The organism is Acinetobacter sp. ANC_7553 (assembly GCF_056779895.1).
Genome location: NZ_JBWYIV010000014.1, coordinates 57,672 through 106,563, shown reverse-complemented (window position 1 = coordinate 106,563; position 48,892 = coordinate 57,672). Strand labels below are relative to the sequence as shown.

Genomic DNA, 48,892 nt, shown 5'->3' with positions numbered 1-48,892 from the left:
GAGTGAATGTTCGTCTTGTTTTCATTGAGCACCTCTTTGGTGAATACATTATCACCTAATTTAGTGTCCAACTTTATTAAACCACTACAGATCAAGCTTACACATTGACTGAAAAAAATAAGACTAATAAAAATTATCACCTTAAAAATGAAGAATGTAATTTTTCATTATCTGAATTAGAAAGGTTTGGGTTTTTATATGTAGTTGCGACTTATGGATTAGGTAATCACTATGGAAGATCAAAAGACCTAGTTTTTTTCTACGAAAATATTTATCAAAACAAATATGGGAAAAATTAAACCCATAAAAAAACCACCCTTTCGGGTGGTTTTTCAATCTCGAACCGTCTCTTATTGAGCGCGGTTTTTGATTTTGCGGATGGTTTCCAACTGTGCAGCTGTTTCTGCAAGCGCAGCCAAAGCGGCAGCAGCGTCCAAATCGCTCTTTTGATTTGCTAACAAAGTTTCAGCATTTTTACGTGCTTCAACGATTGCAGCTTCATCTAAGTTTTCTGCACGGACTGCAGTATCTGCAAGAACCGTAACAACATGCGGTTGAACTTCAAGAACACCACCAGATACATAGATTAATTCTTCTGTACCATTCTCCAACTGAACGCGAATCGCGCCCGGTTGAAGTAAAGTTACTAGTGGAGCATGGCCAGGCATAATACCTAACTCACCACCAGCACCTTTAGCAATTAGCATAGTTACAGTGCCTGAGTACAAAGACTCTTTAACACTTACAACGTCACATTGCATAGTCGCCATGAGAACCTCCTAAATTAGGTAGCTAATTAAAGTTTCTCGGCTTTAGCAATAACTTCGTCAATACCACCAACCATATAGAACGCTTGTTCTGGGATGTGATCGTATTCACCAGCTAGAAGACCTTTAAAGCCACGAATAGTTTCTTTAAGCGGTACAAGTTTACCAGGAGCACCAGTAAACACTTCTGCTACGTGGAACGGTTGAGAGAAGAAACGTTGAATCTTACGTGCACGGTATACAGTAAGTTTGTCTTCTTCTGACAATTCGTCCATACCAAGAATTGCGATAATGTCTTTCAATTCTTTATAACGTTGAAGAACGTTTTGAACTGAACGAGCGATTTCGTAATGCTCAGTACCAACAACTAATGGATCTAATTGACGTGAAGTAGAGTCAAGTGGATCGATCGCAGGGTAAATACCTTGTGAAGCGATGTCACGGCTCAATACAACTGTCGCATCCAAGTGAGCGAACGTAGTCGCTGGAGATGGATCCGTTAAGTCATCGGCAGGTACGTATACAGCTTGGATAGATGTAATCGAACCAGACTTAGTAGAAGTAATACGTTCTTGAAGAACACCCATCTCTTCTGCAAGTGTCGGTTGGTAACCTACTGCAGATGGCATACGACCTAGAAGTGCTGATACTTCAGTACCTGCTAGTGTATAACGGTAGATGTTGTCTACGAACAATAATACGTCACGGCCTTTACCGTTTTCGTCTTTTTGATCACGGAAATACTCAGCCATAGTAAGACCAGTTAACGCTACGCGTAAACGGTTACCTGGTGGCTCGTTCATCTGACCGTAAACCATCGCTACTTTGTCAAGAACGTTAGAGTCTTTCATCTCGTGATAGAAGTCGTTACCTTCACGAGTACGCTCACCAACACCAGCGAATACAGATAAACCTGAGTGCGCTTTAGCGATGTTGTTGATCAACTCCATCATGTTTACAGTTTTACCAACACCGGCACCACCGAACAGACCAACTTTACCACCTTTCGCGAACGGGCAAAGTAAGTCAATGACTTTAATACCAGTTTCTAAAAGGTCAGTAGAAGCAGCTTGCTCTGCATAAGAAGGCGCTTGACGGTGAATCGGTAAACGCTCTTCAGTTGCAACAGGACCAGCTTCATCGATCGGGCGACCAAGAACGTCCATGATACGACCAAGCGTCGCTGGACCAACTGGTACAGAGATCGGAGCGTTAGTGTTAGTTACGTTCAAACCACGCTTAAGACCTTCTGTAGATCCCATAGCAATTGTACGTACAACGCCGTCACCAAGTTGTTGCTGAACTTCTAATGTAGTTTCAGTGCCATCAACCTGAAGAGCGTCATAGATCTTAGGAACACTGTTGCGTTCAAACTCGACGTCGATAACCGCGCCGATGATCTGAATGATACGACCGCTACTCATTGCTGTCTCCTCAATTCAAAATAATGTTAAACGGCAGCGGCACCACCAACGATCTCAGAAATTTCCTGAGTAATCGCGGCTTGACGCAGCTTGTTATAAATAAGTTGTAGGTTCTTGATCAATTCACCCGCGTTATCCGTTGCAGCTTTCATTGCAACCATACGAGCAGATTGCTCACACGCGATGTTTTCGATCACACCTTGGTATACCACAGACTCGATATAACGAACCAATAAACCATTTAAAAGCTCTTCAGCTTCTGGTTCATAGATATAATCCCAACCGTATTGGCGGTTAAGAGTCTTGTCATCTTCAGCAGCTGCTAAAGGAACAAGTTGTTCGATTTTTTGATTTTGAGTCATGGCATTCACAAAGCCGTTAGACACCAAATAAATGCGATCTAATTCGCCTTTATCGTATGCATCCAACATGACTTGTACAGAACCAGACAACTGTTCAAGACTTGGAGTGTCACCCACTTGAGTGGTTGCACCAAGTACTTTACCGCCGTAGTTTTTAAAAAACGAAACCGCTTTTTGACCAATCAAAGCAAATTGAACTTCAATTGACTGCTCTTGTTGCTGTTGAACGTGTTTTACCACTTTCTTGAACAAGTTAATGTTCAAACCACCAGCAAGACCGCGATCTGATGACACGATGATATAGCCAACGCGCTTAACTGGGCGTTCAACCATATAACGATGTTTATATTCAGGGTTCGCTTGTACTAAATGAGCAATTACACGGTGCATATTTTCGGCATACGGACGGCCCTGAGCCATGCGCTCTTGCGCACGACGCATCTTAGAAGCTGCTACCATCTGCATCGCGCGAGTAATTTTCTGCGTGCTTTTGATACTAGCTACTTTGGCGCGAATTTCTTTTAAATTTGCCATACGCTTAACCTAGTATTCGAAGGCCCTTTCGAGCCCTCGAAGGTTGATTCCGTGAACCAAACCGACACTAAATTTCAACAGTTTGAAAATTAGTAAGTTTGAGTCGCTTTAAAGCTTTCAATACCAGCTTTGAATGCTGCTTCGATGTCTTTGTTCCAATCACCAGTTTCATCGATCTGTTGCATTAACGCAGCATGTTCAGAACGGAAGTAAGAAATTAATGCAGCATCAAAGTCTACAATTTTCTTCACTTCTACGTCAGCCATGTAGCCTTCGTTAGATGCATATACAGACACAGCTTGGTCAGCAATTGAATATGGAGCATATTGTTTTTGCTTCATTAATTCAGTTACACGTTGACCATGCTCAAGTTGCTTACGAGTTGCTTCATCAAGGTCAGAAGCGAACTGAGCAAACGCAGCCAATTCACGATATTGTGCTAAAGCAGTACGGATACCACCAGACAATTTTTTGATGATCTTAGTTTGAGCAGAACCACCAACACGAGATACAGAGATACCCGCGTTCACAGCAGGACGAATACCTGCGTTGAATAATGATGTTTCTAAGAAGATCTGACCATCAGTAATCGAAATTACGTTCGTTGGTACGAATGCAGATACGTCACCCGCTTGAGTTTCAATAATCGGTAATGCAGTTAATGAACCAGTTTGGCCTTTAACTTCACCGTTAGTGAATTTCTCAACATAGTCAGCAGATACACGAGAAGCACGTTCAAGTAGACGACTATGAAGATAGAATACGTCACCTGGGTAAGCTTCACGACCTGGTGGACGGCGTAAAAGCAATGAAATTTGACGATACGCAACTGCTTGTTTAGATAAGTCATCATAAATGATTAACGCATCTTCACCGCGGTCACGGAAGTATTCGCCCATTGTACAGCCAGAGTACGGAGCAAGGAAAAGCATTGCTGCTGGATCCGCTGCCGCTGCTGCTACAACAGTCGTATACGCCATAGCGCCAGTTTCTTCTAACTTACGTACAACGTTTGCGATAGTTGATTGTTTTTGACCAACTGCAACGTAGATACATTTAATGCCAGAATTCTTCTGTGCGATGATCGCATCGATCGCCATTGCTGTTTTACCAGTTTGACGGTCACCGATGATTAATTCACGTTGGCCACGACCAACTGGAATCATTGTATCAACTGATTTATAACCAGTTTGTACAGGCTCATCTACCGATTGACGCCAAATTACGCCTGGTGCAACTTTTTCAACTGCATCAGATAATTTTGCATCAATTGGGCCTTTACCATCAATTGGGTTACCCAAAGCATCTACTACACGGCCTAAAAGTTCTGGACCAACCGGAACTTCTAATACACGACCTGTACAACGAGCTTTTTGACCTTCTTGAAGGCTTAAGTAGTTACCTAAAACAACGACGCCCACTGAATCCTGTTCTAGGTTCAGTGCCATACCGTATAAGCCGCCGTCGAATTCGATCATTTCACCGTACATTGCATCAGCAAGGCCGTGAATACGCACAATACCGTCGGAAACCATAACAATGGTTCCTTCGTTCTTAGCGGTCGCGCTGGTGTCCAGATCGCCGATACGCTGTTTAATGAGCGCACTGATCTCGGATGGATTCAGTTGTTGCATTGCGCTATACCTCAATCTTTATTAAGTTCAGTCTTCTTTTTACGCAATTATGCAAGAAGACGAGTCCGCATTTTTTCAAGCTTATTAAGCGCAGAATCATCTATCACTTGGTCGCCTGCACGAATAACAACACCCGCGATTAACGCTGGGTTAACTTCTACTGAAACATTTACAGCTGCGTTGAAACGTTTCTCTAACGCAGATGCAAGTAATTGCTCTTGTTCAGCAGAAAGTGGTAATGCAGATTCAATCACGACATCTACCACATTGTTATTTTGTGATTTAAGAAGTTCGTACTCTGCTTCAATCTCAGGTAACAAAGTTAAACGATCATTTTCAGCCAAAAGTGTCAAAAAGTTAGACACTTCAGCAGTTTGATCTGCACCTAAAACCTTAGCAAATAAACTTACTTGCTCCACAGGAGTAAGCTCAGGGCGACTCAAGTAAGCGGAAAATGCTTCATCTTGCACCGCAGCACTAAGCACTTGTAACACATTTGACCAATTGTCAGTTGCACCTTGCTCAGAAGCGAAAGCAAATGCTGCTTTAGCGTACGGGCGTGCTAACGTCAAGAGTTCAGCCATAATCGCCTCGCTTAAAGTTTAGCAGCCAGCTGAGTAAGCATGGCATTGTGAGCTGCTTCATCAACTTGTTGGTTCAGAATTTTCTCTGCACCAGCAACAGCAAGAGCTGCAACTTGTTGACGTAATTCTTCACGAGCAGCATTGATCTCTGTGTCAACAGCTTCTTTCGCTTGTTGACGAATACGCTCACCTTCAGCAGATGCTTGAGTACGAGCTTCTTCAACCAATTGAGCCGCACGACGGTTCGCTTGTTCGATCAACTGAGCCGCTTGTGCTTTCGCTGCATCTAATTCAGCTTTAACTTGAGCTTGCGCATCTGCAAGATCAGCTTTCGCCTTTTCAGCTGCATTTAAGCCATCAGCAATTTTACGCTGACGCTCACTAATCGCATTGATTAGTGGAGGCCAAACGAATTTCATACAGAATGCGACAAAGATCGCAAACGCAATCGCTTGACCAAACAGAGTATAGTTAATATTCATTGCTATTCCTCAAATAGTTGATTTCGGAATTTAGCTAATTAACCTACTAGGCCGATGAACGGATTTGCAAAGATAATGAACAAACCAATACCAACACCGATCATAGGCACAGCATCAAGAAGACCCGCGATTAAGAACATACGAGTTTGAAGTTGTGGAGCCAATTCTGGTTGACGAGCAACAGCTTCAAGGAAGCGACCACCTAAAAGACCAAAACCGATCGCAGTACCTAAAGCACCGAACGCGATTAAAAGAGCAGCTGCAACAGCAGATAAGCCAACTACTAAATCCATGAAAAAATCCTCAGAGGTTGAGTTTAAATCAAACAAAAAAACTTTAGCCCAACTACATAGTGTAGTCGAGCAAATATTAATTAATGCTTCTCGCTAGCCATACTCATATACACGATCGTTAACATCATGAAGATGAATGCTTGTAACGTGATAACAAGAATATGGAAGATTGCCCAAGGCACAGACAACGCCCATTGAATCCAGAACGGTAATAATGCGATCAAAATGAAGATCAATTCACCCGCATACATGTTACCGAACAAACGGAGAGCCAATGAAATTGGACGCGCGATAAAAGTTACTAATTCAAGAAGAATATTTACTGGAATTAATAATGCTTTTAAAAATGGGTTACTTGGATTGAATGGGTTAAGCGCAAATTCTGCACCGAAACCGACAAGACCTTTTTCACGGATACTATAGAAAATAGTTAACGCAAATACTGATAACGCCATACCAAGGGTTACGTTAGGGTCAGTAGATGGAACGATCTTGAAGTAAACATGATGCGGGTCGATACCGAATAGCCCACCAATTATGTGTTGAGCTGTATAAGGAATCCAGTCAACAGGGATAAGGTCCATCAAGTTCATGAGGAAAATCCACACGAAGATGGTAAGAGCTAGAGGCGCGATTAAACGTGATTTACCATGAAAGGTATCACGAACACTTGAGTCAACAAACTCAACGATCATTTCAATTGCAGCCTGGAACTTGGTCGGAACACCAGAGTTTGCAGCTTTCGCTACTAACCAGAACAACAAACAGAAAATGACGCCAAGGCCGATTGACCAACCCATAGAATCCAAGTGAATAGCAGTGAACCCCATCTCTTTCGCTTCTTCAGCAGTCTCAGCTAACTTCCACGTACCATCTGGTGCTTTACCATAGGTCATGTTCGTTAAGTGATGCTGAATATACTCAGACGAGGTAAGGGTATGTTCTTCAGCAGCCATAAATCACACCTGGTTAATGTCAAATACAAATTAGAGTTAACGAATATCGCGTGCTGCTTGATATCTCGTTAAACATCTAAAAAACTTTTCAATTTTTCGTTGCAATTCAACTCATTTTGATAGACGCGACGCCCAAAAAGGTGCGACCCACGACATGGTCTGAACGAGTATGAAACCACAAAACAATGCGACCGCTGACAACGGTTTCACATTGATTAAAATCAAAATGAAGCCAACAATCACAATTCCAAACTTACCGAGCAACCCCCGATACATATTCGATAGAACCTGTTTCGAAGCTCTTGCACCTGCAGCTCTGAACGACTGCCATGAAAAATAACAACTGGCTAGCCAACATACGAATGCACCTAATGCTGCACTCAAAGCCGCAGTCGAGTCTTTCAAGACCCACGCTATCAAGGCTGAAACAGGTATCATACATGCTTGCAAGATGACTAAAGCTTTCGCTAATCGTCGGTCAATCAAGCGACTAGTTCGGCTCATTTATTATCCACTCACAGCAATAATGCTTGACAAGTTTAGCTGATGATTATTTTTAATCGCAGGCATTATAGAGTTACACCCCTGAACATGCAATCTTTTCCCGACCTAAGTCTGGTATTTTTAGATCGTTTATTGCTGAGCACTTATACAATTATCGGCTGTTTTTACATCACTTTTGTGCTTTTTCTACACATGCACGTACTTGTATCGCTAGAGTCTGCCATGCTGTTATAAAATTCTGGTGTTTAGCAAAACTCTCATCAACTGCGAGAAAATTCACATGACCTAGAGACTTATATTGATTCTTATTAGCTACAGTTTCAGCCAAAAGACACATCTTTTGCTGTGGGCGACTGTCTTTTAAATATTTGATTTGAGCAATTGTAGGTGCCATATGTGGGTCTTCTGTCATCGCACCAGCGAATTTTAGCAACAGCGCACGCTCCAAGTATTGGTATGCATCATGTAATGACCAATACGGCTGAACACCATGATTGAGTTTTACACTTTGTGAGGTTTTCAGCATCTCATGTGCAAAAAGTTTAGCATTACTCCAATACTTGTCTTTAAACTCAGGTTGTTGTTGTGAGCGTAATGCCGCTATAAAAAAGCCAATACGAACTGCATTATTTGGTTCTAACCATACATGAGTATCGACAGTTCCTTTTACTACGTCCCCTCGACTATTTCTAAGCGGCAATGTTTGCAATATTCCTGTATTCAATAAGGCAACTGCTTTAGAGTTTTTCGCCAAAATACTCTCTAATGGCGCTTCATGCGCTTTACCAAGCCAAATAACCAATCCAGCATCCTGAATTAATTTACGGTGCGCAGGGGTCAGATGAACATCATGCCCTGTTTGATTTTCTAGCAACAATTTTGGTTCTTCAATTCCTTGAGTGATTTCTTTTGCAATCAAATACACTGGGTGTGTCGAAACCACCAAGGGTGCTTGTGCCCAAGCCAAGGTTGTGAATAATGCTGTAAAGCATAGTGCTAGCAGACGCAACATGAAATTAATTACCACTCGAATTTTGACGTTATAATATAACAAACAGTTAAAAATGCCTATGCTGTTCGTAAGTTGCAAGGTCTCATGATACTATTTATGAGATATCCCCTTCCCTTTTCGAAGTCTTGAGGTCAGTCCATGAGCGCATGTTCACACGAACATCATGATACTTTACACGGTGTGCATGATCACCCGAATGTTGAAGCTCGTTTATTAGAAGCTGAAGCAAGCTGCGCTGCTTCAGGCGCTAAATTGACTCCGCTTCGCAAAGAAGTTTTAGAGTTAATTTTAACGGCCTCAGGGCCCATGGGCGCTTATGACTTGTTGGCGAAATTAAAAGGTAATGCTGAACGTCCAGCAGCACCTCCAACTGTTTACCGCACCCTCGATTTTTTGCTCGAAAAAGGTTTTATTCATCGTTTAACTTCAATTAATGCCTATATTCCATGTTGCCATCCTCGTGCTGGACATCAAGCCGCTTTTCTCATTTGCTCTAAATGCAATACAGTGAAAGAGGCTTCAGCTCTTGGTTTGATTCAACAACTTGATCAATTGGCTTCCTCTGATCATTTTCAGGCTCAACATAGCATTATTGAGATTTCAGGATTATGTCAGCAGTGCTCTCAGTAAGTTCTGCATTGCCATTAATTGAATTGCAGCAAATTAATGTGCGAATTGATGAAAGAGACATTTTAAAGAATGTTGACTTTCAGATTCATGACAAAGAAATTATTACCCTCATTGGTCCCAATGGGGCGGGTAAATCTACGCTTATCAAAGTGATTCTCGGAATTGTGAAGGCCAATTCTGGTCAAATTAAACATCATAAAGCCTTAAAGCTTGCTTACGTCCCTCAAAAGTTCAATCCATCCCACAGCTTGCCACTTCGAGTGAAAGATTTACTCGATTTAGAAAAGTGTGATCTTGCGATTAAACAAGAAATTATTCGAGATACTGGGATCATAAAATTACAAGATTCGAAAGTCCAACAGCTGTCTGGTGGGGAACGCCAGCGTGTACTTTTAGCACGCGCTCTACTGCGCCAACCCAACTTATTGGTACTCGATGAACCGATGCAAGGCTTAGATATTCAATCTGAAGCTGAACTTTATGATTATGTTCGAAGTCTACCTGAGCGCTACGGCTGCTCGATCTTAATCGTCTCTCATGATTTGCAGTGGGTGATGCAAGGTACACAGCGTGTGGTATGCCTCAATAAACATATATGTTGTAGCGGTTTGCCTGAAAATATTCAACAAGACCCTGAGTATCAGGCTATTTTCGGCACTAATCGGGTGTTCTACCAACATCATCACGATCATTGTGCACATGGTGATACAGCAACGCCATGTCAACATGATCCTCGTCCTCATATTCATCCAGAACCGGAAGCTTAGATCATGATGGAATGGTTACAACTTCTATTACCTGCATGGATTATGGGAACATTGTTAGTGTTTCTAACTGCACCGCTTGGTTGTCTTATGTTATGGCGTCGTATGTCATTCTTTGCAGACACAATGGCGCATGGAACTCTCTTGGGTGTGGCGATTGCTGGCTTACTCACCCTCCCCTTATGGATGGGGGTTACGTTTACCGCGTTACTCTTGGTCGCAGTCCTTTGGGTATTGCATGATCCTCGCCTGCCCAACGATGCATTACTTGCGTTATGTTCAGCAACGCTGCTTTGCTCAGGACTATTGGTCATCCAACACCTCCCTGCGCTAAGACCAGAGTTGCTCAGTTATTTATTTGGCGATCTTTTAACAATATCTTGGTCCGACTTACCGACATTTGCAATGGTGATTGTCATTGCACTCACTGTACTCTATAAAAGTTGGCAATCTCAAATTCAAATAGCGATTGATCCTGATATTGCGGTAAGCGAAGGTGTGAATGCGAAATGGCATCGCCTTATTTTTATGCTGCTTCTTGCCTTATTTACAGTACTTGCGTTACGTGCAGTAGGTTCATTACTCATGGGTGCTTTATTGGTTATACCTGCATTAACTGCAAGACTTTTAGCACACTCACCTAAACACATGGTGCTATGGTCTTTTCTTGTGGCTCAAATTGGTGTGACTGTGGGTTTATGGTCGAGTGCAGGTTTAAATATTGCGACAGGTTTAAGCATTGTATTAACCATGGCAATCGTATTTGCTGTGATTTTTATCATTCAAAAATTTAAAAAGATAGCCTGAATTATTTAGGCTATTCATTAATCTTGCTGCTTTGTAAAATATTTATGAAGACAGAGAAAGATATAACAAGAGAATATAAAAACCACCATAACCAATAAATTAATGAGGCCTTTTATCCATAACACATGCCAAAAGCCAAAAAAGGTCTCGGGCATAAACCAAGATTCAACAATATAGAAAGGTAACCATTCGAATAGTAAACCGATTGCAGCCGTCATAAATAAGACCACATTGATCCACATCAAATAAACCATTTGTTTGAAAAAGATCTTATATCGCGAAGTATCATCCACAATCATTTTTTTTATAAGGGTGGTGACCAAAATTAAAATCACTGTAAGTCCAAATGTGGCGCATATGCCAACACCCGCGCCCCACATCACAAACTTGATCCATTCCCACACACTTTCAGGCTGTAAATAAAAATACGCCCAGATATAGGGAGTTGAGATTAAGCCAAGCCCTAACAGAATAGTCAAAATTAATATTATAATTTTCAATAAAATAACCCTCAATCGTTATTTTATTGTGTCTTATTGATGCACTAAACTCAATAAAAAAGCCGCACCTGCAAATAAACCTGCAAAGGTACGATTCATCACTTTTTGTTGACGAGGTGATTTAAGTAAACGCAATACCTTCGCTGCAAGACCTGTATATCCAGCCATAACGATAAGATCGATAGCAATCATTGTACAAGCCATGATGAGGTATTGTGGCCATTGAGGCTTTGAAAGATCCAGAAACTGTGGCAATACTGCCAATAAGAATACAATTGCTTTTGGATTACTCATATTGACAAAGAAACCGCTGATTACTAGCTTCATCGCTGACTTTTGCTTTAAATCAGTCTGAATTTCGATGGACTGCACTGGGGCTTTCCACTGTAAATATGCCAAATATAATAAATACCCAACCCCAAACCATTTGACGATCAAAAATGCCAAAGGTGTCGTAGCAAATAGTACACCTGCTCCCGCAGCGACAACTCCAATTTGAACCAAAAGTGCAAGCTGCAGACCAATTGCATTCCAATAACCTCGTTTGAATCCATAATTCAAACCACTAGACATAGATGCAATAGCACCTGCACCAGGCGAAATACTAATAACCCAACATGCAAGCATGTAGGCAAACCACATTTGATAAGACATAACAATTTGGGAGATTTATTTTGATGAGATTATATGACAATTCGACTTTTTTAAGATTTAAAATTTGAATGTTTTTTTAAACGCCTGTCTGTTCAGCACTATGATGATCAGGCACAATGTGATCAGCAAAATTAGGATATTATAATTTCAGGAGCCATGAATGACTTCCCAATCCGTAATCTTACCATTACCCTCAGATCATGCTCGCTTTATCACTTTGCGTTTAAAAGACTTATCAATAGATCAACTAAAAGAAAAACTTGAAGATCTCTTTACGACTCGTGATCGCTTAATTACTCAACATCCTCATGCTCAAATTAAAACGGCGGTGGCTTTTGGACCAGAACTTTGGTCACAACTCTACCCTCACCAACCAAAAGGTTTTAAACAGCTTGAACCAATTCAAGGCTCTTTCACCATGCCTGTGGTCCCTGCTGATGTTTTAATCCATATCGCAGCACAGCGTACTGATATTTGTTTTGCCTTAAGCCAAGCTTTTTTTGAAGGCATTCAGGATTTGGTTGAGGTTTTAGATGAGCGCGTGTGCTTCCGAAATTTTGATGGTCGAGATTTAACTGGTTTTATTGATGGCACCGAAAATCCTCAATTTCCAGATGATCGTGCTGAAACAGCTTTATTAGGTGAAGATGCAGGAATTTTCACTGATAGCTCATTCATTTTTGCTCAACGTTATCGTCATGATTTAGATAAATGGAAAAAACTTAAAGTTGATGCACAAGAGCAAGTGATTGGGCGCACCAAACTCGAAAGCATTGAGCTTGATGACGATGTTAAACCTGACAATGCACATGTGGCTCGCACCGTTGTTGAAGATGATGAAGGTGAGGAGCTTGAAATTCTTCGCCACTCTTTGCCATATGGGGATGGACGTGGTGATCAAGGTTTGTATTTTATCGCTTATACGAAAGATTTAACCCGTATTGATCGCATGCTGACACGTATGTTTGGAACTAGTGGCGATGGTATTCATGATCGTTTATTGCACTTTGTTGCGCCTTTAGATGGAGCTTATTATTTCGCCCCAAGTGAAGAGTTGCTAGAAAAGGTATTGGAAGGTTAAACAGTAGAAAGCCGACGAGAGTCGGCTTTCTTTTAAATAAATAGTATAATCACTTTTAACATTTACTTTTTTAAAACTTTAAAACCCAAACTACCACAACCAACAGAGGCTGAAACACACTTTAGATTCGAGTTCAAAACAACATCAAAATCTGCAATTTTATCGTTTTTATTCTTAATATTTGCTCTATAAATATATTTCTTTGTATTATTGTCAAATATAAACTCATCACCTGCTAAAATTTTTTCAAAATTTGAATTTAAATTATCTGATGGAGAATTAACCACAGGAACTTCCATCACACTATTAACACTTTTATTGAATATAAAAAAATTAGTCGAAAAATTTTTATATGGTCTTTTAACATAATCTATTGTGCTAAATTCTCTTATTCTCCATGCTACAAGATTTTTATCATTGTATAATATTTTTAAATCAACATTGGATTTCTCAGGAATAGTACTTTGGTAAACATCAAATACTCTATTACCAGCTTGTACTTCAACACCATATTTTTTTAAAATATAACTACCTCCAGAGTAACTTTTACTTTTATTTCCATAGTCAACTAATGTAATTTTCATCGTATTACTTATTTTTGAATATTTACCATATTGATCAATATATAAAACTGGCTCCTGAATTTGAGTTGCATCTTGTTTAAAATTTTGTGAATTTAAAGTCTTAGACTCACAGGACAGAGCCACGAATCCCAACATTACTACTGATAACTTTGAAATTTTCATCATATTGAAAATCCTATAATAATTTAGTTAAAAAAAATGGGATAGGATCAAATCTACCTGTCAAGCCTCTACCCAATATTGCTGAACTTCTAGCTTCAAAATGTAAATGCTCGTTTATTGCGCTTTGTTGAACCACTGAATGGAACATATTACTTTGCTCTAAGTGAAGAGTTATAAGAAAAAATATTGGAAGATTAAGCAGTAGAAAGCCGACGTAAGTCGGCTTTCTTTAATTTTATTTAAAGTTATAAGTTTTTTTTCCTAATCCTTCAGAATATTCAACTTTGAAATCGCTGTCGATTAAAACCTTTTTATTTGCGTAGATATATTTTTCTTCTACCATTTGATTATTGTTAACCTTCATGATTCTTAAGTTTGGACCACTCTCATCCTCAAATGGTGAAATAATAATCTTAAAATTATCTTTCTCCAATATTGCACTTGGTCCATCATTAATATTTATAAAGTCATACTTCTTGAATAAAATACTCGTTGAAAATAGATTTAAATTCTCACATTCTTTAACTTTAATATCATTAATACATTTAAAATGTAAATCTGAATTGTAAATTATTGATGTTTTATAACTTTTTTTATTTTCATTTTTTTCTACTTCCATCTTTTTAAAATTATTTTTTTCAAATATATAACAGTCATTTTCAACATTAATATTATTGTCGCTTTTTGCAAATGTCGTTCCCGAAAGACAAATTTTATTATCATTTTTTGAAAACCTAATTTGGGGTTTTTCATCAAAAATTACTTGTAATCTTTCATCAACGAAGTTCCCTAAACTCTGTGGCAACGGTATAACTTTATTAGTTTTCGGATCAAGAAGAATAATATTTTTTATGTGCCTTCTCTCTCCTTTACCTATATCTCTTTTTCCATCATCCACTAAAATAATTTTATTATGAAAAAAATTAGGTTGATCTTTAATATGTATATTATATTTTCTGAGTTTGTCTTCACTACAAAAATCTACATTTATCTCCTCAATAAAACAATTAGAAACATTGTTTTTTGTTAAAACTGTTGCTGTAGAGTAGGAATCTTCACTCTGCTCTTTTGAATAAGTACAACTCGTAATTAAAAATCCAGATATTAATGTTATTAAATATTTAAACATATTCATTTTTCAACCTATTTGGCAGAGTGGTATTGTTTAATTTCTTCAAATATCATTTTAACCTTAGCAGTTGAATGACTATTTGCTCTGTTAGTATTTGATTCGTGATAACCTATTGTACCGTCAGAAACCACATTAGATTTATTTTTGTGACCTTTAGGCAATGCAATTGAAGCCCACTCTTTAGAGGCATCAATCATGGCCATTTCAACTGTGGAGCTTCCATTTGAAATTAGATTGTAAATTGCAGATCTTCCTCTCAATAAATGCTCTTTAAATACTCTTTCTTGCATATCTGCATCGTAAAGTTCATCACCAGTAAGATTCATTCTCGATTTTGCTGCAGATAATGTTGAAGGTATTGTTTGATATTTCCCAGTTGCAAACCGGCGTCGTTCATCTTGCCAAGTATATTTGGTTGAAGCATCCAATAGCTGATTAATTGTTTTTCCTGTTATTGTCCCAGGCAAATCATTCATTTTTCCAAACTTTACTCTTTTATTTTCAGGTGCACCCGCATTCCATGCTTCATAACTCCCCTCACCACTTGCTATAGCATCGCCCAATTCAATCACTAATTGATCAATAGTTTTGTCTGTAATTTTAGAGAGTTGTGTAGAAGTTGCAGTAAAACCTGCACAACTTAATAATGAGTTCAAGTTTAGCGATTTTGCTATATCAACTATTGAACCACCATTCAATTCAGTTACCGTTTTTTTAAAAAACTCATCTTCAAAATATATGTTTGATAACCTAGTAATATCAAAATGTACCCATGTTTGTGCTCCTGAAGAACCATCATTAAATACTTTAGGTTCTAAGTAAATTTTATTGCTAGCTCTCCGTTCAGTGGCATCCATTTTTACCGCCATAATATTCTTACGTATAAATTCCATATCCGCCAAATCACGGGTTCGAACTCCGTTTTTATTGATATGCAAATCTAGTGCTAAACCCATATGATTAACACTAGTCCTGCTTTTTTTCTTATTATTTTCAATGCACCTATATCCAGATTCAATATAAGCAATTTCTAAGTTTTTAGTTTTAAATTCATTTTTTAAATAGAAATTCAAAGCTTTCACAATCCAGATAAGTGATCTATGTAACCCAGGATATTCGTTAGCAATATTACTTCCAGATTTAATACCTCTTCTATTATTACCATAACCCGAACAACTACCACATGGGCATGAAGCTTTGTTCATAAAACTACTTACTGGATATTCATAGTAAAACTTATCAAGTGCCGCTAAAACACTTCCACAAATTTTGCCCGTTTCAGGAACGCCCATATAATCTTTTTGGAATTGTCTAATACATTTGGCAGTTAACTCAGTGAATTCATCGCTTGGTAAAGCCCCGCCAAAACCAGCTAAACGAATATTGATTTCTTGTATTAATTCACTCTTTCCACTTGAAATACATTGAGGATCAGTTTTACACATATTGGGGGCTGATGTTTTTGGGGTCCCACTTTCTTGACTTCTATCCTCTACCGTCAAAATTTTGACAGCTGAATCTACCGTTTCAGTAATAGCCTTCTTTCCATCTTCGTAAACTTTGTTCAGCCACTCTTTTGCCTCATTCGTTAAGCCACTAAAGCCGTCGTTTCTTTCGGTAGTCGATGTGCTTGTTTGTTGCTTTTTTGGAGAAGGTTTAGATTGCGTTATGGGTTTGGGTTTATCTTGAATACTCCTATCACCTGTAGCTGGTATATTAACAGGCAGCTTTAAAATTTGCCCAATATTTAGTCTATCTGGATTCTTTAACTGATTTAATCTTTCCAATGCTCTAACAGTAGTTCCATTTGCTTTAGCAATTGCAGTTAGCGTCTCACCTTTTCGTACTACATGAGTTTTTCTTCTATATACACCAGCAGCACCTTGATTATTGAGTGTTTTCAAATCCAATAGCACTTTGGGACTTGCGATAGTGACCAGCATACGATCTTTTGACATCACAAAACTTTTAACATTCAGCATCATTCCATTAAACATACTTTTGATATATACATCTAAGCTAGTGCCTTTATCTCTACTAATCTCAACAATACAACCAGCCGAATTTGTTGCTCCCGCAGCTATTAGTTGACCTGTTTTTGTATTTTTAACCTGATATTGAACTTTAGAAATAGGATTCCCAAATATATCTACTAGTTTAATAGTTACTAATGATTTCCTAGAGTTTGTCATAACTTAGACCGTATATTATTTATTATTATCTTTAAAATTTAGGGTTGCTCTATTTGAACTACCTAAAAAATCTTCTTCATCAAAGCCATCTATTGTTATTCCCCATTCTTCATCAGGGCCAATAAGAACTTGTATTTTTGAGGGATCTGCTGTGTTTATCTTGCCAGTTCGACCGTGCTCATCAATTTGACCTGAAACAAAAGAATTGGTGTCTGGTATAAATGCTTTATAACTCAGTTTACTAAAATCACTTTCCCAAAATAAATCATAAATGTCTAACTTATTGCTGAATAAAGGTGTATTTGGTAATTGCGGAAACTCATAAGAAATATTGGCTCCACCCGTAAACAAATGTTGCCCTGCCTTACTCTCAAATTTTCCACCCGTCGTGCTAAATACTCCACTAGCATTAATCTTGAGTTGCGAGCCACCTGCGGTCAGTACAATTTCTTTAGGGCTGGTAATTTCAATTTTATCTTCGGTTGAAATAAGCTTAATTACCTTACGTGCAATAGCTTCAATCGCATCATCTTGCGCTTGTAATTCAACTTTACCTTTAGCTGCGAACGCTCGAAATCCTTTCTGTGCAGCAAACAAACTGATCTTGTCTTGAGCATGCCCTACAATATTTTTTTGCGCACTTAAATTAATTGAACCCTGTGCACTCTCCGCAATATCTTGTGATGCTTGAAGAATAATGTCCTCAGGCGTTGTTAATGCAATCCCATTGGGTGAAGCCAAAAGCATGAGTGCCTGTCTAAATAAACGTCCTTGCTCTTGTTTTTTTTGATCAGAACTATTTTCTAATCCTTGAGTATATCCCTCCATAAAACCTGTCAGTGTGCTTAAGGCTTTTACTGGATTAATATCATCTTTTTTGTTTGCACCACCAAAACCAGTGCATAACACCAGTTGATCTTCCATATTCAAGTCAACGCTCGAAATTGCTTTACTCACATCTTGAAGTGCTTGAAATGGGTTATCTTTAATCCCATTTTTAATACTTTCAAATTTCCTCTTTATCGCTTCAGAACCATATTCTTGTACGTTATCAATAAATTCCTTGAGATTATCAACCGCTTCTTGAGCATGCTCAAAGTAACTATTAAACTCATCCACAATTCCAGCAGTATTACCACCTAAAGTACCAATATCCTTAATAAAACCACCACAATCTTTCAGTGCATTTAATGGATCCTTCGCTATTCCCTCTTTGAATAAATTCACTGTAGACTGCAAAGCTTGAGCACTACTTTTGATTTCTAATGATTGAATAAATTTAGGTAATCTACTAATTACATTTAATGCATCCGATTGTTGTTTTACTGCAATTTCACTGAGCATTTTCATACTCTGCTCACTCTGACTCAACAGAGATTGAGCCTGTGTAGCTTCAAGATGATCAGCAATTGCTTTTTCTTGTGCATAAGTCGTAATGAGCATTCCTTTCCCTGCACGAACAGCACCAAAAGCATCAGTTCTCAGCTCAAATCCTTCTCCACGTCCATCACTTTTTTCCTTATCCCTAGGATGACTCAAATTACCCAGATTCAATTGAGTTGCCGCATGACTACTTTGCAACTGAGTACTAATTTGTCCTGTCGTATCATCAAATCGGAGTTGGTTAAATCCAGAACCACCAACTTCTGCCGTGCGAATCCCACTGAGTTTTTTGGTGTCCGGTAACTGTCCCTTAACATCAAACATGGTTTGATGACGTTCTGCTTCATGTAAACGCCCAACAACGAAAGGTCGATCAACATTTCCATCAAAGAAGTCAATGACAACAATTTCACCTATACGTGGATGAAATCTTGATCCATAACCCTCCCCAGCCCAAGAAGTTAAAACATCAACCCACGCAGAGTCTGTATCATTATCATTCGACCCTGCACCACCATCATGTTGATGGTCATCATTACGTGTAAATACGAAGCGAACCTTAATACGCCCCCATTGATCCACATAGATCGTTTCACCTTCAGGACCAACCACTTTTGCCCGTTGAGGATAAGCAACTGGACGATGTTTCAATGGATCATATTCTGGAACAATAGGTATAGCTCGGCGCACTAAACTCAGTTCTGTAGATAAACGCTCATCTGTTTTTGTCTTTTTCCAACGACTTAAATCAATTAATGTTTCAATTTGATTACTTAAATCTTTAGGTAAATTATTTTGATTAAAAAAATGTTTTCCTAAAATAATAAATTGGCGATCTGCCCCTTGATGTTGATCTATTTCTGGATGACCCATAAATTCAAACCAATACCCAACATTGGCATCTCGAACGCTACTCACCGCAGTAAAGTATTTAGCCTGCAAATCTTGGTATTGATTGAGTTGTGTATTCAGTTTTTGTAGTTGTGAATTGTTTGATAGAGTGGCTTGATCTTCACCTTTTAAATCAGCAATCCAAGCAGGACTCACAGTCCATGCTTGTTCTAGACTTAACGTTTCATTATCCAACTGGTCACTATGTTGATGAGCACTGAGTTGATAATCATCTTGATCTTGCGCAAGTATATCGCCCTGCCAACGTTGCACCTGAATTGCTGTAGATTGTATTGAGCGTTGAGCAATAAAACTGGTAATCGTATCAAAACGTTCTGTTGCATGACTGCGATGGAATCTGAGCGTGCGTCGATCTAAAGGCTCATACTGGCTATTTTCATCTATTAGCCTTAATTTTTGTGATTGAATTTCTTTCGCTGAAAATGGCACAGTTTGATCTGTCTCATCAATCAACCAATTAATGCCTTCACTCCGCCATAAGCGTGTTAGAAAATCATAGTCTGATTCGTTGGCTTGCATCACAAATGGACGTATATCATATGATGCTTTTAAACCCGCCGTTGACAGACTCAAAGCGGCACTAAATAACACGCTTTTCGTCTGCCACTCTTTAAAAATAATCTCAGTGATATCAACCACGGATTTGTTCATAAATACGCGACTGTTACGGCGTTTGTGCCAAAGTGAAGTTGCATCTTCAACAGTCAACTTATATAAGGTCAACGCTCCATCACTTTGACCTTGGCTCACCCCTGTCACGATCCCAGTAGTCCGAGCTAATTTTCCAAGATCCGTAACTTGATCGACAGCCACTAAACAACCAATGAATTGCTTAAGTTGTAAATGCGCATTCGTCGATAAGCATAATACTTCAGCTTTTAAGCCTTGATTAATAAAGTGTTGACCCTGAATTCGTTGAATGAAAACTTGGCTATCTAATATAGGATTAGAAAATTTAATATGTAACGCGCGCTTTTGCGGGCTCAGACCCAAGCCTTCTATAATTGAATTGATATTATTGAGCATAGAATGATTAAAGCTATTATTATGATTTTTGAAAATTGTAGCGTATTCCGCTCAATCTTGCTTTTAAATATTGTAATTATTCTAAACAAAAAATAGGAACCAACATATTGATTCCTATTTATTTCCAATGAATTTATATTGAAAATTCAAGTTTTTTAAAATGGAATTCGCTTATAACGGCGATATTCCGGTTTCCAGAAATTATCTTCAATACTTTTTTCGATCAGCTCATCACTCAATGGCAAGGCAACACCATCCTCAATCGCCGCTTTTGCAACCTTGAACGCGATGATTCGGGAGACTTTCTGCAAATCATTGAGATCAGGAAGTAAGTCGTCGTCAGGGTGTTGCAATTTTGGAGAGCAATCTGCCAACGCCATACTTGATGCCATCAGCATATTGTCTGTAACACGCGTTGCCTGCACAGCAATCACCCCTAAGCCAATCCCTGGGAAAATATAAGAGTTATTACACTGAGAAATATTGTGTAGCTTATCTTGATAATTAACTGGCATAAATGGACTACCAGTTGCAATCAAAGCGCGACCGTCCGTCCACTGAATAATATCTGCTGGTACAGCTTCTACACGCGACGTTGGATTCGACAATGGCAATACAATAGGATGCTCGCAGTTGGATGCCATAGTTCGAATAATTTCTTCAGTGAATAAACCCGGTTGTCCAGAGACACCAATTAACACAGTCGGGTGTGCATTTTTTACAACATCTAGCAATGAAATGATGCCTTCCGCATCAGCCCACGCGGATACATTTTCTGAACTTTGAACCAGTTTACGCTGAAAATCTAAAAGATTTGGTTGATTATCGGTCAATAATCCAAAACGATCGACCATATAAATTCGTGATCTTGCCTCAGCATCACTCAAACCTTCAGCCACCATTTGCGCAATGATTTGCTCAGCGATACCACAGCCCGCTGAACCAGCACCCAAGAATGCCACTTTCTGGTCACGTAATTGTTTTCCTGCAGCTCGACTTGCTGCGATTAAGCTGCCGACCGCAACAGCAGCAGTACCTTGAATATCATCATTAAAACAACAATATTGATCACGATATTTTTCCAACAATGGCATTGCATTTTTTTGAGCAAAATCTTCAAATTGAATTAAAGCTTTTGGCCAACGACGTTTAATCGCACGAAGTACGTCATCCACAAAGTCATAGTATTCATCGCCACTAATACGAGGCTGATTCCAACCTAAATAAATTGGATCATTTAGCAACTGTGCATTATTGGTACCTACATCCAATGTAATGGGTAGTGTATACGCTGGGCTAATACCACCACATGCGGTATAGAGAGATAATTTTCCGATTGGGATTCCCATCCCACCAATCCCTTGGTCACCTAACCCAAGAATGCGTTCACCATCTGTGATTACAATGACTTTGACGTTGTTCTTATTCACATTTTGTAAAATATCGTCAATGTTGGCACGATCAGGATATGAAATAAATACACCACGATGACGGCGGTAAATATCAGAAAATCGTTGACAAGCCTCACCTACCGTTGGGGTATAAATAATCGGCATCATTTCTGATAAATGATTTTCTATGAGGTGATAAAACAAAGTCTCATTGGTGTCTTGTATATTTCTCAGATAAATATGCTTATTAATGTCGTCATGAAATGACGTAAATTGTTGATATGAACGTTGGTGTTGCTCTTCAATCGTTTCAATCACATGAGGTAGTAAACCATTGAGATTAAAACTTGCTCGCTCCTCCTCAGTGAACGCAGAGCCTTTATTAAGGAGAGGTAGTTCAAGCAAAGTAAAGCCAGCATAAGGGGTATAAAGAGGGTGTTTCACTTCAGTGTGTTCAGTTGTCATCTCTAATCTCATGGATCAGGCCTAAATTCAGACCCTTTTCATTTCATTTTTACCATTTATTTAAGAAATAGCTTAAGCCGAAATGAAGACAAATGTATATTTATAAAATTGATAATAATATTGGCAGTATTTTTAAATTTTATAACTTCAATCCATCATTCTATTGATAGAGAAATAGATAAAACTATCACATTTCAAATGTATTATTCATGCTTATTAACTTTTTTTTGCAAACTAATCTGAACGATTCAGCTAATATCGGATTCAATCGTATTTTACTTCATTATTAGATCCACATGAAAATTACAGCTAAAATTGCCATTTTGCCATTGACTATTATTTCATTGCTAAATGTGACGGGTTGTCAAACCATCACTGACACGACCTCAAAGGTCGGTGATAAAGCACTTTCAATGGTGGGCTTAGCCCGCGCTGATAAAACCCCTGAAATTGATAAAAAAGGCATTGTTGATATTAGTAAAACCACCCTCGAGCAAATTGAGAAACTTAAACAAAATATGCCGATTGGTCAGTGGGTATATATCGAAAATGACCTTCAAGGAATTTATGACTTACAAAACAAAGCAGTTGATGGTCACATGCTGTTCCTGCGTTTAAATTGTAAGAATAGTGTCCAAAAACCAAGTCTCAGCATACAAAATGTGGAAGGTTCGGAAATTTTAAATAGTCTTCAGCCTGAAGTTGGAACGATCCAAGTACTACTCGACAATAAGAATTACGGAAATCCTTTTAGTTTGGCGAATCAAAAAAATTTAGCGACATTTCAAACTGCTGCTCAAAAGGCCAAAACCATTAAAATCTTCCATGCATCTAAGTTATACACTTTCCCAAATGGTAAAGCAGAATTACTAAATAAGCCTGTCACGTGTATGGCTTAATTTCGAGTCATAAAATTGCCTGATTTCTATTTAAATTCACATTAAATGAGATAAAGACAATCAGGCTCAATTCAATCATCGATATGCATTAGATGTAAAAGATTAATTTCATCATCGTTAATTCTGCAAATAGCGCATAGTGATTAAAAAAACTGATTTTATTATTTTTTATGTCGGATAAGTTTTATTCAACGCAAATCTGCTTCGCTAATGAGCGCTAAATTTGCTATATTTGTCGTTTTTCTGCGACATTAATTTTTCGATAAATTATGAATACGGCAATACAAGCAGCTCTCGATCATGCAGTGCAATCTCTTCAAGCTGAAGGGGTCCTCCCATCTGACTTTAACAACAGCGGAAACTTAACGCGAACCAAAGACCGAAGCCATGGTGACTTCGCTTCGAATATCGCAATGATCGCGTCTAAAGCTGCAGGTATGAAGCCTCGTGAATTAGCAGAAAAAATTCTTGCTGCACTCCCAGAAGTTGCAGATATCAGTAAAGCGGAAATCGCTGGTCCTGGTTTTATCAACTTTTTCTTGAATGCAGACCAACGTTTTGCTGTTCTTGATGCTATTCAGGCACAAGCTAATGATTTTGGTCGTACGCAAGTTAATGCTACGAAAAAAATCCAAGTTGAGTTTGTCTCTGCGAACCCGACATCAAGCTTACATGTGGGTCACGGTCGTGGCGCAGCATATGGCATGACGGTTGCGAATTTACTTGAAGCAACTGGTGCTACAGTGGATCGTGAATACTATGTGAATGACGCTGGTCGTCAAATGGACATTTTAGCGACGTCTACTTATCTACGTTACCTTGAGTTAACTGGTCAAACATTAGTATTCCCTAAAAATGCTTACCAAGGCGATTACGTTAAAGAAATTGCACAAAGCATTATTGATCAAGACGACGATGCATATGTTCGCCCTGTAGCTGATGTTTTTAAAGATGTGCCAGAAGATGTGCAGTATGCTGAAGAACTTGATGCCGAAGGCAACAAGGTTGTAATTTCTGGCGATAAAGAAAAACACATTGATGGTCTAATTTTTAACTCGCAGACGTTAATAGGTGAAGGTTATCGCGTTTTTCATCAAGCTGCGTTAAAAGCAATTCTTGATGATATTAAAGATGATCTTGGTGAATTTGGTGTGACTTTCAACCAATGGTTCAGTGAAGCATCATTGACTGAAAAAATTGAAGAAGCATTACAAACACTTGATCAACGCGGCTTCCTCTATGAGAAAGATGGCAACATTTGGTTCAAATCAACAGAATTTGGTGATGAAAAAGACCGTGTTGTAAAACGTCGTAATGGCCAAACCACTTACTTCGCTTCTGACATTGCTTACCATCTGAATAAACTTCAGCGTGGTTATACTGACATTATTGATATTTGGGGTTCAGACCACCACGGTTATATCGCACGTGTAAAAGCGGCGATTGATGCGATGGGATATGACTCAAAAAAACTGACTGTGTTATTAGTACAATTCGTCAGCCTATGGCGTGGTGGTGAGATGGTTCAAATGTCATCTCGTTCAGGTCAATTTGTCACATTGCGTGATCTACGTAAAGAAGTCGGCAACGACGCTGCTCGCTTCTACTATGTCATGCGTAAGTCTGAACAGCACATCGACTTTGATCTGGATCTCGCGGTTTCTCAAAGTAAAGACAATGCGGTGTATTACATTCAATATGCTCATGCACGTATTTGTCGTATGCTAGAAAAAGCAAGCAGCTTGAACATCAACTTCGATGTGACCACTGCGCGTGGTTTTGCCGCAAAGCTTGAATTAGAAGCTGAAACTGAAATCTTAGCAAAACTTGCAGCCTACCCTGAAATTATTGCACGTGCTGCAAACAGCCATGAACCGCATCAAGTAGGTAACTACTTAAAAGAACTTGCAGCATTGTTCCATGGTTGGTACAACGAAAATAAAGTACTCGGTGATGATGCTGATCTGACCCAAGCACGTTTGTTGTTATCGGTAAATGTTCGTCAAGTCTTGAAAAATGGTTTAGAGCTTTTAGGCGTTTCTGCACCTGAAAGTATGTAAGTCATCGAAGGTGAATCTTTTTAAAAGATTCACCTCTTTAGACTTTTATTATTGAAAAAAATGAGATAAAAATTCCATGTGATGGTAATCCAATTTTCCATTGCATGATCTTAAAATAAGAGAGGTTTCCAAGTGTTTGGAAAAACGCAGCGTGGTGTATCAGAAAGACCTAACAAACCTAAACAACCATTAATACCAAAATGGTTAGGTATGCTTGTTCTGATTTTAATTGTACTGAGTTTTGCCGTAGCCTTAATGCTATGGAAACCGTGGGCGCCAGTCCAACCAAAAAGCAATGATATTCAATCTGAACATTATCAAGAAGATACGAATAAAGATTATCGCTTCTACGATTTATTGCCTCAACAACAAGTGACTCCAATCCCCGATCAAGCTGTACCTGAAAATCAGCAAGTGAACACCGCACCTGTCATCGTGGAAGCACCTGTGGTTACTGATGCTACAACAACCGAGGGTGAACTGATTGAAAATGCAGAACCTCAACCCGTGGCGAGTAGCTACCTTTTACAAGTCAGAAGTTATCCAGATCCAGACAGTGCTGATGCACGTCGTGCTGAAATTATTCTCAACGGCTTATCTGCAGATGTCATTAAAACCACGGAAGGCGGACAAACTTGGTATCGTGTTGTCTCTGGACCTTATGACTCTCAAGAAGCTGCTGTCATCGCTCAGCAAACCCTACAACACAGCGGTATTGATTCAATCGTTGTAAAACGATAATCAAAAAAAAGGATGCGATTAGCATCCTTTTTTAGTCTAAAGCAAACCTAAAATTTTGCTAAGTAGCGCTGAATAAAAGAAATACACTCTGGCGCATAAACTTTAGCTAAGTCATGTTGTCCGTTCGGGATCACATTCAGCTCTGAATACTTAAAAGCGTGATTTAAATACTCACCTACTGCGACAGGACTAATGTCATCATCTCCGCCCCAGATTAATAGTACAGGACATTCAATTTCAGCAAGCCGTTCATCTAATTTGGTTTCATCATCAATAAACCAGTGCGGCACTTCATATTCATTTTGATATTCTGCACGCCAATCTTTAACATGAAATGGTGTTAAATCAACGCCACCTGACGTAGCGACCAACACCAAACCTTGAATCAATTTTGGATACCTCAACGCCGCTTGAACAGCAATGACCCCACCCATAGATTGAGCGATCAGAATACTTGGGCGCTGAAGATGATCAAATACATAATCTTGTAAATCTGACATTGAATTTACATGTGGATGATCAGGATATTCACCAAAACTGGGATAAGCAATGATGTGCGTATCGTACTCAGATTCAAAATGTGATTGAACAGGTTTCCAAAATGCAGTACTGCCAGATGCTCCGGGCAGGAAGATTAATTTCACTGCCTGATCTGCCATCTTAATCACCACCCTTGATGACCGCTCGCTGATAAGCAGGTCTTTGTTTTATGCGTTTTACATACGCATGAATGTTCGGATATTTTCCATTTAAGCGCTCATCCATCGCGATCAAGGGAAAACTCATTTGTATATCTGCAAATGAAAACTGAGATGTAAAAAATTCATGTTGCGCCAAATGCTGTTCTAAAAATTGAATATGTTCAGCGAGACGCGGTTGTATAAATCCATCAGTCACCCCATCAATAATTTTATTGGCAATTGGTCGAATCACAAAAGGTACTTTAGGAGGTACAAACGAGAGAACTAAGGTCATCACTAAAAGTGGCATTAATGAGCCTTCAGCGTAATGCATCCAATACTGATATTGTGTTAAGTCAGGCTGTGACTGGGGTTTAAATTGATGCTGGTTATCATAGCGATCTGCCAGATAATCTAAAATCACCGCAGATTCTGCGATTACTAAATTATCATCAGTAATCACTGGTGATTTCCCCAAAGGATGAACCTTCTTCAATTCTGGTGGAGCGGCGTAAGTCGGCAATCTTTTATAATGTTGAATTTTGTATTCAGCACCTAACTCTTCTAGCGCCCAAATAATTCTTGAAGAACGTGATTTTTCTAAATGATGTAATGTCAGCATAAGACCACCTAATTTTATTTCTCTCTATATAGCCATTTTGAATAAAAAAAAGACATCCTGCTTTACACAAAATGTCTTCTTTTTAGCTGTAAATTACAAAAATACAGAATGTTGATGCCTATTAAGTTGTCTATATTTAAACCATTGTTGTTTTAATTTCGACACTTCTGAGCAATGTTTTAGTGACGGGTGTTTTTTGGCACACATTTAAAACTTTTTCTTGTAGCGCTTCATCTAAGATAGTTTTGAAACTTAAACGACGCTCAATCCATTCCTGCCCTTCTTTATTGGCTTTAAAATCTGCCTCGACAGTAAATTCGCCTAAATCCAGTCCTTTATGCTCAGCATACATCCTTAATGTGATCATTGTACAGGAAATTAATCCTGAACAAATAAAATCATACGGTGCAGGCCCACGATCTAAACCTTGGAATGATTCAGGTTTATCGGTAAGAAATGTGTGCTGACCAGATTGAATTTCACCGCCCCATTTTTCAGGTAGTGTGGTGACCTTTGCACTTGCGATCGTTGCCATTTTATTTTCCTTCTTTGTCTTATTATTTAGATGGGCGCATGCTATCAGGCAATGTTGGAGCTTTCAAACGCTCGCCTTGGTATGATGGAATTGACCCAAAACGTGGATCTTCTGCTATCCATTGATCACGTGCAATTTTGATTTCTTCTTGCGTACGTCCAACGAAATTCCACCATAATAAAATTGGTGATTCAAATGGCTCACCGCCCAAAAGCAGTACACGACTATTGTCATGGATTTCTACTTCCACATGTTCTAGCCCTGGCTCTAAAATCACCATATTGTCTTCATCTAAATGATGACCATTAATAGTTGCTGTACCTTCAAGCGCCATGAATCCATATTCAAACTTTGGATTTAAAGGTAAACGTGCCTTTGTGGCTGCTTTCGCAAATAAATCAACACCTAAAAGCTCAGTATGTACTTTGACTGGTGATACTGTATTTAGATACTCACCGACCAATACCGTAAATTCGATACCTGACTGATTAAGCACGGGTAATTCAGGATAGTGATTAAAAGCTGGATCGATGGTAATTTTATCATCAGGCAATGCAATCCAAAGTTGGGCAGCATGCATTTTTGTTTCATTCGCTGGCGCGACTTCAGTATGTGAAATACCTCGACCTGCTGTCATGAGGTTGACTTGCTTGGGCTGAATCAGCTGATCTGTTGTCCCTAAGCTGTCGCTATGCAACATGGTCCCTTCAATCATCCAAGTAAAGGTTTGAAGACCAATATGTGGATGTGGACCAACATCTAAACCTTGTCCAGCTTCAAATGTCACAGGACCTGCATGATCTAAGAAGCACCATGCGCCAATCATACGCTTATGGCGACTTGGTAAAGCGCGTTTGATCACTGTTCCTTGACCGATTTCTGCACGGCGCAGTGGAAATTCCTGAATAAATTGGTTGGCGTGCTTTTCACAGTCTTCTGAATGAGACAATTCGGTATAAGTATTATTGGTCATGTTGTTATCCTAAAAGTTTGGCAAATGGCTATCTTTGTTATAGATATTAACAAGGTCATGCAAATTGAACCACCTTAGACTTAATACGCTGAATACTATGAGTAGGACAATTGGAGTTTTGTAGAAATCAAAATTATTAATTATTAATTTTGCCTTTAACTATTATAGAAAATACTTTATAAAATAAATACTTATAATTTTTAAAATGCTTTTTGGGGTACTCTTATGAAAATTAAAAAAATTTCAGAAATTAGAAACTTTTCCATTTTTAAAGATTTCAATTGGGATGAAAATTTAAGTCTTGAAAATGGTCACACTTATGACTTTAAAGATATCAATATCTTTTATGGACGCAACTATTCAGGAAAAACAAGTCTTTCAAAGATAATTAGAAGTCTTGAGAAAAAGAAACTTCCTCATAAATACGATAATCCTAACTTTAAAATTAAGCTTTTTGATGATACTGAGATCACTCAAAGTACTTTGCAAAATTTTCAATATCCTATTCATGTTTATAATTCTGATTTCGTAAAAGAAAATTTAAAATTTATACATAACGAAGATGAAAACATTGAGTCTTTTTCAGTTACTTTGGGCGGTGATAACCAACAAATTTTCGCCCGCATTCAAACACTAAAAAATGAGTTAGGATCAAATGAAGAAAATGCAGAAACTGGCTTGTCACTTAAGATCAAAAATAAAAAAGACGAGTTAGATAAAGCTAGCGAAAAACACCAAAATGCCAAAGAAGTACTTGAAACCCACTTAAGATCTAAAGCTTCAGGAAATCCTGAATCTATTCGCTCTCAACCAAATCTATTTGGCGATCAAGATTATAATATTCGTAAACTAAAAGAGAGAGATATTCCTTTAGTTTTGGAATCAGGGTATCAGACTTTAGATTCTGATAAAGAACTAGAATACCGTAATATCTTAAATCAACGTGAACTAGCTAATCCCTCTATTCTTGCTACTTACAATTTAAATTTTCAATCTATCATTACTTCAACAAATGACATACTGAGATCAGTTGTTGGTAGCTCAGATAAAATTGATGAATTAAAAAATAATCCCTCTCTAAATTCATGGGTACAAACAGGACATCCACTACATAATGATCGTACAACTTGCGCTTTCTGTAATAATGAAATTAGTATTGAAAGACGCAAAGAGTTAGCCAATCATTTTGATGAAGAAACAGATAAGCTCCGTAATAGAATTGCTGACGAAATAAAATCTCTCAATAATTTATTAAGTGATCGTCAATTAAATATCAGTTTTGATATAACGACCTATTACAGACAATACTATCCTGAACTCTCTCAACTTCAAACGAATCTGCAAAATACTTTTGCCAAACAAAAAGCATCTATCGAGCTACTCAAAAAAGCATTAGAGGATAAAGATAAAAAACTATTTTCAGAGTTTTTAATTGAACTTCCTGAAGACTACTCTACAGAAATCACCACTATCCTCGAAAGAGTTTCTCAGATTAGAACAGAATGCATACAGAAAAATGATCAACTTTCTTCTTTACAAATTGAAGCTAAAAATGCATTACGTTTAAATCATATTTATCATTTCTTACAACTTATTAACTATACTCAATTAACCTCAAATATAGAGCTTGCATTGCAAGCTATAGCGCCTTTAGAAACTGAACTAACAACATTAAGAACTCGAAAAGATAAAATTCTCTCAGAAATTGAAACTGAAGAAGCTAAATTAAAGTCCGAGGGAGAAGCTTGTAGACGTATTAATGAAATTTTACAGCATGATTTTGGTCATCAACATTTAAGTCTTGAGCCTATAGAAACGACTATCACAAATGGTCAATCCATAAAATTTGAAATACAGCGACTTAAAAAAGGAATTAAAACTAAAGCTCACAATTTGAGTGAAGGTGAATGTAGCTTAATTTCTTTTTGTTATTTCTTAGCAAAAGTCCAAGAGTCTTTAAACAGTGGTGAACAACCAATTATTTGGATAGATGACCCAATTTGTAGCTTAGATAGTAATCATATTTTCTTTATCTTTTCTCTTATTGAAGAAAAAATCTGTAAAGAGAAAAAGTATTCTCAATTGTTTATTTCCACACACAATCTAGAATTCTTAAAATACTTACGTAGAGTATCTGGGGTAGATCCCGACAGCTCTATTGCAACAGTTCAGGAGCATAAGAGAAAAACAGGTTATTACTTAATTCAAAGACATGATTCATTTTCACAGATTCAGAAAATGCCACTTTACTTAAGTAAATTTTTAACTGAATTCAATTTTTTATTTGAACAAATTTATAAATGCGCAACGGTAAGTAACATTGATGATTCTAACTTCCATATTTTTTATAACTTTGGAAATAATGCTCGAAAATTTTTAGAGATCTATACATTCTATAAATTCCCATCAGCTTCATATCAATTGGATAGTCAACTAAAAGCTTTTTGGGGTGATCACATATTTAAAACCCTGACAGATAGAATTCATAACGAATATTCGCATATGACAGGTGTACTAGAACGTGGTGGAACAATCGCAGAACAACCTGAAATGCAAAAATCTGCTAAAGCAATTATTGAAAAAGTTAGAAGTGAAGATATCACCCAATATTATGCGTTATTAGAAAGTATCAATATCACTATAGACAATGATCCTCTTACTCAACAAATACTAGCTGAAACTGTAGAAGCATAAAAAAGGACGCCTAAGCGTCCTTTTTACTGGGGTATGTCTCGATTCAGACACTGCCGCAAGCATAGCTCTTGGCGTAATTTAGGCAAGAAACGTTGTTTCTTGAAAGCCCTAAATTACTCCCATTCAATCGTAGCTGGTGGTTTAGACGATACGTCATAAACAACACGTGAAACTTCTGCAATCTCGTTCATGATACGAGTAGAGATTTTATCAACAAGATCATAAGGGAGATGTGCGAAACGAGCCGTCATAAAGTCAACTGTTTCAACCGCACGAAGTGCAATCACCCATGCATAACGACGACCATCACCGACTACACCCACAGATTTTACTGGTTGGAATACAGCGAATGCTTGTGCAGTTTTGTCATACCAACCACTTGCACGAAGTTCTTGCATGAAGATGTCATCGGCTAAACGAAGAATGTCAGCATACTCTTTCTTCACTTCACCCAAGATACGAACACCAAGACCTGGTCCTGGGAATGGGTGACGATAAAGCATCTCAAATGGTAAACCTAAAGTCGTACCCAAACGGCGTACTTCATCTTTAAATAAATCACGAATTGGCTCAACCAATTCAAAAGCGAGATCTTCTGGTAAACCACCCACGTTATGGTGTGATTTAATCACATGCGCTTTACCTTGTTTGCTTGCAGCAGATTCAATCACATCAGGATAAATCGTACCTTGCGCAAGGAAGTTCACGCCATCAAGCTTACGTGCTTCTTCAGCAAATACTTCGATGAACTCACGACCAATGATTTTACGTTTTGCTTCAGGATCAACTTCACCTGCCAAAGCATCAAGGAAACGTTGTTCAGCATCAGCACGAATCACACGGATACCCATGTTTTTCGCAAACATTTCCATCACTTGATCCCCTTCATTTAAACGAAGAAGACCATTGTCAACGAATACACATGTCAATTGATCGCCAATTGCTTTGTGAAGCAATGCAGCCACAACAGATGAATCTACACCACCTGAAAGACCAAGAAGAACCTTCTGATCACCAATCTGTTCACGTAATTGTTCAACACGCAAATCAATGATGTTTTCAGAATTCCATAGGCTACGGCAACCACAGATCTTTTGTACAAAGTTCTCAAGTAACTCTTTACCTTTAGCAGTATGTGTTACTTCAGGGTGGAACTGGATACCGTAGAAACGACGAGCTTCGTCAGACACCATTGCCACTGGGCAGCTTGGTGTACTTGCAGTAATTTGGAAACCTTCTGGAATTTGAGTCACTTTATCGCCATGACTCATCCATACTTTCAATTTGTCTGCTGAATCTTCAAGATCGCCAATTAAAGCATCACGTACTTTAATATCGACTTCAGCATAGCCAAACTCATGAACTGTACCCGGTTCAACTTTACCGCCCAACTGAGCAGACATCGTTTGTAAACCGTAACAAATACCCAATACTGGTACGCCTAAGTTAAACACAACTTCTGGCGCACGTGGGCTGCCTTCAACGTGAACACTCTCAGGACCACCTGAAAGAATAATCCCTTTTGGATTAAATGCGCGGATGTCCTCTTCCGACATATCAAAAGCATACATTTCAGAATATACGCCTGATTCACGTACACGACGTGCGATCAATTGGCTATATTGAGAGCCGAAATCCAAAATCAGGATACGATCTTCGGTAATTTGAGTATTGGTAGTCATGATAACAACTATGAAAGGCTAACGAAGGATTAGCGCGCTATTCTATCATTTTTATTAAGCTTACGCACACTATTCAAATCTCTCTATATTTCAATACATTATTATTAAATATTGTCTTTTTATTCAACAATTTCAGTCGATTGCTCTGATCATATAAGCCTTGGAGTTACATTCAGATCACGATGCAGCAGGCGAATAATTGTCTCATTTCACCTGCATTGCCTATTTGTCATTTATTTTTCAAAACGCTGATCAACACTCCATTGACCTGCACCATGCAATACGAGAAAGATTAGACCACCCGCCATAGCAAAGTTTTTCATGAAATGTATCGAATCTTCAGGCGCACCATGAAAAAGAAATGCGGTAACTAAACTGAAACCAGCTAAAGCTACTGCGAATAATCGTGCTTGTACCCCAAATAACAGTGCTAAGCCTCCACCCAGTTCAACCAAAATGGTCATTGGCAATAATGCACCCGGCACACCCATCGCTTCCATATATCCAACTGTTGCGCTATAACCTGCGAGTTTGCCCCATCCCGCCACAATAAAGATATATGCTAAAAGGACACGTGCGACGAGGGTTAAAGTTGCATGCACTGTGGGTTGAGCAACAATTTTTTTAATCACTTGATTTGGATTAAACATTGGGTTGACCTATCTACGTTTTGTTTTTGGTAATGACCCTAGATTAGTAGCTTTTATTTTTAGGATAAACAATCAATATAAAGAATCAGCGTTGCATAATCAGAACAATAATTCACCTATAATTTAAATCAATTGACTACTGACATCAGCGCCGATGGCTGTTAGCATTTGAACACATTTTTGCTCAGTTCACCCCTCATGGATTTAATCGATTTTATTCTGCATGTAGATGATCATCTACTTGAATTTATTACCAATTATGGCATTTGGATTTACGGAATTTTATTCCTGATTATTTTCGTAGAAACGGGCTTGGTGGTCATGCCTTTTCTACCCGGGGACAGTTTACTGTTTGCAGCAGGTGCGTTAGCAGCCTCAACAGGTGCAATGGATCCGTGGCTTTTGGGCGTGTTGTTATTCACGGCAGCAGTATTGGGTGATACCTTAAATTATCATATTGGAAAATATATCGGACCACGCGTTTTTGAAATTGAATCTCGATTTATCAATAAAAAACATTTGGTTTATACGCAAAAATTCTTCGAAAAACACGGCGGTAAAACCATTATTTTTGCGCGTTTTGTCCCATTCGCGCGTACATTTGCACCCTTCGTCGCTGGTGCAGGAAGCATGAACTACAAATACTTCATTACTTACAATGTCGTTGGTGCTTTCTTGTGGATTTCTTCGTTTATCACCTTGGGTTACTTGTTCGGTAATATGCCGATCGTGAAAGACAATTTCACCCATTTAATTTTCGGAATCATTATTCTAAGCGTATTGCCGGGGATCATTGGCTTTATTCGCCACAAGTTTTTCCCAAAGAAAAATCCCGAAATGATGTAATCATTAGACGTCAAAAAAAGCAGATTCCCCACCAAGAATCTGCTTTTTTTATCTCTACAAAATATTGAATGGCTTAGAAAAATCCAATAATGACAGGTAACATACTGAGCATAAGTAACATGGCAGAACCTTTGTATAAGCGATCTGCGCTGACCACCGTCTGATTCCCTGCCAAGACTTTACGACCAAAATACATCCAAAATAAAGCACATGGAATTAAACATAAGGTGAATACACCCAAAACTAAAAAATAGTTTTGAAAAGAATCCCAAGTCCATGCTGGAAAAATACCAACTGCAAACAAAATAGATTTTGGATTTTTCAATGTCGATTTAAAAAGATGACTGCGACTCATTCGAACGTTTTTTTGGCTCAATTGCTTAAGGTGTGAAGCTTTCCATAAATGAAAAGCCATCCAAATCACATAAACTGCACTCACCAAATGTAAGATATGAATCAGCATTGGCCAAATTGGTAGGGTTAAATGCACCAACAGTGCCCAAATGCTAATGCCGTAGATATAACCCAGTAATTCAAGAGGTACGAAATAGAATGCTTTTAATACACCATGGTGATGTGCTGCGCTAGCCAATAATGCATTGGTTGGACCGGGAATAAGTAATACCGCGAACACTGCAAAAATATAAAGCCAACTTTCTACCATAGATTAAAATCAGAGATTTAGAAGAGGCACACCTTAAACGAAAAACGAATTTAAAGACAAGTTTTTAAAGTGAAGGAATGATGAATGTCACGTCTATTTTCAGTTAATAATTTTATAAAATATTGATTTTAATAAATTTACATTGAAACATTTTGCTAAAAAAAAAGCTGCTCAAGCTCAGATTGAACAGCCCTTTTAAATTACTGAGCTTGCTGTTGACGTTTAGGGACATAAGGACAATTTTTGAAAGTTGCCGCTTGTGAGATCGCATCTTGCTCGCCATATAATCGCGACAATTCAGTATTTTTGGTATTCGATGACTGTCCCATATTGACAGAAACTGAAGGACCAAAGCCCCAACCGCCACGGCCCCAGCCACCACCAACACCTAGACCAACGCCAACACCTGTACGTTTAGGCGGTTGTACACCATTATTGATGTACTGCTGAATACGATTGAATTCAGCACCAAGTTGTACACAGTTCAATGCTTGATATTGCGTCGGAGAAACATAACTCGGTTTAACCGTTGTCGCACAAGCAGTCATCAATACAGCAACCGTACCGAATGCACTAAGTTGCATGACCATTTTCATCGCGCGTGAGTTCATACTCTTCTCAAATCTTATTTATTCTCGATTTCATTGAACAATGATTGGTAGGCCTGCGTCAATTTATGATCTGTATTTAAATAGATTAACGGCATATTTTTATGATGAGACTCTTTCATTAATACCGACGGTGGCAACATCGCATTGAGCACAGGTAGTTGTTCATCTCTAAGCTGCTGTACCACTTCACGAGGAAGTTTTGCTTGCGCTTGAAACTGGTTAACGACGATACCTTCAATTTCCAAGCGATCATTATGATCATCTTGGGTTTCCATGATGTTTTCGATCAACGTGTTTAAAGCACGCTTAGAAAAGACATCACAATCAAATGGAATCAACACTCGGTCTGCTGCAATTAATGCCGACAAAGTAAAAAAATTAAATGCAGGCGGTGTATCGATATAGATCCGATCATAAGTCCCTGCTAGATGCTGAATCGCGTCACGTAGCTTATAAATTTTATGTTTGGATTCGAGACTATGCTCTAAAGCACCAAGCGAGGGACTTGCCGGCAAAACATCGAGAGATGGGAATGGTGACTGGTGTATATAAGCTTCTAAGCCTTTATTTTTATTTTTGAGCAAATTTCCAATGGCTTGACCAATCAAACCTTTGCTGGACTGATTCGCCAATACATCTTCGAAAAAATTTTCAATATTGGGTTCTAGTGCAGGTTTATCGGCATTATAAGTCGCATCATCGCCCAATAGATACTGACTGGAATTGGCTTGAGGATCGAGGTCAATGACAAGCGTCTTAAAACCCTGATGTGCACTGAGTGCAGCCAAGTTTACTGTAATACTGGATTTACCAACGCCACCTTTTTGATTAAACACCACACGTGTACGCATCATTCCCTCTAGGCTCAATTCACTTTATAGATGAAGTTTAACCTAGAGGGGTGAGAGCCTAAGCGATTGTGTCTAACAATTAACCGAAAGTTGGCTTAATCATCACAATGCCAATAATGGCCATAAATGCGACACAACTAATCAATACCCCCGCACGACGTTGAATTAACAGTACAGACGCATCTTGGCGGTATGCTTTAATTAATGAAGATAACATTACGATCACTAAGACCACTTTGGCATAGAACCAAGGCTGAACTTGAAAATTATTCAAAAACAATAAAATCAAGCCTGTCCCAATGACCAAAGTAAATGCCAAATGTTGAAGCGCAACATAAGCCTTACGTCCTTTCGGATTGGGTTGTTGATTTTCGACGCCAAAATATAAGGTTGTCGCACGTGCTAATACAGCAATGATCAACAAGAGCAAACTCGACATATGCACGATTTTAATGACTAAGTGTGTATCCATTTCAGCCACTCTCCTACTTTTAAAATTTAAGCTTTCGGTGCATGTGCACATTCAGGACTATTTGGCGCTTGACCAGTCCATTCAGTTGGCACATAAGCATGAATCGCCAAAGCATGAATCTTTCCTGGACTCAATAGGTCACCCGCCAGTGCATATACTTTTTGATGGCGTTGTACTAAACGTAAGCCTTGAAACACTTCACTTACAACAGTGACTTTAAAATGCGATTCTTTACCAGGGAAATAGCCACCATGACCTGATGACTCATTCACCACGTCCAAGTGCACAGGAGACAATTGTTGTAAACGTTCAATTAATTGTTGCTCTAAAGTCATGCTTACATTCCACACGCATTCATTGGTTGCCAGCAGTATACCGTGAAGTTTTAGAATAAAAAGTAAATAAACTACACCGCCATTGGAGAGTTTCGCTTTGATCTTGAGCTTAAGACCAATCAAAAATTAAGCGAAATACATTGAAATGCTTTAATTTTATTCAATCACACGATATTTTTTTATAAAGTTGTTGACCCTGATTTTTCATGCTGTATTATACACGGCATGCGGGAATAGCTCAGTTGGTAGAGCATAACCTTGCCAAGGTTGGGGTCGGGAGTTCGAGTCTCCTTTCCCGCTCAAAATTTTTTCATTCAGTTTTTTCACTTAAAAAATTGATAGACTCCGCGGGAATAGCTCAGTTGGTAGAGCATAACCTTGCCAAGGTTGGGGTCGGGAGTTCGAGTCTCCTTTCCCGCTCCAGATTCAAAAAAAGCCCTGATATTCATCAGGGCTTTTTTATTATTAAAATTTTTATAAATTCATTTTTTAAAACAAATAAACTTTCACTGCACTTTTTCCAAAAAAATTCATCCACTTATGAGCGCTGCTTTACTTACAATCAAAAATAAGCATTATAAAGTAAATTAATTTACTGAATTTAAATGTAATTTTTCATCTCAACCCATGCCGTACTTACATAAAATCGCTATAATTTTCGTATTCAATTTGCTCAATAGATTAGAACCTTAACATGGAAAAATTAACTTGTTTCAAAGCCTATGATATCCGCGGAAAATTGGGCACAGAACTCAATGAAGATATCGCGTACCGTGTTGGACGTGCTTATGGCGAAATTTATCAACCTCAAAAAGTCGTGGTTGGATGTGATGTTCGCTTAACCAGTGAATCACTGAAACAAGCCACCATCAATGGCCTGAATGATGCAGGCGTTGATGTTTTAGATTTAGGAATGACGGGGACTGAGGAAGTTTATTTCGGTGCATTCCATCTTGATGTGCAAGGCGGGATCGAAATTACAGCCAGTCATAACCCAATGGACTATAACGGCATGAAGCTTGTACGTGAAAATGCTCGTCCGATTGGAGCAGACTCGGGTTTAAAAGATATTCAACTTCTTGCTGAAAAAAATCAGTTCAAAGCAGTCGAAATTAAAGGCACAACTCAACATTATAATATCTTGCCCGAATTTATCGATCATTTGATGACCTATATTGACCCTGCTAAAATCAAACCTTTAAAACTCGTGGTCAATGCGGGGAATGGTGCTGCAGGTCATGTGATCGATGCCATTGAAGCGAAATTCAAAGCATTAAACGTCCCAGTTGAATTCATCAAAATTCACCATGAAGCAGATGGTAACTTCCCAAATGGTATTCCCAACCCCATCTTAGTTGAAAACCGTGCAAGCACCTGCGATGCTGTACTTCAGCATCATGCTGACATGGGCATCGCTTGGGATGGTGACTTTGACCGTTGTTTCTTGTTTGATGAAAAAGGTCAATTCATTGAAGGGTATTACATCGTCGGTCTCTTGGCACAAGCCTTTTTACTGAAACAGAAAGGTGAAAAAATTGTGCATGATCCGCGCTTGGTGTGGAATACCTTCGATATCGTTGAACAATATCAAGGCGAAGCTGTGCAATCGAAATCAGGCCACTCTTTCATTAAAGATAAAATGCGTGAACATAATGCAGTCTATGGTGGTGAAATGTCAGCGCATCACTACTTCCGTGATTTTGCCTATTGTGACAGTGGTATGATTCCGTGGTTATTGGCAATCTCAGTTGTCTCTGAAACGGCAAAACCACTCTCTGCTCTGGTTGAGGAAATGATTGAAAAGTTCCCTTGTTCTGGCGAGATTAATTTTAAAGTTGCGGATACAAAAGAAACCATTCAAAACATCTTTGATCATTTTGCTGACCAAAATCCCAAAATTGATGAAACGGATGGCGTCAGTTTGGATTTTGGTGCTTGGCGTTTAAATGTACGTGCTTCAAATACAGAGCCATTACTCCGTTTAAATATTGAAAGCCGTAAAGACAAAAATCCGAAGCCGATGCAAGCTTATGTCGATGAGCTCACTCAACTCATTCAAGCTTAAAACCTCATAAAAAATGGAGCGTTTCAAACGCTCCTTTTTTTTATTCACGATAACCATTTGGGTTTTGTTTTTGCCAATTCCAACTGTCCGCCAACATATCTTCCAGATTAAATTTTGGCGTCCAACCCAATTCAGCAACTGCACGCGCATTATCTGCAAATGATGTTGCGACATCCCCTGCACGACGCGGTGCAAATTCGAAAGGAATCTCAATACCATTGACTTTTTCAAAGGTATTTTTAATTTCTAGCACCGAACAGCCATTGCCTGTCCCAATATTCCAAGCACGACAGCCTTGTGCATTTAAACGATTTTCCAGTGCGCATAAATGGGCATTCGCCAAATCCACCACATGGATATAGTCACGCACACCCGTGCCATCGACGGTATCGTAATCATTACCAAAAATTGATAGTTTTTCACGACGACCGACAGCCACTTGAGTCACATAAGGCATTAAGTTGTTTGGAATGCCTTGTGGATCTTCACCAATCTGCCCACTTTTATGCGCACCAACTGGGTTAAAGTAACGCAACAATGCAATTGACCAGCGTGCATCGGCTTGTGCGAGTTTCTGCAATAACTGCTCAACAATCAGTTTGGTATAGCCATAGTTGTTACTTGGCATGCCTGTCGGCATCTCTTCATTCAGTGGAGAGACATTGGCTTCATCATACACCGTTGCAGAAGAGCTAAAGACTAAATTAAAAACATTGGCGCGTTCCATCGCTTTGACTAAGCTAATCGAGCCAGAAATATTATTCTCGAAATACTTCAATGGGATTTGCTGACTTTCACCTACCGCTTTTAAGCCTGCGAAATGAATCACGGCGTCAATCTGATGCGCTTGAAAAATGTGATCCAAAATCGCTTGATCAAGAATATCACCCTCGATAAATTCCAAAGATTTAGACGTGAAAGCTTGAACGCGATTCAAAGATTCTGGTGAGCTATTCGATAAATTATCAAGAACAACAACATCATGTCCTGCATTTAACAATTCAACACAAGTATGCGAACCAATATATCCTGCACCACCTGTCACTAATACTTTAGGCATTGTCTTTCCCCATCAATATTTGTATTAAACCTTGTGTCGACGCATCAAGCCTGGACAAATCATTTTGTTCACCATTTAGAATAGGTAAGAGTTGATTGGCAATTTCTTTACCTTTTTCGACACCCCATTGATCAAAAGGATTAATATTCCAAATGACAGATTGCACAAACACTTTATGCTCATACAAAGCAATCAACATACCCAAACTATAAGGATTGAGCTCATCCATCAATATTGTCGTGCTGGGCTGATTACCGTCATATTGTTTATAGAGTGGCAATCCCTCAAGCTCTTGAGGATTTAAAGCATCATTGCCAAAAGCTAATAATCGTGACTGAGCCAAACAATTGGATAATGCGAGATAATGCTGTTGCTTAAGTGCCTCGGCATTATCCACATAAGTATATTGGTCACCGTTATAACGTTTAATGGGCGCTATAAAATCACTGCTGACCGCCTGTGTACCCTGATGCAATAATTGATAAAAAGCATGTTGAGCATTCGGACCGACTTCACCCCATACAATCGGGCAGGTATCTAACGTAGTTTTCTCACCATTGCGTTGCACAGATTTACCGTTGGACTCCATTTCCAATTGTTGCAAATACGCAGCAAAATATTTGAGTCGACCATCGTAGGGTAAAACTGCATGGGTTTTCATTGCTAGAAAGTTACTATTCCATACTCCCAGCAATCCCATCAGCACCGGAATATTGTATGAAAAAGCGGTGCTTTGAAAATGTTGGTCAATCGCATAAGCCCCTGCGAGCAGTTGCTTGAACCCCTCTACGCCAATACTTAATGCGATTGGTAATCCAATACATGACCACAGTGAATAACGACCACCCACCCAATCCCAAAGGAGCAGTTGATTTTCAGGGGAAATTCCCCATTCGGACATTTTCTCAGGCTTGGTTGACACCCCAATAAAATGGTGTTTTAGAATGGCAAGCTCTTCACCCAATGCTTTTTCAAGCCACAAGCGCGCCGTTTGTGCATTGGATAAGGTGTCAATCGTACCAAATGACTTGGAAGAAATAATAAACAGCGTGGTTTCAGGCCGCAGTTTATGCAGCAAGTCAGACAACTGACTTCCATCCATAGTCGACACAAAATGCACATTCAATGGCTTTTGAGTGGTTTGTTTAAAATCCGAGAGCGCATGACTGACCATCAATGGACCTAGGTCTGATCCACCCACCCCAATATTCACAACATCTTGAATCACTTCACCTGTTGCGCCACGATACTGACCCATATGTATCTTCTCAACCAAAGCATACATATGATCAAGTTGCTGATGCACTTGATTGGCGATCTTTGAATGTTCAGCATGATCTTTCGGCAAGCGTAATGCCCAATGCATGGCTGCTCGACTTTCTGAATAATTGATCCGCTCTTCAGAAAATAAGCGCTTAATCCAACCCGCTAAGTCACAGTTTTGGGCTAGATCAACTAAAGCATCAAGCGCAGCGAGATCAACACGCTGCTTACTATAATCAAAAATGAGTGGCTCGAAATAAATCGCACAATTTTGAAAGCGATTAGAATCTTGCTGAAAAAAATTACGTAAATGTTGACGTGCAATTTGTTTTTTTAAAAGCTCTAGATTGTCAAGCGCTTGTTCAACAGCGACTGAATTATATTCCTGATTTGGCTGTTCCATTAACGCCCTACTCCTTTATAAGCAAAGCCCTGCGACTTCACATATTCGGGATTTAAAATATTACGACCATCTAAAATTAAAGTATGTTGCATGGTTTTCTTAAGGATTTGATAGTTCGGACACCAATACTGTTTCCACGCGGTGAGGATACAAAGCGCATGCGCATCATCCACTGCTTCATATTGATCCTGGCAATAAATTAAATCATCGCGATGACCATACACCTTTTCAATTTCGTTCAAGGCTTGTGGATCATGAAGTTTAACCACAACTCCTTGTGCCCATAAAGCTTTTAACATGGCATGAATCGGGGATTGTTGAATACGAGCCGTATTTTCTTTAAAAGAAGCCCCCCAAATCGTCACGACTTTGTCCTTCAGATCCCCCTGAAAATGATTCCATAATTTTCGAAAGAGGATTTCCTTTTGTTGTTCGTTAATCTCCCAGACTTGTGCTAAGAGCTGACTCTTAGCCCCACTACCAGAAACAGTACTCGCCAAGGTTTGTACATCATGCGAGAAATTTTCCCCACCAAACCCTGCACCTGGATATAAATAAGAAGGACCAATACGACTATCTGCCGCTAAGCCTTGGCGCACATGCTCAATATCAATCCCCAATTTCTCAGCAACAACAGCTAAATCATTGATATAACTGATTCTGGTCGCCAGCATGCCAGATACGCTTAACTTGGTAAATTCCGCATCTAAAACCGGCATAAATAGATATTGTTGCTCACGTGGAAAGAGCGGTCGTAATAACTCTTGTAATAAACGCTTAGCACGATCACTTTCACAACCAACGACCAGTTGTGATGTTTGCGTCAGGCTACGTAATGCATTGCCCTCTTGGATCACATCTGGTACATACACCCAATCATCTTCAGGCAATAGTTCAGCAAACTTTTGGGTTCCATTTAAACCCAATGTGGATGCATTAATCATTAATTTAGGATGACTGATTGTGCGATGCTTGAGGGCTTTGAGTATTTCAATGCCTTGCACTTGCTCAGTCGGATTAAAACTAAAAAAATAGGCATCCACATCAAGGGGAATCGCTGCAAATGTGCAGTATTTTATTGCACCAGTCTGATGTAATTTCTCAAGCAGCTGTTGTACAGATTGATCTTGAGCATAAACCTGTTCCGATGCTGGTTTTTTTAAAAGATCACACCAGAAGACTCGATGGCCATATTCAGCCAATAATGCTGCCATCACCCCTGCATACAAGGTCTGACCAAATACTGCAATATTCATAGCGGTACTCGTTTTAAAGTTTTAAGTCTTTAATCATGACTTTAAAAGCTTCACCTAAACTTGGGTGATCAATACCGTAATGCAATACCGCTTTTAAATAACCCAGCTTACTTCCACAGTCAAAGGTTTGACCTTTCATACGATAGGCTTCTACCACATCTGTTTGTTGAAGCATCGCAATCGCATCCGTCAGTTGGATTTCATTGCCCGTCCCTTTTGGTGTTTGCTCAAGCAATTGCATGATTTTTGCAGGCAAAATATAACGTCCTACCACAGATAAGTTCGATGGTGCTGTACCCACTGCAGGTTTTTCAACAATACCTTGCATTTGGATACTTTGTCCCTCAAGCGGCGACTCCGCAACATCTACAATCCCATATTGATCGACCATCTGTTCAGGGACAGCTTCAACCATAATTTGTGATGCTTTTGATTCATTATATCGCTGAATCATCAAGCTCAAATCATTGGTTTCAGCGGTATCTTTTACTAAAACATCAGGAAGTAGTACTGCAAAATCATCATCACCTACCACATCTTTTGCACAGAGTACGGCATGTCCTAAACCTAAAGGTTGTGGCTGACGTACACTGATCACACTGACATGTGGCGGTAATATTTCAGTAATTTCTTTGAGTAAATCAAATTTCTTTTTTTGTTCTAATGTGGTTTCCAGCTCAAAACTACGGTCGAAGTAGTTTTCAATGGATGCTTTTGAAGCATGTGTGACTAAAATAATTTGTTCAATACCCGCAGCAATCGCTTCTTTGACTACATATTCAATTGCAGGGCGGTCAACTACAGTGACCATTTCCTTAGGAATCGATTTGCTCGCAGGTAAAAAACGTGTACCAAGACCTGCGACAGGAAGAATCGCTTTTTTGATCGACATATTCAAAGCTCTACAAAATTTTTAATTTACTTAATTAGTTAACGCGAATTTCGGCACCGCGTTGATACCCATCTACATAATATTCTAGTTGAGTTAACACCCAATCAACATCTTCATGTGTTGCGGTTAAATCATAGAAACGGTCAAATATGGGTAAAATTTCATCCAACGGATACGATTTTTCAAATGATCTTAGAATCCGACTATGCTCGGTAATCTGTGTATCCTCTTGATCGATTAGCAATTCCTCATATAACTTTTCACCTGGACGTAAACCTGAATACTGAATCGCAATATCACCTGTTTGTGATGCTTCTTCACGAACGGTTAATCCACTGAGTGAAATCATTTGTCGCGCCAAATCTTGAATACGGACTGGCTCTCCCATATCCAACAAGAATACGTCTCCACCCTCACCTAAAGCACCGGCTTGAATCACCAACTGAGAAGCTTCTGGAATGGTCATAAAGTATCGCGTGACGTCTGGATGCGTCACTGTAATTGGACCACCCTTCGCAATCTGTTGCTTGAAAAGCGGAACCACTGAACCCGATGAGCCGAGCACGTTTCCAAAACGCACAATACTCACCTGAGTATGATCTTGAGCCTCTGCCATCGCTTGACAATAGAGCTCCGCCATACGCTTAGTTGCTCCCATCACATTGGTTGGGCGAACTGCTTTATCCGTTGAAATTAGCACAAATGTTTCCACTTGATTTCGTACAGCAGCATTTAGACTAAAGGCTGTACCGACTGCATTATTTTTCACACCCGCAATCGGGTTACATTCCACCAAAGGGACATGTTTATAAGCCGCTGCATGATAAACGGTTTGTACTTGATATTGTGCAATGACACGCTCAAGCTTCTGCTGATCTAATACTGTGCCTAAGATCGGAATAATGGTTAACTCTGTTTTTTGGCGTAATTCTTTGTCGATACTATACAGTGCAAACTCTGTCAGTTCATATAACACCAACAGCTTAGGTTCGTTTTTGATAATTTGACGACACAGTTCAGACCCAATCGATCCACCCGCACCAGTAACCATCACAATTTTATTGGTGATATTTTTTGAAAGTAAATGGGCGACAGGAGGCACAGGATCACGACCGAGCAAGTCAATAATATCGACTTCTTGAATATCCGACAGTCGTATTTCACCATCAACTAGTTTTGTTAAGCCTGGAATCTCGGTAATTTTTAAGTGTGCAGGTTCTAAATTTTTAATAATTTCAGTTTTACGTTGACGACCCACCGAAGGCAAAGCAATCAAAATTTCATTCACTTGATGCTTGTTCAGCACTTTTTGTGCATCCGCTGCATGATAGACTTTCAATCCACCAATATTTTTTGCTGCAAGCGTAATATCATCATCCAAAAATAGCACAGGTAAATGTTCATCAGAATTATTCAGCATAGCTGCGACTTGTTGACCCGCAAAACCAGCTCCATAAATGGCAATTCTTTTTCGTGGAATATCTGCATGCAATACATATTTAACTAAAGCTCTAATGATCCCTCGACTGAGCCAAATCCATGCGAACATCATAAACCCAAACATCAATGGAATTGAAGTTGGGATAAATGCATGAGTAAAGTAAGCTAAAGCATATAGTGCCAAAACAGTGAGTGTTGTCGCTAAACCCAACTGGAAAATGAAGGCTTCGTTAAAGGCTCTTACAATAAAACTATAAATCCTTGCTAAGCCCAATGCACAAACTGCAATCAAAGATACCCAAAGAGATCCAAAAGCCAGATTCGGCACAACTTCTACGCCTAAATCAAACTGGCGAATGGCATAACATAGCCAAATCAGAATTGGAAATACTAAAAAATCCAAACAGACTAGAAAAAGTTGTTTGGTCCCCCTTGGTGCTGATGCTAAATTTATAATCGTTGATTTCACAGTCTAGATCTTATCACTCTATATGATCGCTATTTAGGAGGGGTATTGAGAATATCCCTCCATGCCTTCAAATTTAGATATTACAATATCACTTTTATCCCGATATTTTTTTAATTACGTCTTTAATGGCATTTACTGTTTTGGCCATACTATCCTCACTCAAGGTTGGATGTACCAAGAACATTAAGCTCGTTTCACCTAGCTTCTTCGCATTTCCTAATCGAGTCTCAGGGCGCCACGGTGTATCATCAAATGCATGCTCCAAATACACCTCAGAACATGAACCACTATAGCACGGCACACCCAGTGCATTGATTTCTGCCATAATACGATCACGCGACCAACCTGATGGCAATTGTTCGCTATTCACTTGAACATAGCACTTATATGCAGCATGTACATAATCTTCTGAGGCTTGATACACGGTAAAATATGGACTGTTGGCAAATGCTGCATAGATGGTTTGCATATTTGCATTACGTTTCGCTGTCCACTCTGGCATTAGCTTTAACTGTATACGACCAATGACGGCTTGCATCTCCATCATGCGCCAGTTGGTACCAAATGAATCATGTAACCAGCGGAAACCTGGTGGGTGTTGTTTGTTGTAAATACTATCAAAGTTTTTACCATGGTCTTTATATGACCACATTTTTTTCCAAAGCGTTTCATCATTGGTGGTCACCATACCACCCTCACCGCCAGTGGTCATGATTTTGTCTTGGCAGAATGACCAAGCACCGATATGTCCAATTGAACCAGCAGATTTACCTTTGTACTTCGCACCATGCGCTTGTGCACAGTCTTCAATCACATAAAGACCTTTTTCTTGAGCCAATTGCATAATTGGGTCCATATCACACATCCAACCGGCCAAATGTACACAGATAATGGCTTTGGTGTTTGGAGTGAGTACTGCTTCAATGGTGCGGCGTGATATATTTTGTGAATCGAGCTCAACATCGGCAAAAATTGGATTTGCACCTACGGTTACAATTGAACTTGCCGAAGCTAAGAAGGTACGTGATGTTACGATCACATCATCCCCTGCCCCAATACCTAATGCTTTTAAAGCAACATCGAGCGCCACAGTTCCATTAGCTAGTGCAACCGCATATTGTGTTTCTGCAAATTGAGCAAATTCTTTTTCAAACTCACGGCATTCTTGTCCCGTCCAATAATTCACTTTATTAGATAATAACACCTCGGAAACTACTTTAGCTTCTTCTTGGGTAAAACTTGGCCACGATTCAAATGCTGTGTTTAACATGACTTTTCCTAAAAATGTTCTTGAAATAAGAGTGAATTAACTAGTTAGTTCACTCTTAAGATATTAAATTTCACTTAGTTTTTTTATTACTACATCATCGTACATCATCATCAAGATTTCACTCTCGTAGTACCCTATTCTTTTGTGATTAGTAACACCTTGAATATTATTAATAATTAGTTCAAAAAAATCCACGCCAGCACCAAAAGCATGTAAATATGCACCACCAAAACGCGGATTAATTTCTGATAAATAGTAATTACCATCTTTAAAAAAGAAGTCCATATCGAGAGGACCAAAAAAACTAAATTTTGTCAAAATACATTCAATAAAATCGAAAAGTTTTTTATCTACAAAAGAAATTGTTTTATTTGCTCCACCGATTTTTGTTTCTAACTTCTTTTTAGAAAAAATAGAGATTACTTCATGAGATATACAATCAACATAAACATCTGCATCTATATCTTCTCCATCCATATATTCTTGAATGATATAATCATGTTTGCATTCTAAAAATTTAGATGTAAGTTCTGATAAATCATTAATTTTCTGTGCGCCAACACTTGCACTACCGGTTTTAGGCTTAATAAAAACTGGAAAATCAATCTTATTTAATAATAAATCTTTTTCAAATGAATGAATCGAGTCATAAGTTAAAATTGTCGGAATATCATTCGATTTAAGATATTTATACATCTCGAACTTATCAAAACATAATGCTGCAGTTTTATAATCAGGCACTAACGGCAGAATATTATTTTCAATAAAAATATCTCTATTCTTAGAAATAATTTCAATCTCGGGATCAATTAATGTGGTAATTGCATCAATTTTTTCCTGCTTACAAACTTCAAGTAAAAAATTAATATAACCTTCAGAATCAACTCTAGGTGCTAAAATTTTTTTATCCGCGAAATGTAAAGCAGGTGCAAATTCGGAATTGTCTGTAGCAAAAATAGTGATTTCAGGATATTTTGATTTAAAGTTTTTAAGCAATGTTGCTCTTCTACCAACGCTACAAAATAAAACATTCATTTGTCATCACCTAAAGAATAATCTTCTTTATTACCCCATAATAAAGCAAAAGGCTCATTAATCATTTCATTTTTAAAATCTATCAAAGATTCAATATAGGAATATTTTTGCACGTAACCTAACTCATTTTCAGTCTTCGATATATCAAGTTTAGCTAGTAATGAATTAGCTTTTTCAGGTCTATAAATC

At 38.7% G+C, this 48,892-nt stretch carries 46 protein-coding genes and 2 tRNA genes (1 of these 48 running past the window's edge); 12 read left to right on the top strand and 36 right to left on the bottom strand.

Annotated features, from left to right (window positions below; translation table 11 throughout):
• Positions 1-350 precede the first annotated feature (350 nt).
• The 10 genes from AC1M9I_RS12090 to AC1M9I_RS12045 all read right to left on the bottom strand — a co-directional run bounded on the left by AC1M9I_RS12090 (position 351) and on the right by AC1M9I_RS12045 (position 8,552).
• A complete protein-coding gene (locus AC1M9I_RS12090; RefSeq protein ID WP_035268205.1) occupies positions 351-770 on the bottom strand; it encodes a F0F1 ATP synthase subunit epsilon in 420 nt (139 codons plus the stop codon).
• Positions 771-796: 26 nt separating this feature from the next.
• Positions 797-2,191, bottom strand: a complete 1,395-nt coding sequence (atpD, locus tag AC1M9I_RS12085) for a F0F1 ATP synthase subunit beta (protein WP_035268203.1) — start codon at positions 2,189-2,191, stop codon at positions 797-799.
• A gap of 26 nt (positions 2,192-2,217) precedes the next feature.
• A complete protein-coding gene (gene atpG / locus AC1M9I_RS12080) occupies positions 2,218-3,087 on the bottom strand; it encodes a F0F1 ATP synthase subunit gamma (protein WP_035268202.1) in 870 nt (289 codons plus the stop codon).
• An 89-nt stretch (positions 3,088-3,176) separates the two neighbouring features.
• Positions 3,177-4,721: a F0F1 ATP synthase subunit alpha gene (atpA, locus tag AC1M9I_RS12075; protein ID WP_035268197.1), complete on the bottom strand. Its 1,545-nt coding sequence runs from the start codon at positions 4,719-4,721 to the stop codon at positions 3,177-3,179.
• A gap of 47 nt (positions 4,722-4,768) precedes the next feature.
• The gene (locus tag AC1M9I_RS12070; RefSeq protein WP_035268194.1) at positions 4,769-5,305 is read right to left on the bottom strand and encodes a F0F1 ATP synthase subunit delta; all 537 of its coding nucleotides are present in this window, start codon (positions 5,303-5,305) and stop codon (positions 4,769-4,771) included.
• A gap of 11 nt (positions 5,306-5,316) precedes the next feature.
• Complete coding sequence (locus AC1M9I_RS12065; protein ID WP_035268191.1) at positions 5,317-5,787, bottom strand: F0F1 ATP synthase subunit B; 471 nt, start codon at positions 5,785-5,787, stop codon at positions 5,317-5,319.
• A 38-nt stretch (positions 5,788-5,825) separates the two neighbouring features.
• Positions 5,826-6,080 carry a F0F1 ATP synthase subunit C gene (gene atpE / locus AC1M9I_RS12060; RefSeq protein WP_035268188.1) on the bottom strand — a complete coding sequence of 85 codons (255 nt, stop codon included), beginning with the start codon at positions 6,078-6,080 and terminating at the stop codon, positions 5,826-5,828.
• A gap of 80 nt (positions 6,081-6,160) precedes the next feature.
• Entirely contained in the window at positions 6,161-7,036 is an 876-nt protein-coding gene (gene atpB / locus AC1M9I_RS12055; RefSeq protein WP_035268181.1) for a F0F1 ATP synthase subunit A, read from the bottom strand.
• Between the two features lie 111 nt (positions 7,037-7,147).
• Complete coding sequence (locus tag AC1M9I_RS12050; protein WP_035268179.1) at positions 7,148-7,540, bottom strand: ATP synthase subunit I; 393 nt, start codon at positions 7,538-7,540, stop codon at positions 7,148-7,150.
• A gap of 169 nt (positions 7,541-7,709) precedes the next feature.
• Complete coding sequence (locus AC1M9I_RS12045; RefSeq protein WP_481593723.1) at positions 7,710-8,552, bottom strand: metal ABC transporter solute-binding protein, Zn/Mn family; 843 nt, start codon at positions 8,550-8,552, stop codon at positions 7,710-7,712.
• Positions 8,553-8,690: 138 nt separating this feature from the next.
• On the opposite strand from AC1M9I_RS12045, the gene AC1M9I_RS12040 reads away from it, so the two are divergent.
• Genes AC1M9I_RS12040 through znuB form a run of 3 tightly spaced genes read left to right on the top strand, consistent with a single transcriptional unit; the run spans position 8,691 to position 10,753 of the window.
• Positions 8,691-9,182 carry a transcriptional repressor gene (locus AC1M9I_RS12040; RefSeq protein WP_035268172.1) on the top strand — a complete coding sequence of 164 codons (492 nt, stop codon included), beginning with the start codon at positions 8,691-8,693 and terminating at the stop codon, positions 9,180-9,182.
• Positions 9,161-9,949, top strand: a complete 789-nt coding sequence (gene znuC / locus AC1M9I_RS12035) for a zinc ABC transporter ATP-binding protein ZnuC (RefSeq protein ID WP_035268168.1) — start codon at positions 9,161-9,163, stop codon at positions 9,947-9,949. Before AC1M9I_RS12040 ends, znuC begins: the two co-directional genes overlap by 22 nt.
• Positions 9,950-9,952: 3 nt before the next feature.
• Positions 9,953-10,753: a zinc ABC transporter permease subunit ZnuB gene (gene znuB / locus AC1M9I_RS12030; protein ID WP_481593724.1), complete on the top strand. Its 801-nt coding sequence runs from the start codon at positions 9,953-9,955 to the stop codon at positions 10,751-10,753.
• Positions 10,754-10,770: 17 nt separating this feature from the next.
• On the opposite strand, the gene AC1M9I_RS12025 is transcribed toward znuB, so the two are convergent.
• Positions 10,771-11,253: a hypothetical protein gene (locus tag AC1M9I_RS12025; protein ID WP_481593725.1), complete on the bottom strand. Its 483-nt coding sequence runs from the start codon at positions 11,251-11,253 to the stop codon at positions 10,771-10,773.
• A 33-nt stretch (positions 11,254-11,286) separates the two neighbouring features.
• Complete coding sequence (locus AC1M9I_RS12020) at positions 11,287-11,907, bottom strand: LysE family transporter (protein ID WP_481589356.1); 621 nt, start codon at positions 11,905-11,907, stop codon at positions 11,287-11,289.
• A 160-nt stretch (positions 11,908-12,067) separates the two neighbouring features.
• Here AC1M9I_RS12020 and AC1M9I_RS12015 point away from each other — a divergent pair, with 160 nt between their 5' ends.
• A complete protein-coding gene (locus AC1M9I_RS12015) occupies positions 12,068-12,988 on the top strand; it encodes a Dyp-type peroxidase (protein ID WP_481611100.1) in 921 nt (306 codons plus the stop codon).
• A gap of 62 nt (positions 12,989-13,050) precedes the next feature.
• Here the strand turns inward: AC1M9I_RS12015 and AC1M9I_RS12010 are convergent, their stop codons facing one another.
• From AC1M9I_RS12010 to AC1M9I_RS11990, 5 genes are all read right to left on the bottom strand, one after another.
• Entirely contained in the window at positions 13,051-13,737 is a 687-nt protein-coding gene (locus tag AC1M9I_RS12010) for a hypothetical protein (protein ID WP_481611099.1), read from the bottom strand.
• A gap of 232 nt (positions 13,738-13,969) precedes the next feature.
• Positions 13,970-14,869 carry a hypothetical protein gene (locus tag AC1M9I_RS12005; protein ID WP_481608097.1) on the bottom strand — a complete coding sequence of 300 codons (900 nt, stop codon included), beginning with the start codon at positions 14,867-14,869 and terminating at the stop codon, positions 13,970-13,972.
• A gap of 8 nt (positions 14,870-14,877) precedes the next feature.
• Complete coding sequence (locus tag AC1M9I_RS12000) at positions 14,878-17,058, bottom strand: LysM peptidoglycan-binding domain-containing protein (protein WP_481590694.1); 2,181 nt, start codon at positions 17,056-17,058, stop codon at positions 14,878-14,880.
• A gap of 15 nt (positions 17,059-17,073) precedes the next feature.
• Positions 17,074-20,379: a type VI secretion system Vgr family protein gene (locus tag AC1M9I_RS11995; RefSeq protein WP_481611098.1), complete on the bottom strand. Its 3,306-nt coding sequence runs from the start codon at positions 20,377-20,379 to the stop codon at positions 17,074-17,076.
• A 155-nt stretch (positions 20,380-20,534) separates the two neighbouring features.
• Complete coding sequence (locus AC1M9I_RS11990) at positions 20,535-22,235, bottom strand: NAD-dependent malic enzyme (protein WP_481593732.1); 1,701 nt, start codon at positions 22,233-22,235, stop codon at positions 20,535-20,537.
• A 296-nt stretch (positions 22,236-22,531) separates the two neighbouring features.
• Here AC1M9I_RS11990 and AC1M9I_RS11985 point away from each other — a divergent pair, with 296 nt between their 5' ends.
• The 3 genes from AC1M9I_RS11985 to AC1M9I_RS11975 all read left to right on the top strand — a co-directional run bounded on the left by AC1M9I_RS11985 (position 22,532) and on the right by AC1M9I_RS11975 (position 25,935).
• Complete coding sequence (locus AC1M9I_RS11985; protein WP_481593733.1) at positions 22,532-23,134, top strand: hypothetical protein; 603 nt, start codon at positions 22,532-22,534, stop codon at positions 23,132-23,134.
• A gap of 269 nt (positions 23,135-23,403) precedes the next feature.
• On the top strand, positions 23,404-25,194 hold the full coding sequence (argS, locus tag AC1M9I_RS11980; protein ID WP_481593734.1) for an arginine--tRNA ligase: 1,791 nt from the start codon (positions 23,404-23,406) through the stop codon (positions 25,192-25,194).
• Between the two features lie 132 nt (positions 25,195-25,326).
• Positions 25,327-25,935 carry an SPOR domain-containing protein gene (locus tag AC1M9I_RS11975; RefSeq protein WP_179999966.1) on the top strand — a complete coding sequence of 203 codons (609 nt, stop codon included), beginning with the start codon at positions 25,327-25,329 and terminating at the stop codon, positions 25,933-25,935.
• 47 nt (positions 25,936-25,982) lie between these two features.
• Here the strand turns inward: AC1M9I_RS11975 and AC1M9I_RS11970 are convergent, their stop codons facing one another.
• The 4 genes from AC1M9I_RS11970 to AC1M9I_RS11955 form a co-directional block, all read right to left on the bottom strand.
• Positions 25,983-26,594, bottom strand: a complete 612-nt coding sequence (locus tag AC1M9I_RS11970) for an alpha/beta fold hydrolase (RefSeq protein WP_228133282.1) — start codon at positions 26,592-26,594, stop codon at positions 25,983-25,985.
• Position 26,595: 1 nt separating this feature from the next.
• A complete protein-coding gene (locus AC1M9I_RS11965) occupies positions 26,596-27,237 on the bottom strand; it encodes a glutathione S-transferase family protein (protein ID WP_481611097.1) in 642 nt (213 codons plus the stop codon).
• Positions 27,238-27,373: 136 nt separating this feature from the next.
• The gene (locus AC1M9I_RS11960) at positions 27,374-27,772 is read right to left on the bottom strand and encodes an OsmC family protein (RefSeq protein ID WP_481611096.1); all 399 of its coding nucleotides are present in this window, start codon (positions 27,770-27,772) and stop codon (positions 27,374-27,376) included.
• Between the two features lie 22 nt (positions 27,773-27,794).
• Positions 27,795-28,745 carry a pirin family protein gene (locus tag AC1M9I_RS11955; protein WP_481611095.1) on the bottom strand — a complete coding sequence of 317 codons (951 nt, stop codon included), beginning with the start codon at positions 28,743-28,745 and terminating at the stop codon, positions 27,795-27,797.
• A gap of 225 nt (positions 28,746-28,970) precedes the next feature.
• Here AC1M9I_RS11955 and AC1M9I_RS11950 point away from each other — a divergent pair, with 225 nt between their 5' ends.
• The gene (locus AC1M9I_RS11950) at positions 28,971-31,439 is read left to right on the top strand and encodes an AAA family ATPase (RefSeq protein ID WP_481611094.1); all 2,469 of its coding nucleotides are present in this window, start codon (positions 28,971-28,973) and stop codon (positions 31,437-31,439) included.
• A gap of 113 nt (positions 31,440-31,552) precedes the next feature.
• On the opposite strand, the gene guaA is transcribed toward AC1M9I_RS11950, so the two are convergent.
• Together guaA and AC1M9I_RS11940 are read right to left on the bottom strand one after the other, a co-directional pair.
• The gene (guaA, locus tag AC1M9I_RS11945) at positions 31,553-33,121 is read right to left on the bottom strand and encodes a glutamine-hydrolyzing GMP synthase (RefSeq protein ID WP_481589363.1); all 1,569 of its coding nucleotides are present in this window, start codon (positions 33,119-33,121) and stop codon (positions 31,553-31,555) included.
• Between the two features lie 233 nt (positions 33,122-33,354).
• Positions 33,355-33,771 carry a DoxX family protein gene (locus AC1M9I_RS11940; protein WP_481590689.1) on the bottom strand — a complete coding sequence of 139 codons (417 nt, stop codon included), beginning with the start codon at positions 33,769-33,771 and terminating at the stop codon, positions 33,355-33,357.
• 198 nt (positions 33,772-33,969) lie between these two features.
• On the opposite strand from AC1M9I_RS11940, the gene AC1M9I_RS11935 reads away from it, so the two are divergent.
• Positions 33,970-34,617, top strand: coding sequence for a DedA family protein (locus AC1M9I_RS11935; RefSeq protein ID WP_035268957.1), 648 nt, complete (start codon positions 33,970-33,972; stop codon positions 34,615-34,617).
• A gap of 73 nt (positions 34,618-34,690) precedes the next feature.
• On the opposite strand, the gene AC1M9I_RS11930 is transcribed toward AC1M9I_RS11935, so the two are convergent.
• The 5 genes from AC1M9I_RS11930 to AC1M9I_RS11910 form a co-directional block, all read right to left on the bottom strand.
• On the bottom strand, positions 34,691-35,281 hold the full coding sequence (locus tag AC1M9I_RS11930) for a LysE family translocator (RefSeq protein WP_481611093.1): 591 nt from the start codon (positions 35,279-35,281) through the stop codon (positions 34,691-34,693).
• A gap of 200 nt (positions 35,282-35,481) precedes the next feature.
• Complete coding sequence (locus AC1M9I_RS11925; RefSeq protein ID WP_481593780.1) at positions 35,482-35,871, bottom strand: hypothetical protein; 390 nt, start codon at positions 35,869-35,871, stop codon at positions 35,482-35,484.
• Positions 35,872-35,906: 35 nt separating this feature from the next.
• Positions 35,907-36,743, bottom strand: coding sequence for a ParA family protein (locus AC1M9I_RS11920; protein ID WP_180028975.1), 837 nt, complete (start codon positions 36,741-36,743; stop codon positions 35,907-35,909).
• A 79-nt stretch (positions 36,744-36,822) separates the two neighbouring features.
• Entirely contained in the window at positions 36,823-37,215 is a 393-nt protein-coding gene (locus tag AC1M9I_RS11915; RefSeq protein ID WP_180028969.1) for a SirB2 family protein, read from the bottom strand.
• A gap of 26 nt (positions 37,216-37,241) precedes the next feature.
• Positions 37,242-37,550, bottom strand: coding sequence for a BolA family protein (locus tag AC1M9I_RS11910; RefSeq protein ID WP_035268950.1), 309 nt, complete (start codon positions 37,548-37,550; stop codon positions 37,242-37,244).
• A 227-nt stretch (positions 37,551-37,777) separates the two neighbouring features.
• Between AC1M9I_RS11910 and AC1M9I_RS11905 the strand changes: the two genes are divergently transcribed.
• From AC1M9I_RS11905 to AC1M9I_RS11895, 3 genes are all read left to right on the top strand, one after another.
• Positions 37,778-37,850, top strand: a tRNA-Gly gene (locus AC1M9I_RS11905).
• Between the two features lie 47 nt (positions 37,851-37,897).
• Positions 37,898-37,973: transfer RNA gene (locus AC1M9I_RS11900), tRNA-Gly, on the top strand.
• A 271-nt stretch (positions 37,974-38,244) separates the two neighbouring features.
• A complete protein-coding gene (locus tag AC1M9I_RS11895) occupies positions 38,245-39,615 on the top strand; it encodes a phosphohexomutase domain-containing protein (protein WP_481611092.1) in 1,371 nt (456 codons plus the stop codon).
• A gap of 40 nt (positions 39,616-39,655) precedes the next feature.
• Here AC1M9I_RS11895 and galE read toward each other — a convergent pair whose 3' ends face one another.
• The 8 genes from galE to AC1M9I_RS11855 all read right to left on the bottom strand — a co-directional run.
• Positions 39,656-40,675 (bottom strand): UDP-glucose 4-epimerase GalE, encoded by a 1,020-nt coding sequence (gene galE / locus AC1M9I_RS11890; protein ID WP_481611091.1) that lies wholly within the window; start codon positions 40,673-40,675, stop codon positions 39,656-39,658.
• Positions 40,668-42,341: a glucose-6-phosphate isomerase gene (gene pgi / locus AC1M9I_RS11885; RefSeq protein ID WP_481611090.1), complete on the bottom strand. Its 1,674-nt coding sequence runs from the start codon at positions 42,339-42,341 to the stop codon at positions 40,668-40,670. Before pgi ends, galE begins: the two co-directional genes overlap by 8 nt.
• Entirely contained in the window at positions 42,341-43,597 is a 1,257-nt protein-coding gene (locus tag AC1M9I_RS11880; protein WP_481611089.1) for a nucleotide sugar dehydrogenase, read from the bottom strand. The genes pgi and AC1M9I_RS11880 overlap by 1 nt, the downstream gene beginning before the upstream one ends.
• A 13-nt stretch (positions 43,598-43,610) precedes the next feature.
• Complete coding sequence (galU, locus tag AC1M9I_RS11875) at positions 43,611-44,489, bottom strand: UTP--glucose-1-phosphate uridylyltransferase GalU (protein WP_481611088.1); 879 nt, start codon at positions 44,487-44,489, stop codon at positions 43,611-43,613.
• A gap of 34 nt (positions 44,490-44,523) precedes the next feature.
• On the bottom strand, positions 44,524-46,398 hold the full coding sequence (locus tag AC1M9I_RS11870; RefSeq protein ID WP_481611087.1) for a polysaccharide biosynthesis protein: 1,875 nt from the start codon (positions 46,396-46,398) through the stop codon (positions 44,524-44,526).
• 94 nt (positions 46,399-46,492) lie between these two features.
• On the bottom strand, positions 46,493-47,668 hold the full coding sequence (locus AC1M9I_RS11865) for a DegT/DnrJ/EryC1/StrS family aminotransferase (protein ID WP_481611086.1): 1,176 nt from the start codon (positions 47,666-47,668) through the stop codon (positions 46,493-46,495).
• Positions 47,669-47,731: 63 nt separating this feature from the next.
• On the bottom strand, positions 47,732-48,703 hold the full coding sequence (locus AC1M9I_RS11860) for an ATP-grasp domain-containing protein (protein ID WP_481611085.1): 972 nt from the start codon (positions 48,701-48,703) through the stop codon (positions 47,732-47,734).
• On the bottom strand, positions 48,700-48,892 hold the final stretch of the coding sequence (locus tag AC1M9I_RS11855; protein WP_481611084.1) for an NAD-dependent epimerase/dehydratase family protein. Its footprint extends 821 nt past the window's final position; the window shows 193 of its 1,014 coding nt (coding positions 822-1,014); its start codon lies beyond the right edge, outside the window; it ends in the stop codon at positions 48,700-48,702. The genes AC1M9I_RS11860 and AC1M9I_RS11855 overlap by 4 nt, the downstream gene beginning before the upstream one ends.

Bases quoted from the DNA above. Each gene is read 5' to 3' on its own strand.
- AC1M9I_RS12090 (WP_035268205.1), bottom strand. From the start codon at position 770: ATGGCGACTATGCAATGTGACGTTGTAAGTGTTAAAGAGTCTTTGTAC.
- atpD (WP_035268203.1), bottom strand. From the start codon at position 2,191: ATGAGTAGCGGTCGTATCATTCAGATCATCGGCGCGGTTATCGACGTC.
- atpG (WP_035268202.1), bottom strand. From the start codon at position 3,087: ATGGCAAATTTAAAAGAAATTCGCGCCAAAGTAGCTAGTATCAAAAGC.
- atpA (WP_035268197.1), bottom strand. From the start codon at position 4,721: ATGCAACAACTGAATCCATCCGAGATCAGTGCGCTCATTAAACAGCGT.
- AC1M9I_RS12070 (WP_035268194.1), bottom strand. From the start codon at position 5,305: ATGGCTGAACTCTTGACGTTAGCACGCCCGTACGCTAAAGCAGCATTT.
- AC1M9I_RS12065 (WP_035268191.1), bottom strand. From the start codon at position 5,787: ATGAATATTAACTATACTCTGTTTGGTCAAGCGATTGCGTTTGCGATC.
- atpE (WP_035268188.1), bottom strand. From the start codon at position 6,080: ATGGATTTAGTAGTTGGCTTATCTGCTGTTGCAGCTGCTCTTTTAATC.
- atpB (WP_035268181.1), bottom strand. From the start codon at position 7,036: ATGGCTGCTGAAGAACATACCCTTACCTCGTCTGAGTATATTCAGCAT.
- AC1M9I_RS12050 (WP_035268179.1), bottom strand. From the start codon at position 7,540: ATGAGCCGAACTAGTCGCTTGATTGACCGACGATTAGCGAAAGCTTTA.
- AC1M9I_RS12045 (WP_481593723.1), bottom strand. From the start codon at position 8,552: ATGTTGCGTCTGCTAGCACTATGCTTTACAGCATTATTCACAACCTTG.
- AC1M9I_RS12040 (WP_035268172.1), top strand. From the start codon at position 8,691: ATGAGCGCATGTTCACACGAACATCATGATACTTTACACGGTGTGCAT.
- znuC (WP_035268168.1), top strand. From the start codon at position 9,161: ATGTCAGCAGTGCTCTCAGTAAGTTCTGCATTGCCATTAATTGAATTG.
- znuB (WP_481593724.1), top strand. From the start codon at position 9,953: ATGATGGAATGGTTACAACTTCTATTACCTGCATGGATTATGGGAACA.
- AC1M9I_RS12020 (WP_481589356.1), bottom strand. From the start codon at position 11,907: ATGTCTTATCAAATGTGGTTTGCCTACATGCTTGCATGTTGGGTTATT.
- AC1M9I_RS12015 (WP_481611100.1), top strand. From the start codon at position 12,068: ATGACTTCCCAATCCGTAATCTTACCATTACCCTCAGATCATGCTCGC.
- AC1M9I_RS12010 (WP_481611099.1), bottom strand. From the start codon at position 13,737: ATGATGAAAATTTCAAAGTTATCAGTAGTAATGTTGGGATTCGTGGCT.
- AC1M9I_RS12005 (WP_481608097.1), bottom strand. From the start codon at position 14,869: ATGAATATGTTTAAATATTTAATAACATTAATATCTGGATTTTTAATT.
- AC1M9I_RS12000 (WP_481590694.1), bottom strand. From the start codon at position 17,058: ATGACAAACTCTAGGAAATCATTAGTAACTATTAAACTAGTAGATATA.
- AC1M9I_RS11995 (WP_481611098.1), bottom strand. From the start codon at position 20,379: ATGCTCAATAATATCAATTCAATTATAGAAGGCTTGGGTCTGAGCCCG.
- AC1M9I_RS11990 (WP_481593732.1), bottom strand. From the start codon at position 22,235: ATGACAACTGAACACACTGAAGTGAAACACCCTCTTTATACCCCTTAT.
- AC1M9I_RS11985 (WP_481593733.1), top strand. From the start codon at position 22,532: ATGAAAATTACAGCTAAAATTGCCATTTTGCCATTGACTATTATTTCA.
- argS (WP_481593734.1), top strand. From the start codon at position 23,404: ATGAATACGGCAATACAAGCAGCTCTCGATCATGCAGTGCAATCTCTT.
- AC1M9I_RS11970 (WP_228133282.1), bottom strand. From the start codon at position 26,594: ATGGCAGATCAGGCAGTGAAATTAATCTTCCTGCCCGGAGCATCTGGC.
- AC1M9I_RS11965 (WP_481611097.1), bottom strand. From the start codon at position 27,237: ATGCTGACATTACATCATTTAGAAAAATCACGTTCTTCAAGAATTATT.
- AC1M9I_RS11960 (WP_481611096.1), bottom strand. From the start codon at position 27,772: ATGGCAACGATCGCAAGTGCAAAGGTCACCACACTACCTGAAAAATGG.
- AC1M9I_RS11955 (WP_481611095.1), bottom strand. From the start codon at position 28,745: ATGACCAATAATACTTATACCGAATTGTCTCATTCAGAAGACTGTGAA.
- AC1M9I_RS11950 (WP_481611094.1), top strand. From the start codon at position 28,971: ATGAAAATTAAAAAAATTTCAGAAATTAGAAACTTTTCCATTTTTAAA.
- guaA (WP_481589363.1), bottom strand. From the start codon at position 33,121: ATGACTACCAATACTCAAATTACCGAAGATCGTATCCTGATTTTGGAT.
- AC1M9I_RS11940 (WP_481590689.1), bottom strand. From the start codon at position 33,771: ATGTTTAATCCAAATCAAGTGATTAAAAAAATTGTTGCTCAACCCACA.
- AC1M9I_RS11935 (WP_035268957.1), top strand. From the start codon at position 33,970: ATGGATTTAATCGATTTTATTCTGCATGTAGATGATCATCTACTTGAA.
- AC1M9I_RS11930 (WP_481611093.1), bottom strand. From the start codon at position 35,281: ATGGTAGAAAGTTGGCTTTATATTTTTGCAGTGTTCGCGGTATTACTT.
- AC1M9I_RS11925 (WP_481593780.1), bottom strand. From the start codon at position 35,871: ATGGTCATGCAACTTAGTGCATTCGGTACGGTTGCTGTATTGATGACT.
- AC1M9I_RS11920 (WP_180028975.1), bottom strand. From the start codon at position 36,743: ATGCGTACACGTGTGGTGTTTAATCAAAAAGGTGGCGTTGGTAAATCC.
- AC1M9I_RS11915 (WP_180028969.1), bottom strand. From the start codon at position 37,215: ATGGATACACACTTAGTCATTAAAATCGTGCATATGTCGAGTTTGCTC.
- AC1M9I_RS11910 (WP_035268950.1), bottom strand. From the start codon at position 37,550: ATGACTTTAGAGCAACAATTAATTGAACGTTTACAACAATTGTCTCCT.
- AC1M9I_RS11895 (WP_481611092.1), top strand. From the start codon at position 38,245: ATGGAAAAATTAACTTGTTTCAAAGCCTATGATATCCGCGGAAAATTG.
- galE (WP_481611091.1), bottom strand. From the start codon at position 40,675: ATGCCTAAAGTATTAGTGACAGGTGGTGCAGGATATATTGGTTCGCAT.
- pgi (WP_481611090.1), bottom strand. From the start codon at position 42,341: ATGGAACAGCCAAATCAGGAATATAATTCAGTCGCTGTTGAACAAGCG.
- AC1M9I_RS11880 (WP_481611089.1), bottom strand. From the start codon at position 43,597: ATGAATATTGCAGTATTTGGTCAGACCTTGTATGCAGGGGTGATGGCA.
- galU (WP_481611088.1), bottom strand. From the start codon at position 44,489: ATGTCGATCAAAAAAGCGATTCTTCCTGTCGCAGGTCTTGGTACACGT.
- AC1M9I_RS11865 (WP_481611086.1), bottom strand. From the start codon at position 47,668: ATGTTAAACACAGCATTTGAATCGTGGCCAAGTTTTACCCAAGAAGAA.
- AC1M9I_RS11860 (WP_481611085.1), bottom strand. From the start codon at position 48,703: ATGAATGTTTTATTTTGTAGCGTTGGTAGAAGAGCAACATTGCTTAAA.